This is a genomic window from Campylobacter sp. RM12654 (assembly GCF_020137585.1).
Taxonomy (GTDB): domain Bacteria; phylum Campylobacterota; class Campylobacteria; order Campylobacterales; family Campylobacteraceae; genus Campylobacter_E.
The window spans coordinates 1-57,671 of record NZ_JACGAR010000003.1 but is presented as its reverse complement, the minus strand read 5'-3'; the positions used below and the strand labels follow the sequence as shown (position 1 = coordinate 57,671).

Genomic DNA, 57,671 nt, shown 5'->3' with positions numbered 1-57,671 from the left:
ATTTTCTTTTAAATCTCCGTGAGACCTTGCAATATCAATTTCTTTTACCACATTAGGACGCTCAACTACCTTTAAATGCTCTAATTCTTTAAATAATTTTTCATATCCTTTTTGTGTCATCATTTCCATATTATTACTCCTTGATTAATTTTGCTAAATTATTTGCTATTTCACCTTTAGTTAATTCTCTTAATTTTTTTGATTTTTCTAAAAATTCATCTTTATTCGCATTTTCAAATGCTTTTAATAACTCTGTCTTATCTAAATTTTGAATGAATTCTTTATGAAATTCGCCCAAATTAAGCTTATCAAAAATAATATTACAAAGTCCAATAAATTTGATTTTTACTAAAGTTTTTGCTATGAAATAATCAATCATTTTAGCCTTATAACATAAACAAAAAGCATTTCCGATTAGCCCTGCTTCAAGACTTGCAGTCCCGCTGCAAATATAAGCAAACTCGCATTCTTTTAAAGTAGCCTTAGTATCATATGAGATAGTAAAGCCGCTTAAATCTTCATATAAATCTAATCTATCTTTTAAAAAATTTGGCACACAAACTACGCATTCATAGTCTTTAAAATCTTGTTTTAAATTCCTAAAAATCGGCATTAAAGATTTGATTTCGCTTTTTCTTGAACCTGGTAAAAAGGCTATTAATTTTTTAGAATTTGAGTTTTCTTTAAAATAATCTTTCAATGCTTCATTACTTGGATTTCCAAAATAATGAGATTTTTTAAAATACTGATTTTCAAAAGGTAAAATCCCAACTAATTCATCACATAAACTCTCAACTACCTTAATCCTACCTTTTTTCCAAGCCCAAACTTGTGGCAAGATAAAATAAATAATTTTGCCTTTAAAACCTGCTTTTCTTAAGGCTTTTGCAAATGGTATATTAAAAGCAGGAGAATCAATTAATAAAATCTTTTCAATTTTGTCATTAAGTGCTATTTGAACCAAATCTTTTATAGCTTTTTTTGCTTTTAAAATAAGTGGCAAAATCTGCACAAAACCCATAGCATTAAATTCTGTAAAATCACAATAATTATTAGAATTTAAAATAGGAATTTCATTTTTTAAATTAATATCATAAATACCGTATAATTCTATATTATCTAATTTTTTTAATATATGTTTTAGATGAGAATTTGCAGAATTTTCTAAAGCTATGCTTAATAATTTCATATTTTTTCCTTTAATAAAAATTATTCTTTAAAGAGAATTTAAAGTATATTGATATTATTATAAAACATAATTTTAATATAAGGAGCCACTATGAAAATCAAATATAGTGCCATTTTACTTAGTGTTAATTTATTTGCAGGTGTTGTAAATCCTAATTTTGCTTATCAAGATTATTTAGATTTTGGAAATAATAAAGGCAAGTTTAAAGTAGGTAATAATATAGAAGTTACAGATATTTATGGAAAAACTATTGATTTTAAAGTTCCTATGCCAAGTTTTAATGCAGCAAATACTACAGGAGATTTGATGGGTGAGCTTACTAATATAGGTGGCTCTTTTGCAATCACTGCAGCTCATATGATTAGTCCTACATATAGAAATGATTTAATAAAAAAAGATAAAGAATATGAATTTGGCTTAGTAAAATCAAAAGTAGTAGCAAGTGATACAAATTTTAAAGATTATTTTAAATGGAATAACTCTTGTAGTGAATTAGTTCAAGTTGATGATTTAAAAGATTTTGCTGTAATTAAAATGAGTAAATTAAATATCAATGAAAGTGCAAAGCTAATTGATAAAGAATTTTATTTTAAAAACACAAATGTTAGTGAAAAATTAAAAAACGACCAAAATGTAATATATCAAGATAAGTATTTTGTCAAGAATAGCTCTAGTGAGTGGGATATTAAAGCTTATAAAGAATATATTAAAACAAGCGGTGAAAAAGATGATGATAATATAGGAAAAGGTGAAATTTTAAATAATCCAGAAAGATTTAGCGTATATGCAAGAACAGGTAGTGGAATTCAAAAAATTGGTAATATTAATACAAATATTTTTCCTAAAAAAGTAGCTGATCCTTCAGAATTTTTAACCGGTGGAATTTTATATGTAGATGAAGATAAAAGCAAAATAGAAACAGGATATTTACATTTAAGTGCAAAGGATTATTATAAAGATGTAAGGCTTGATTTTTCAAATACTTCAGCTCCAGGAGATAGTGGAAGTGCTATTTATGTATGGGATAATTTGAAAAAAGAATGGCTAGTAATTGGAGTAGTTAGTAGAAGCGATTGTGGTGATGATAATACAACTTGCTCTTATACAAAATATGCCCTTATAAATAGTTTTATAATTAATGATTTTAAGAATGATTTTACTGCTACTTTAAGTGGTAATTCTTATAATTCAAATGATATATATTCAAATATTAAAGATAAATATAATGAAAATAATAAAGATTTAGTATTTAGTAAAGCTGCAAGTATTGCTTTAAACAATAATGAAAATTTTGGCTCAAGTGTGTTTTATTTTAAAGATAATTCTACTTTAAATGGCGAAGAAGTTTTATTGGGCGGAGTTGTGATAGATGATGGTAAGACACTTAATTTTAATGCAAAAACAGCAGCTAATGATAATTTGCATAAAATGGGAAAAGGAACGCTAGAAATTAGCAAAGAAAGTGCAGGTGGATTAAGAAGTGGCGAAGGGCTAACGATTTTAAATACAAGCAATAAAGCGTTTAGTTCAATTTATCTTCTAAACAATGCAGGGCTAAAAATAACTAATGCAAATCAAATTAATAATGCTAATTTAGTTTTTAATGGTGGATATTTGGATTTAAATGGAGTTGATTTAAGTTTTGATAAAATTCAAGCAAATGATTTTAGAACTAAGATTATTAATTCAAATTCTAAAAAATCAACTCTAAGTATAAATAACACTAATGATATAGGTATTTATCACGGACAAATTAGCGATAATATTGATTTAAAACTGAATAATTCTAAGACTTTTGTATTTGATGGAGAAATAAAAGCTGATGAATTAAGTGTAAATGGTGGAACTACGATATTACAAGGTCATCCTTTAGAGCATTCTTATTTTCTAAATCAATCTTTAGCTAATTCTTTAGGTGTAAATACTGCTCCTAATACAAATACTCAAGATGAATACGAAAATAGAACAAGCAAAATAAATAATATAAATCTAAATAATTCAACCTTTAAAATATTAAAACATAGCAATTTAACATCAGGTAATATTACTTTAGATAAATCAAATCTTAGTATAGGAGAGAATTTGATTTATCTTGATAAATACGATGCAAATCATATAAATAGCTCTTTAGTATTTACTTCTTTTGCTAATGAATTTAATTCAATTGCAAAAGATATTGAAGTGACTGCAAATGTGAAATTAAAAAATAATTCAACTCTTAGCATTATGAATAATTCTAATTTTAGTGGTTCTATAATCACAGAAGATAATAATTCTACTTTAAAGCTAAATAATGCAAATATTGATGCAAATATAAATGTAGCTAATTTAAATGCTAGCAAGACTAATTTTATGTTTAGTTTAAACAATACTCTAACATCAAGTATAAGCACACTAGGTGGGCAAAATACTTTTATGATTAAACCTGATTTAGCTAATGCTAATAAGTTTTTATTAGCAAGTCTTGTAAATACTAATAATACTATTAATAATGATTATTTAAAAGCACTTGATTATAAAGAAAATATCAGTATTTATACACCTAATGTTGAGTTTGTTAATGAAAATGGCAAAGCTAATTGGTATTTAGTAAAGGTAAATAAAGAAGATATTGAAAATACAACTCCTATTGTGCCAGAAACAAAGCCAGAAACAAAGCCAGAAACAAAGCCAGAACCTAAACCTAACGATGATTTAAATAAGCCTAGTGTTAAAGATTATTTCTTCGTTCAAGAAAATAAAGAAGTTACACAAATGATTGATAGCTCGTTAAATCAAGTATTTTTTAGCTATGTATTAGAATGGAATAACTTGCAAAAAAGAATGGGAGAATTAAGAAATAACACAGATGCAAATGCTGGAATTTGGTTTAGAGCTTATACAGGTCAAAGCTCTTACGAACACGCAAACAAGACTAAGTTTTATGAAATGCAATTAGGTGCTGATAAATTAAATCAAGGCAATAATTATGTAAATTACACAGGGCTTATTTTTAATGCTAGTAAATATAGTTTAAGTGATAATTTAGATGGCAGTATAAAAGGTTATGGTTTTGGAGCATACTCTAGCACTATATATGATAATGGATTGTATTTTGATGTAATAGCAAAATATATAAATTATAAAAATGATTTTAATTTATATGTTAAAAATCAAAACGAAGTTACAAATTCTTTAAAACCAAATAATTCTTATACTTTTTTAGCTAGTGCTGAGATTGGATATAGAAAAGATTTTAATAATTTTTATTTAGAACCACAAATTGAATTAATAACAGGTTATGTAAGTAAGCAAGAATTAACAAGCAGTGATAAAAAATTATATTTACAATCAGATTCTTTTGTCCCACTTAATTTAAAAACAGCTATTTTTACAGGTTTTAATAAAAATGATTTATCACTTAGAGCAGGCGTTGGACTTGCTAGCGATTTGGTAAATAATTCTAAGAAAACTATAAAAGATTTAGATACTATAAGTATTAATAATGGTAAAAGAGATTCAAGAGTATTTGTTAATTTATCAAGCTCTTATAAGCTAAATAATCGTTCAAATATAGGCTTAGAATTTGAAAAAACATTCGGTGGTAATCTAAACATAGATTATAGCTTTAACCTAGTATATAGATATAACTTCTAATCTTCTTTCATCACAATAAGATAAAAATTATTGTGATGAATTATTTATAAATTTATTATTTTATAAATAAAATTTACTTTTGATTATATTTTTTATTTAATATATTTTTAATTTATAATTAAAGTTAATATCATAAAATCACTGATTAAATCTTAAAAAAGGACTTATTATGCGTATTTTGCTTTTATTGGTGTTTTTTTCAATTTCATTAGTTGCTAATGTTGGAAGTATTGTAAATTATGTAGGAGATGTTGAGGTTTTAAGAAATCAATCAACAATTAATGTAAATCATAAAAATTATGAGCTATTAGAAAACGATATTATTCTTACTAAAAATAATGCAAAAGTTCAAATAAAATTTATAGATAATACTACTCTTACTTTAGGTAAAAACTCAACTTTACAAATCAATAAATATTTAATTAATGGAGCAAATTCTAAAGTGAATTTGAAAGCTAAAAAAGGAAGCTACGATTTAGTAAGTGGAGAGATTTCTAAGCTAGCTAGACAAAACTTTACTTTCCAAGCAAATACAGCGACCATTGGCATTCGTGGAACTAGATTTAGTGGAGATGTTAATAATGGTTTTGTTGATTGTGTTTCAGGAGAAATTGAAGTTGGAGTAGGCGGTAAAAAATATAATTTAAAAAAAGGAGAGAGATTACACTATAAAAATTTAGGAATTATCAAATTAGAAAAATTAAAACCAAGTAGTTTTAATGTAATCAAATTATAAAAATAGGAGAAAATATGAACAAAATATCTTTAATTGTGTTTTTAGCAAGCTCACTTTTCGCAAATATTGGAAAAATAGTTACATTAAGAGGAGATGTTGTAATTTTAAGTGACAACAAAGAAAGAATTGCAAAAACAAATGATATTTTAGAAGAAAATGACAAAATAATCACAAAAAATAATGCAAAATTACAAATTAAATTCATAGATAATACAATAGTTACGCTAGGTAAAAATACAACTTTAAATATTAAAGATTATGTAATTGATGGTAAAAAATCAAAAGTAAGTCTTGAAGTAAATAACGGACATTTTAAAGTAATATCAGGAAATATTTCAAAAATAGCTAGAAAGAATTTTGAATTTCAAGCAAAAACAGCAACGATTGGAATTAGAGGAACCGTGTTTGTTGGAAGTCTTGGAAAGGTTGATAAAGTAGGTTGTTTAGAAGGTGCAATAGATGTTAAAGTAGGTAATAAAACTTCTTTAGTTCAAGCAGGAAATCAATTAAGATTTGATAATGATAAGGTTATTAAGATTGAAAAGATAGTGCCTAAGGAATTTGAAACTATTAATACAGGTAAAGAAAGTCAAGTAAATACTAAACAATCTTATAAAAATAGCGAAAGTTTTAATGAGTTTTTAAATTCTAAAGAAGAAATGATAAAAGCAAAACAAGAATATTATCAAAATAAAAATTATCAAGATTATAAAAATAATTATAAATACAATAATGAAAGAATAAGGGATTTAGATACTAATTCAATATCTAAAGATATTATTAAAATATGTAATGGCAATACTTATTGCATACAAAATAAAATAAATTATGCAAATAAGGGATATTTAAATGGTAAAGACTATCAAAACAATAGGCAAAGAAATTCTACTTACGGAGTTCAAAAATGATAAAAAAGATTATTTTATCATTTTTAATAAGCTCTCTTGCTTTTGCTAATTATATAGATGAGTTTAATAAGAAAAATTATAAAAAAGCTTTAGAATTAGCTAAAGCTCAATGTGAGATTGATTGTAGTGATGAAAAACTTAACCTAATTTTAGCAAAAAGTGCTGAAAAATTAAAAGATACAAAAGAAGCAATTGCAGCTTACGATAGGGTTTTAATTATTAATGAAAACAATATTGAAGCTAGATTTTCAATAGCTAATTTGTATTATGAAAATAATAATCCAGAGCTTATGAGAGATGAATTAAATTATATGCTAAATAATTTGGATTTAAGTTCTACTCAAAAAGTTAGAATTAATAATATGCTAAATAATTTAGATAATTTTACAAAAGAAGTTGCTAAGCCTTATTTTATAGGGCTTAATTTGGGTTTTGCTTATGATACAAACCCGCTTTATGGCAATGATAATTTCACTGATTTTGTTGGTGAGAAGATTAGAAATTTTAAAAATGAAAAAGCAAGTGGTTCTTTAAGTTTTAATTTTAATATAGATGGTGCTTATAATTTAGATTTAGGAAATAATTATTTTGCAGAGCTTTATGCGAGTTTAAATAATAAAAAATATTTAAAAAATAAAAGCGAAAATTACCCTGATTTAAATGTATTAACATTAGCAATTAATCCAAGCTATGTAAGGGATAATCACAAAATTACTCTAAATGCTAGTTATGATTTTGTATTACTTAGAAGAGCTGCGTTTTTGCATAGTTTAAATATTGGTATTAATTATGAAAATAATGTAAATGATAATTATTTATATTTAATTTCTTATGATTTATCTAAAGGAATATTTGCTGATAGTATGGATAAAGATTCTAATTTTATTCATCATTCTTTAGGTCTTAATAATGTTTTTGCATATAATGATAATATTTATTATTTTAATTTAAATTATGATTTAGAAAATGCAAAAGATAGTTTTAGTGCTAATTCTGATTTTAAAAATTATGGTATAAAAATCGGGGCTATTATTCCTATATTAAATAAAGTTAGTTTTAAGCCAAGTTTTGGTTATAATCATACAATTTATAAAAAGGTTGATTCATCTTATTATTCAAAAAGAAAAGATAATGAAATAGTTATTTCTAGTATTTTTGATTATAAATTAGATTATAATCAATCTTTGAGTTTCGCTTTGATTTATGATAAGCAAAATTCAAATCATAATTTTTATGATAGTTTAAATTATACAAGTATGATTAATTATAGATATGAGTTTTAAAAGGAAAATAGTATGAGAAATATTTTATTATTAAGCAGCGATAGATATAAAAACTTAGATTCTTTTGATTGGTGTGCTAGTATATTAAATGATTTTTTTGCTAAAACTAAACAAATAGCTCTAGTTCCTTATGCTCAAGTAATTGATGGATTTGATGAATACGAAAAAACTCTTAAAAATAAAATAAACTCAAAAATAGTTTCTATACACAATGACCCTATTAATATATTAAACGATAGCGATGGGATATTAGTAAGTGGCGGTAATTTATTTGTTCTTTTACATAGATTGCAAAAGCTAAATTTATTAGATATTTTAAAAGATAAAATAGAAAATTCTATAACCTATGCTGGTTGGGGTGCTGGGGCTAGTGTATTATCAGAAGATATTAAAACTTGTAATGATTTACCTATATTGTATCCTAGTAATTTGCAAGCTTTAGGTATTTTAAAATACCAAATAATCACTGAATATATCCCTCAAGATAGGGAATATTCAATGAAGCTTTATGAATATTTTAAGCTAAATCAAAATTCTTCTGTTTTTGCTCTGCCATATGGTTCTGCTCTTAAAATTCATAATGATAGTGCCTTAGTAATGGGTAATGAAGGGGTTTTAAAATTATCTGAATATTATGAGCAATACTTTAAAATTGGTGATTTTATCAAGCTTTAATACATATTTTTAATCAAAAGAATTTAAATTATGGATTAAATTTTTATCTAAAAAGGATTTTTATTATCCGATTTGCTATTTTTAACAACATTTATTAAAAAAAGTTTCGTAATATTTCATAAAGGAAAAAAATGATTAAAATTATGAAAACTAAGGCTATTTTAGACTTTAGCCAAGATGAATTTTTACAAACTAATAAAGCTTTAGTATTTGATGAAGAGATTATTAAAATATGTGATTTTAACAAGGCTTTAAGTGAATACAAAAACGCTCAAATAATTGATAAAAGCGAATATATTTTAAGCCCTGTATTGTGCAATTTGCATTCACATTTAGAGTTTTGTCTATCTAAGCTTTATTATGGAGATTTTGCAAAATGGCTTGAGAGCATTATCAAAAATCGTGAAGCGATAAATAAAGATTTATTAAGTAAAGAGATTAATAGACAAATTGAAATTCTAATGCAAAGCGGGGTAGGGTATCTAGGCGAAATTTCAAGTTTTGGAGCAAACCTAGAAATCTTATCAAATAGCAAGATAAAAAGCATTATTTTTCACGAGATTTTAGGTGCTAATGATGAAACTTTAAAAAACAATATTAAGAGTTTTGAAGAGAGATTTTCAAGATTTTCAAACCTTAATAATCATATATCATTGCATAGTCCTTACTCAATTTGCGATAAGACTTATGAATACGCACTTAATTTTGCTAAGAAAAATGATTTATTAATCAGCACACATTTTTTAGAAAGTGCTTATGAAAAGGAGTATTTGCAAGGCAAAAGTAATGCTTTAAGCAATTATTTAGCTAGATTTAATCCTAGTTTAATTACTAAGGATTTTTTAAGTGGATTTGATGATTTAAGAGCTATTTTTACTCATTGTAATTATGTTGATGATTTTAGTATTTTTAAATCTCATCATATAATCACGACTTGTCCTAAATCAAATAGATTTTTAGGCTCTCGTGCAATTAGGCTTAAAAATCTTTTAGCAAATGATTTAAATCTTAGCATAGGCACAGATGGGCTTAGCTCAAATAATAGTTTAAATATGTTTGATGAGCTAAGAGCTTTTATATTTACTCATAATGAATTTGAATTAAACGAATTAGCTTACATAATTTATAAGGCGGCTTGTTTTGATAATTCTCATTTATTTTTAAATGGCTTAAAGCCTTTAAGTAATGGTGCTAAGGCAGATTTTATCTTACTAGATGATTTTGGCTATGATAAGGATAATGTATTAGCTCAAATAATTTTAAGAACGAATAAAATAAAAAATATGTATTTAGATGGAAAGGAAATTATATGAATGTAGTTTTAGCAATGAGTGGTGGGGTTGATAGCTCTTATACAGCTCTTATGCTTAAAGAAAAAGGTTTTAATGTAAGTGGTGTTTATATGAAATTACACAATCGTTTAAACTATCACGAAAAAAATATAGAAAATGGACAAAGAGTGGCTGATTTTTTAGGAATTTCTTATGATATTATTGATTTTACCGATGAATTTAGCAAAGCAGTTTTTAATCCATTTATTAAGACTTATGAAGATGGATTTACTCCAAATCCTTGTGCTTTATGCAATCAAAAAATAAAACTAGGAGCATTATTAGACTATGCTAAAAGCAAAAATGCAAAGTTAGCTACAGGACATTACGCTCAAATAGAAAACAATATGCTTAAAAAAGCCGTAGATTTAAGCAAAGACCAAACATATTTTCTAGCAAATGTAAATAAAGAAAGCTTAAATGATGTGCTTTTTCCACTAGGGGATAAATTTAAAAAAGACATAAAAGAACAAGCACTAAAAATCCCTATGTTAAAATCAATCAGCGAACAAAAAGAAAGCTCTGAAATATGTTTTGTAACCACAAATTACACCGATATTCTAAAAGATTATGTAAAAGTTAATCAAAAAGGCTTAGTAAAAAATACTAAGGGCGAAGTTGTAGGAGAGCACGAAGGCTATATGCATTATACTATCGGTAAAAGGCGTGGTTTTAGTGTAAAAGGTGCATTAACTCCACATTATGTATTAGAAATTGATGCGAAAGAAAATGTAATAATAGTAGGTTCAAAAGAAGAATTATTTGTAAAAGAATTTCAATTAAAAAATGTAAATGCTTTTTGTGATTTTGATGAGATTGATTGCAAGGTAAAAATCAGATATAACACTAAAGAAGTGCCTTGTAAATTGCTAAAAAATGAAAAAAAGGTATTATTAGAAGAAAGCGTATATGCTTTAGCAAAAGGACAATTAGCAGTATTTTATCAAGGTGATTTAGTAGTAGCAAGTGGTTTTATAAATTAAGGATAATTAATGAAGAAGGAATTGGTTTTTAATAGAGAATTATCGTGGCTTAAGTTTAATTCAAGGGTGCTTGATCAGTGCAATAAAAAAATACCCTTATTAGAAAAATTAAGATTTATTAGTATATATTGCACGAATTTAGATGAGTTTTATATGATTAGAGTTGCTGGACTTAAGCAACTTTTTGCAGCAGGAGTAGTGCCACAAAATGAACTACCACCATTAGAGCAATTAAACGCTATTCGTGAATATTTACACGCAGAAAAAGACACTTTAGAACAAAATTATTTTTCTATAATGAGCGAATTAGCAAAAGTGGGTGTGGAGCTTAAAACTTATAATGATTTAACAAGAAATCAAAAAGGCAAAGCTAAAGAATATTTCTTTAGCACCATAATGCCAGTAATTGTTCCTATTGCAGTAGATTCAACGCACCCATTTCCACCACTTAATAACCTATCTTTCTCACTAGCTGTTAAGTTAAAAAGCGAAGATGAAAAGCACGATAAATTCGCTATGGTTAGAATTCCTAGAGTATTGCCTAGATTTTTTGAAGCTGATAGGGGGCTTTTCGTTCCTATTGAAAGCGTGGTAAAAGAGCATTTAGAAGATATTTTCCCAGGTTTTACTATGGTAGAAAGTGCAGCTTTTAGAGTAACTAGGAATGCTGATATTATAATTGAGGAAGAAGAAGCAGATGATTTTATGATGCTACTTGAGCAAGGCTTAAAACTTAGAAGAAAAGGTGCTTATGTTAGAATTCAAATTGAAAGCGGTGCTAGTGAAGAGATTAAAAACTTTTTAAGCATACATTTAAAAGTATTTAATAAAGATATTTACGAATACAAAACCCCATTAGCCCTATCATCAATGCTACAAATCGTAAATAATAAGCAATTAAGTCATTTATGCAATGCTTCTTATGTGCCTAAGATTTTGCCACCATTTGATGAGAATGTAAGTGTATTTGAAGTAATTGATAAGCAAGATATTTTATGTTATCAGCCTTATGAGAGTTTTGACCCAGTTGCAAGTTTTATCAAAGAAGCTAGTAAGGATTCAAAAGTAATATCAATTAGAATGACCCTATATCGCTTAGAAAAAAACTCGCAAATTATTAAGGCTTTAATGGACGCCGCTAATGATGGAAAGCAAGTTACGGTTATGGTTGAATTAAAGGCTCGTTTTGATGAAGAAAATAACCTTTATTGGGCAAAAGAATTAGAAAACGCAGGAGCTCATGTAGTATATGGAATAGCAGGGTTTAAAGTGCATGCAAAAATCACTCAAGTAATTCGCCAATTAGACGATGGCACGCTTAAATTCTACGCACATTTAGGCACGGGTAATTATAACGCAGCAACTGCTAAAGTATATACTGATATTAGCTTTTTTACATCTAATTTTGATATAGCAAATACTGATATTACAGCGTTTTTTAACATACTTACAGGCTATTGCAAAAATAAACGCTTAAAAACTCTATCAATGAGCCCGTTTCAGATAAAAGAGCAGATTTTAAAAATGATAAAAACTGAAAGCCTAGCAGGTAAAAAGGGTGAAATTATTATGAAGATGAACTCGCTTGTTGATGAAGACATTATAAAAGCACTTTATGAAGCGTCAAACAAAGGTGTAAGCATTGATTTAATAGTTCGTGGGATTTGTTGTCTTAAGCCAAATCTTAAAGGATTTAGCGAAAATATAAGAGTAAGAAGTATAGTTGGAAAATATCTTGAACACGCTAGGATTTTTTATTTTAAACACGCAACTCCACAATATTATATAAGCAGTGCTGATATGATGCCAAGAAATCTTGAGCGTAGGCTTGAACTAATGACACCTATATTAAATGAGAGTTTGCACGCTAAATTAGCAGAGATTTTAAGACTTCAATTAAGTGATAATCAATTAGCTTACACGCTTGATGAGAATGGAATTTATACCAAGATAGAAAAAGATGAAAAGGCTCTTGATTCTCAAGAAACTTTTGAAAACTATGTAAGTGGAATTTATAAAAGCTTTAAAAAAGGTCGTGATAAAGCAAAAGCCAATCAAATGGCACAAAAATTCTTTAGAGAGAATTAAATATTTTAGGAATTTAAATTCCTAAAATATATTTTTACTAAAATTTATAAAAATTAATTTTATTTTAAGTTTAAAATATTATTATTGACAGATTTTTTTGAACTTCACTTATACAATCCCCTTTATTTAAAATTGTTTTCTAATGGCGGTTAGGCCTTACTCTCGTGGGAGAAGGACAATGCGTGATTATTTAACAACTAAAAATCTTAGCAATGATGATTTTTATACGCTTATAAAAAAAGCTTTGTATTACAAACAACACGATGGCTTTTTTAAAAATTATGAAAATCAAATCATAGCTAATTTATTTTTTGAAGATTCTACAAGAACAAGGACAAGTTTTGAAGTTGCTGAGCTTAAGCTTGGCTTTAGAGTGCTTAATTTTTCTGCTAGTAGTTCAAGTGTAAATAAAGGCGAGAGTTTATATGATACTTGCAAGACTTTTGAAAGTCTTGGAACTAGCGTTTTAGTAATTAGACATAAACAAAATAATTATTTTGATGATTTAGTAGGACTGAATGCTAAAGTGGTTAATGCAGGTGATGGAAGTGGAGCACACCCATCTCAATGTTTGCTTGATTTAGTAACGATTTATGAGCATTTTAATACTTTTAATGGTTTAAAAATAGCAATAGTTGGAGATATAAAAAATTCTCGTGTAGCAAAATCAAATAAAGATGCGCTTGAAAGACTTGGAGCTAAAGTATTTTTAGCTGCACCTCCTATTTATCAAGATAATTCTTATAATGAATACTATAAATTAGATGAAATTATAGATGAGGTTGATGTTTGTATGCTTTTACGCATTCAACACGAAAGACACGATAAAAACGAATTAGATTTAGAAAAATATAGAAAATCTTTTGCACTTACAACTAATAATTATAAAAGATTAAAAAATGATGCAATCATAATGCACCCAGCCCCAATTAATCGTGGAGTAGAGATTGATAGTTGTTTGGTTGAATGTGAAAAATCAAAGATTTTTACCCAAATGAGTAATGGTGTATTTGCTAGAATGGCAATACTTGATTATGTGTATGAAAGGATTTAAAATGCTTCTTAAAAATTGTAATGCATTTATAGATAATAAATTTGTTAAAACTGATATTTTAATTGAAGGTAAAAAAATAGTAAAAATAGCTCCTAATATTGATTATAGTGGAGAAATAATTGATGTTAAAGGTAAGCTTGTTAGTGCGGGTTTTGTTGATATTCATCAGCATTTAAGAGAGCCAGGATATTCACACAAAGAGAGTATAAAAACAGGCTCAATGGCGAATGCAAAAGGTGGAATTACTACAGCTTGTGCTATGCCAAATCTAAAACCTGTGCCTGATACTTTAGAGAATTTAAAACTTGAATTAGATTTAATTCAAAAAGATTCTTGTATGAAAGTTCTTCCTTATGGAGCTATTACTATGGAAGAAAAAGGTCAAAGCTTAGTTAATTTTAGTCAATTAGCTCCTTTTGTTTTTGCGTTTAGCGATGATGGAAGAGGTGTTGCAAATGCAAAAATTATGAAAGATGCAATGAAAGAATGTGCGAAATTAAATAAATATGTAATTGCACATTGCGAAGATTTAGACCTAGTTGAAGGCGGTCATATGCACGATGGAGTTCAGTCTAAAAAATTAGGAATTAAAGGAATTTCAAGTTCAAGCGAGAGCGTGCAAGTTGCAAGAGATATGCTGCTTTGTAAAGAATGCAATTCAAATTATCATGTATGCCATATAAGTGCTAAAGAAAGTGTTGCGATGGTTGAGTTTGGCAAAAAACTTGGAGTAAATATAAGTTGTGAAGTAACTCCACATCATTTAATTTCTTGTGATGAAGATATTAAAGAAGATAATGGAATGTGGAAGATGAATCCACCTTTAAGAAGCAAAGCTGATAGAGATTATTTAATAAATGCTTTAAATGAAGGCATAATTGAAGTAATAGCAACAGACCATGCACCACATTCAAAAGACGAAAAGCAAGGTGGATTTAATAAGGCTTATTTTGGAATTATAGGAAGTGAGTTTGCGTTTTCATTGCTTTATACAAAATTAGTAAAAACTAATTTAGTAAAACTTGAGACAATTCTAAACGCTTTTAGCACTAATCCTAAAAAAATATTTAATTTAGAAAATGCAGGGGAGCTTAAAGTTGGTTCGATAGCTGATATTGTAGTAATTGATTTAGATAAAACTTGGGAATTAAAAGAAGATGAAATCGTTAGTTTAGGCAAGAATACGCCTTATTTAGGAAGTGTATTAAGCTCAAAAGTAGAGCTTACAATTTGTGATGGAAAAATTATTTTTAAAGGAGAATAAAATGCAAGATGTAAATAAAATTTTAGTTATAGGAAGTGGTCCTATTATAATTGGTCAAGCAGCAGAATTTGATTATGCAGGAACTCAAGCTTGTTTATCACTTAAAGAAGAAGGTAAATATGTAATATTAATCAATTCAAACCCAGCTACTATTATGACTGATAAAAATATTGCTGATGAGATTTATATAGAGCCAATTACTTTAGAATTTGTAACAAAGGTTATTAAAAAAACTCGCCCTGATGCAATCTTAGCTACCTTAGGCGGACAAGTTGCTTTAAATATGGCAATAGAATTAGATAAAGCAGGGATTTTAAAAGAATATAATATAAAAGTATTAGGTTCTAGCTTAGATACTATTAACAAGGCTGAAGATAGAGAATTATTTAGAGCATTAATGAATGAATTAAATGAACCTGTTCCACCAAGCGTTATTGTAAATAATACAAAGAGTGCAATTTCTTTTGCTAATGAATGTGGTTATCCTGTTGTTGTTCGTCCAGCATTTACTATGGGTGGAACTGGTGGCGGAATTTGTGAAAATGAAGCTGAACTTAAAAAAATAGCTAGCGAAGGCTTAATTTATTCTCCTACTAGACAATGTTTAATTGAAAAATCAATAGCAGGATTTATAGAACTTGAATATGAAGTTATAAGAGATAGAGCTGATAATGCTATATTAATTTGCGATATGGAAAATATTGACCCTGTTGGAATTCATACGGGTGATTCATTGGTTGTTGCACCAACTCAAACACTTGAGCCAAAAATCAAACAACAAATGATAGATGTTGCTATTAAATTAATAAGAGCATTAAAAATTGAAGGTGGTTGTAATGTTCAAATAGCTTTAAACCCAATTACAAAAGAATATTTTATTATTGAAGTAAATCCTAGAGTTTCACGCTCAAGTGCTTTAGCTAGTAAAGCAACTTCATTTCCTATAGCAAAAATCGCAGCAAAAATCGCAATAGGCAAAACTTTAGATGAGATTAAAAACGAAGCAAGTGGCTTAAGCTATCTTGAGTATAAACCAAATCTTGATTATATAGTTACTAAAGCTCCTAGATTTGCATTTGATAAGTTTAAAGATGCTAATCGTTATTTAGGCACTCAAATGAAAGCAACGGGTGAAGTAATGGGCTTAGGAACTAGCCTAGCTGAAAGTATTTTAAAAGCTATTAAATCACTTGAATATGGAATTTGTCATCTAGGTCTTAAAAACGGCGAAACATACACAGATGAAAAAATCAAAAAGCGTTTAATTAAAGCTGGAGATGAAAGAATATTTTTCATAGGAGAAGCTTTAAGGCGTGGAATTAGTGTTGATGAGATTATGAATCTTACTAAAATGCAAAGATTATTTATAGACACATTTAAGCAAATCATTGATACAGAACACGAATTAAAAGAGAAAAAATTTGATATTAAAGCACTTACAAAAGCTAAGCAAATAGGACTAGCTGATAAAATTATCGCACATCGTTGGGAATGCAAGCAAAAAGAAGTGTATGAACTAAGAGCTAAAAATAATATAAGACCTATTTATAAATGCGTTCAGCCGATGGATTATAAAAATCTAATTCCAAGTTTTTATTCAACTTATAATAAAGAATTTAAAGACACAAATGAAATTAGCAATAAGCAAAAAATCATAGTTTTAGGAAGTGGTCCTATTAGAATTGGTCAAGGAATTGAGTTTGATTATTCTAGCGTGCATGCTATTTGGGCTATTAAAGAAATGGGCTATGAAGCAATAATAATTAATAACAATCCTGAAACATTATCAACTGATTATAGCGTGGCTAATAAGCTTTATTTTGAGCCTTTAAGCAATGAAGAAGTTTTAGAAATTATTAATATTGAAAAACCTTTAGGAGTAATTGTTAGTTTTGGTGGTCAAACTGCTATTAATTTAGCTGAGTTTTTAGAAGCAAATGGAGTTAAGATTTTAGGCACAAGTTTAGATAGCATAAATACTGCTGAAGATAGAAAATTATTTGAAAAATTAATGAGTGATTTAGGCTTAAATCAACCTAAAGGAATTACCGCAATTAGTGTTGATGAAGCTATTAAAAATGCTAATTTAATAGGCTATCCTGTATTAGTTCGTCCATCGTTTGTTTTAGGTGGTAGAGCTATGCAAGTTGTATTTAACGATGAAGAACTTAAAAAATATATGCAAGAAGCAACAGAAGTAAGCCTTGATAAACCTATATTAATTGATAAATATTTATGCGGAAAAGAGCTTGAAGTAGATGCTATTTGTGATGGAGAAAATGTTTATATACCAAGTATTTTAGAGCATATTGAAAGAGCAGGTGTGCATAGTGGAGATAGCACAGCAATAACTCCAAGCGTTAGTATAAGTGATGAGGTAAAAGAAGAAATTATTAATTACACTAAAAAACTTGCACTTGCTTTAAAGATTAAAGGGCTTTTAAATATACAATTTGTATATTTTGAAAACAAGCTTTATGTATTAGAAGTAAATCCAAGAGCTTCAAGAACATTGCCGTTTTTAAGTAAAGTAATTAATAAAAACCTAGCAAATATAGCTTTAAAAGCTGCTTTAGGAATAAGCCTAAAAGAGCAAGGAATTACTAAAGAATTTGAAGAAATACAAGGAATGTATTATGTAAAAGTTCCTGTATTTAGCTTCTCAAAATTATCTTTAGTGGATACAGTTTTAGGGCCTGAGATGAAAAGCACTGGAGAAGTTATGGGAACTAGCACAAGTGCAAACAAAGCACTTTATAAAGGTCTTGTTGCAAGTGGCGTTAGAATAGAAGAATTTGGCGGAGTATTATTTAGTATTGATGATAAAAATAAGGCTGATTCACTTGAGCTTGCTCGTGGATTTATGAACTTAGGTTATAAAATCTTAGCTACTAAAAATACAGCAATTTATTTTAATAATCACGGAATTAATGCAATTAGTGTTAATAAATTAGGCGATGAAGATGACATAATTTCAAAAATTGTTAATGGAGAAATTACATTAGTAATTAATACCCCAAGAGATGCAAAAAATAGCCTTAGTGATGGATTTAAAATAAGACGCGCAGCAAGTGAGAGTAAGGTTGCAAGCTTTACAAATCTTGATATTGCAAAAGCTTATTTAAAGGCTTTAGAAGAAATATCATTAAGCGTGTATTCTTTATAATTTTTAAGAATTTAAACTCATTTTTTGAGTTTAAATTCCTTTTTAATTTTAGTATAAAATAAATATTTTTTAAACTCCTAATCAAGAATGATTATTGCTTAGTCTATGTATTAAATAAAAAAAGTTAAGATTTAAATAAAAATATTTTAAGGAAAACAATGTTATTTACAAGAGCTAGTGAATATGCTTTAATTAGTTTAATTTACATTGCAAAACATAAAAGTCCAATAGATGTAGATACTTTAGCAAGTGAATTAAATATACCAAGAAGCTTTTTAGCAAAAATATTACAAAATTTAGCAAGAGCGCATATTTTAAAATCTTATAAAGGTATTAATGGTGGTTTTATTCTGGCAAAAGAACCAAATTTAATAAATATAAAAGATGTCATAATATCTGCTGAAAAAAAAGAGCCTTTAGTTTTTGAATGCACAGGAGATGATAAGTGTCCTAGTAATAGGCACGATACTTGTAAAATATATCCTATAATTACCAACTTACAAGATAAAATAAATTCTTTTTTAACTGATATTACCTTAGAGCAGATTTTAAAATAATGGCAAAACAAAAAAATACTATGCTAAGCCTAGTAGCTCCTTATTTAGAGCCACTTGTAAAATTTAAAAGTCTTTCTATGGTAGGTTTAATAGTTGCTATTTTAGCAATTATTATCGTTCCTTTACCATCTGGAATACTTGATTTTTGCTTAGCACTTAGTATTGCTATATCGGTTTTGATGATTTTAATAGCTATGTATATTCCAAAACCGACTGATTTGACTACTTTTCCAACATTAATTTTAATAATTACTCTTTTTAGACTAAGCCTTAATATCGCAACCACTAGAATGATTTTAAGCAAAGGGCACGAAGGTCCTGCTGCGGTTAGTGATATAATTGCTAGTTTTGGAGAATTTGTTGTAGGCGGAAACTATGTAATAGGGGTTGTTGTATTTTGTATCTTAGTATTAATTAATTTTATGGTTGTTACAAAGGGTTCAACTCGTGTTAGTGAAGTTCAAGCTAGATTTACGCTAGATGCAATGCCAGGAAAACAAATGGCAATTGATGCTGATTTAAATGCAGGGCTTATTACTGAAGAGCAAGCTAGAGAAAGGCGTCAAGAAATAATAGGCGAAGCGAACTTTTATGGAGCTATGGATGGTTCTTCTAAATTTATTAAAGGTGATGCAGTTGCAGGTATAATCATCACTATTATTAATATAGTTGGCGGACTTTTAATAGGTATGTTTCAGCACGATTTAGAATTAAATGCTGCTGCTTCTAGTTATACTATTTTAACTATAGGAGATGGACTTGTATCTCAAATCCCAGGATTAATCACTTCAACAGCAACAGCTATAATTATTACTCGTGCAAGCAAAGAAGAAAAACCATTTGCTGAAAAATCTTTAGAGCAATTATTTGGAGATTATAAAACTTTATTTATAGTTGGGTTTATTTTGTTCGTATTTGCTTTAGTTCCTGGTCTTCCTACTATTTCACTAGGTTTTATGGCTTTTGTGTTTGGTGGGCTTGGCTTTTTACTTATGAAGACTAAAGATGAAGATTTATTAAGTCCTAAACCAAAGCAAAAAGGAGCAGCTCAACAACCAAATACAAGTGGAGCAACACCAGCTCAAAGTACAACACCACCTAGAAAAAGTGAAGCTGAAATTGCAGCAGAGCGTAAAAAGAAAAACGAAGAAAGCCTAAATCTTGAAATGCTTGAATTACAAATCGGATATTCTTTAGTAAAAGTTGCTGAAAGTGATTTAATAGATAGAATTCCAACAATGCGTCAAACAATAGCTAAAAATCTAGGTTTTTTAATGCAAGATATTAGAATAATTGATAATATTCAATTAGACCCTAATGAATATGATTTTAGAATTAAAGGAATTTCAATTGCAAAAAATATTATATATCCTGATAAATTTTTAGCAATTGATAATGGTTTTGATGAAACCGATGAAATAGAAGGAATAGAAGTAATAGAACCTGCTTTTGGTTCAAAAGCTATTTGGATTGACCCAAGTGAAAAAAATAAGGCTACAATGAGTGGTTATGTAGTAGTTCATCCTGGTGCAGTAATTAGCACACATTTAAGTGAGTTGGTTAAAGAACACGCAGCCGAACTTTTAACAAGGCAAGAAGTAAATTCTTTATTAGATAGATTAAAGCTTACTCAAAGTGTATTGGTTGAAGAAGTATTGAAAATCACTTCAATAGGTCTTATACAAAAGGTATTAAAAGAATTATTAAAAGAGCAAATTCCAATAAAAGATATGATAAGTATATTAGAAACAATATCTGATTTAGTGCCTTATACTCAAGATATTGATACAATAACAGATCATGTAAGAGCTAGTCTTAATAGAGTAATTACTAATATGTATTTAGATGATAATAACAAACTACAATTTTATGCACTATCAATGCAAGTAAATAGGCGTTTATTGGAAATGCTAGTAACTAATAAAAACGGCACAACAACCCTAGCAATAAATACAGAGCAAACCCACGCTTTATATACAGCAATTAGCGATAAAGTAAAAGAGCATTATAATATGCATTCAAATACTTTTATATTATTAGTAGAACCTAGTCTTAGAAGAAAGATAAAAGAGATTTGTGAAAGATTTGGATTAAAACAAGTTGTTGTTCTTGCTTATAGCGAGATTGCAAATAACGCTGATTTTGATAATATAGGTAATGTTGATGCAGCAATTTAGAAAGGAAAATAATGAAAATATATCACCTAAGCCACACTGATTTAGATGGATATGGTTGCCAATATGTGGTAGCTAATTATTTTAAGGATTGTGAATTTTATAATTCTAATTATGGCAAAGAAATTGAAGAAAAATTTGAAGAAATTATGATAAAAGTAGAAGCAAATCCTGATGAATTTGCTCTTATTTTAATAACTGATGTAAATCCTATTGAAAGTGTTTGCGAAGAATTTACTTCTAGGGTTGCAAGGCTAAATCACGCAAAATTATTATTGCTTGACCATCATCAAACAGGCAAAGCTTGTATGGAAAAATATCCTTGGTATTTTTTAGATAGTTCAAGGTGTGCTACTAAGATTACTTATGATTTTTTTAGTAAAATTTTTGGAGAAAATAAAGAGCTAAGCCTAATGGTAGATATTATAAATAGCATTGATATTTGGCTAAGTGATAGCAAATATTTTGAATTAGGCAAAATCTTAATGCAAATAATTGCTAGTAGTAAGGAGATAAATAGAACTATGTTTGCTAAGCAAAATCACGCTTATATGTTCTTTTTATTAAACAAAGCTAGAGAATATTTTCATCTTGAAAATCCAAATATTGCTTTAGAAGATGCAACTCATAGTATTAAAAAAGAGTTTTTTAAAAATGACAAAAACGATACTTTGTGTAATTTAATAAGCGATTATTTAGTAAGGATTTTAAGCGAAAATAAGCAAGATTATACGATTTATTATAAAGATAAAAAAGGCTTATTAGTCTATGATATAGGAAATGTTAGCGTTATAGGAAATGATTTTTTAGTCAAAAATCCTGAATATGATTTCTTTTTAGAAATTAATCCTGGCAAGAAAATCTCTCTTAGGGCTAATAATAAAATTGATGTTAGCTTATTTGCAAAAACGGCTTTTAATGGTGGTGGTCACGCAAATGCTAGTGGCGGGATATTTACAAGTTATAAAGATAGTAGTGTATATTCTAAGATTTACGAACAAACTAAAACTTATTTGGAGAAATTTAATGAAAAATGAAGAAATTGAAGATTTAATGTATGAGATTGCTTTAATGCATAAAGCTGCTTTGTATTATGCAGGAGTTAAGAAAAATTGCCTAGAAAAGGCTGCATTTACTTATCTTGAGCTAATTGATGAAGCTAAGAGTGAAGATGATTTTGAGCTTATTTTAGAAACTATGGCTTTATTAAAAGACAAACACCCTGAGTTTTTTAACTAAAATATAAATATAATTAGTCTAATTTAAATTCTTAGAATTTAAATTAGAAAGATATTTTATAAGCGTTCTAATTATTGAAATTAATTAAAACCTTACCGATTTTATTGTTATTTTTTACACTTTTTAAAGCTTGGTTTATATCATTTAGGTTAAAAATCTCACCGACTGATGGGCGGTATTTTATATTATCTAGCATAGAAGATATTTGATTAAGCTCTTCGCCGTTTTTATTAACAAACATAAAATGATACTCACAGCCTACTTTTTTAGCGGCATTGTTTAGCTTAAGTCCTGCAAAATAAAATAAAATCTGCTTTAGTTTTGAAAGCTTCAAGCTTTTAGCAAATTTCATATCAGGCATACCCTTTAAAGATACTAGCTTTCCGCCTTTATTTAGGATTTTAAACTGCTTAAAAGTTTCATTTCCACCAATGCAATCTATTACAAAATCTACTTTAATTTTTGTATAATCATCGCTTTTTGTAAAATACTCGCAAACACCTAATTCTAAGGCTTTTTGCTTAAAATTAGCATTTCCGCTAGCATATATTTTAAACTCTTTTGCAAGTGGCAAAGCAAGATTTTAAAAACTCCCACTAGCTCCAGAAATAAATATTGAGTTTTCATTTTTAGCATTCATTAATTTAATAGCTTGTAAAAATGTTAAAGAGGCTAGTGGCACGCAAGCTGCTTCATCATCTTTTAAATATTCAGGCACTTTTGCTATATACTTATGATTTATCGCTACATATTCAGCAAATGCTTTTTCACACATTGCATAAACTCTATCCCCAACTTTAAATTCTTTTACATTTTTACCTATGCTAGTTATAACTCCTACTAATTCATTGCCTAAAATTAGTGGTAATTTATAAGGAGTTATTATGTTTAGTGCGCCATCTTTTATAAGATTATCTAGTGGATTTACGGCTGCATAAGTTACTTTAATTAAAACTTCATCATCTGTTATTTTTGGAATATCAATTTCTTTTATTTCTAAATCACTTTTAAAATTATTTAAAACTGCTGCTTTCATAATTTTCCTTTAAATTTAATTATTTTTTTCTGCAATTATATATACATAATCATTAAAATCTCGCATTACAAATTCTTGAGTGTCATAGCCTTTAGATTTGCTAGAAACGAAAATTCTTTTTTAATCCTATTTATATCTTGTAGCATTATCTAGGCATTTTCGTTTGAAAAAAGGTTTTTAATCTCTTATTTTTGCTCTATGCAAAACCCAAGCTTTTCATAAAACAAAATTGATTTATTTACGCTCGTTACAAATAAAAATGTTTTTGTGTTTTTAATACACTTTTTATAAAGCTAATTTTATTTTTAACTAAGCTTAACAAACGAAATTCCGATTTCAAATTCTTTTTTAAGTAAATTTGTATATTTAAAAGAATTTATTTTTTGTATTTTTAACTATAAAATTTTAGTTTAAAACAACGCTAGATAATAAAAAATTTTCAAAAAAATAATATTAATTTTAATAATTAAAATTAATATTATAAAATTATATTTTATTTAAAACAAGGAAAAATATATGAAAAGAAGAAAATTTTTAGTTTCTAGTTTAGGTTTAGTTTTAGCTGTTTCATGCTCTGTTTTTGCAAATCAAACAAGCAAAAACATAAGAGCTTTTGCTATTACTAAGATATTTGGAGATGGTATTAAGCTTGTTGCTATTGCACTTGAGTGTGAAAAAATATTAACCTTAAAAGATATTAAAAAAGATGATTTTAGCGTTGAAAATAGAACCATTAGCGATGTTTTTATAAGCGATGAAATAGGATTAAAAAAGCAAGAAAAAGGAAAATTTATCATACTTTTATTATCTTTGGAAGATAAAAATCTATCTTTATCAAAAATGATACTTATGTCAAATTCTACAATAAAAGCAAATAAAACATCTAAAAAGCCTTGGGTTGCAGGAGATAAGCCAGCAAGTAATTTAGTTTTTGAAGAACCAAAAGCAAAAATAACATATCAAGGTATAAGTTATAGCACAGATAGTGTAAAAAACCTTGTTGCTGATGAATTTTTGCAACTTGTTTTTCAAGATAGAATTACAAATAAGACCTTGCGTTATAATTTGTATATTCCTAAAAATACTAAAGACAAAAAACTTCCTTTAGTGCTATTTATGCACGATGCTGGGACAACTAGTGAGTATCATAAAGCTACTTTATATCAAGGTTTAGGTGCTATTGTTTGGGCTAGCCCTAAAGAGCAAGAAAAACGACCTTGCTTTGTGTTGGCACCACAATATGATGAAATAATAGTAGATGATAATTCTAATGCTTCAAGTATGCTAGAAACAACAATTAATTTAATCAATGAACTAGTAAATAAATACAATATTGATACAAAAAGGATTTATGCCACAGGTCAATCTGGTGGTTGCATGATGAGTATTGCTATGAATATCAAATATCCAAATTTATTTGCCGCATCGTTTTTGGTAGCAGGTCAATGGGATTATAAACTAGTAAAACCATTAGCAAATAAAAAGCTTTTTATATTAGTATCAGCAGATGATTTAGGAGCATTTCCTGGGCAAAATTTAATAACAAAACAATTAGAAAAGGAAGGGGCTAAGATTAGCCGTGATATTTGGGACGGAAGATGGGGTGATAGCGAGTATCGTTTTGCATTTGATAAGATAATTTCTAATAATAATCCTATTAATTATGTAGTATTTAAAAAAGATAGCGTATTTTTAGAAGGAGATAGCAAGCAAGGAGCTAGCGGACATAGAAATACTTGGAGAATTGCATACTCAATAGAACCTATAAGAGAATGGATTTTTGAACAAATTAATGATTAATGCTAATTATACAATAAACTAATATTAATCAAGGTGCTTTCAATCAAAATCAATTTATTTAAAGGTTTTTGTAATAATTTTTACTTGAAATTAAAATCGGAATTTCGTATGTTTATAGTCAGGCTAAAACAAACGAAATTCCTATTTTAAATTCTTTGAAAATACACGAAATAAATTCCATAAAATTTCGCTTGTTTGGAGTGTGGAATTTATTTTCGTATTAAGCTTTTTTAGGCTTTTTCTTAGGATTTGGAAGTTCTTTATACATTGCTAAAACTATTGCGTTTAAAAGCTCGCTATCTTCTTTATCAAACAAAACCATTTTAGTTTTTGCCCCATCGTAAGGTAAAACTAGCGTTGGCTCTTTTATGTAGTTTAGCACTGATTTTGTGGGTTTTAAAAGTAATTGATTATCAAAAATCCCACCTATGATTTTATCTTTAAAATATAAAGTATATTCTCCAAACATATACTTATAAGTTATATTCGGCTCATTAAAAAACTCCAAAACATACTCCAAATACTCTTTACTACTAGCCATAAAATCTCCTTTAGAGTTTAATTAAAACCTTACCAGTTTTGTTGCTATTTTTCACGCTTTTTAGGGCTTTATTTATATCATTTAGGCTAAAAATCTCGCCAACTGATGGGTGGTAGTTGATTTCATCTAGCATAGATGATATTTGCCTAAGTTCTTCACCGTTTTTATTAACAAACATAAAATGATATTCGCAACCCACTTTTTTAGCAGCATTGTTTAGCTTAAACCCTGCAAAATAAAACAAAATCTGCTTTAGTTTTGAAAGCTTTAAGTCTTATCTAACTTTAAAAAATACTAGCAAACGCCTAATTCTAAAGCTTTTGTAAAATTGATAAAACTTATTTTGTGTTATTTAACTAGCATTTTATACTTAATAAGGACTTATTAAAAATCTATGTTTTAAATTCTTTTACTTTTATCTAAGTTAGTTATAAAATTAAAAGATTATTTAGTGGATAAAGTCTTATAGTTTATTTTATAAATTCTTTATCCACTAGAATTTAAATATCAATTTTTTAGCTAATTTTTGATAATTCCTTTATTTTCTCTATAGCTTCATTATTTAAACCAAATCTTCTTGAATACTTATTCACGCAAGAATCATCTAAAAATTCTAAAACTATTTCTTTTGCACTTACATTTTGACTTAAATTTTCTTTAATCAATCTTGTGATTTCTTGCAAAATCTCTGCACTGATATTTAATAAATCAATTTGTATGAATTCTCCTTCAAAGGCTTTTGGGTTTTGCGTGAATTCTTCTTTATTTTCTTTAGAATATTGCCTTCTTGGTTTTGCTATTCTTTTTTCAAATACCACATAACCTAATGAGTTTTTATTCTCACTTGGCTCTTTTATAAGCTCGTTAGTAATTAAGAAAAAATCATCAATAAATACCCCAACTCCATTCTCATCAGCTCTTAAACTAACTTCAAATCCATATAAATTCTCTTCTTTTTCTTTACTAAAAAACTCATTTTCTAGCTTTTTATACACTTCATCATTAAAGCATAAAATATCAAATTCTCCACCTTCATCAACCACTTTAAGCTTAGCAAAGGCTTTATTTTTTTTGCTTACTTTAAATTCTGCTTCAGTTACTATTCCTAAGCAAAAAGCATTGTAATCTCCATAATCAGCCTTGTTAAAATCGCTACTTTTTAAGTATTCAATATTTTGAGTTAGATGAGAAAATCTTTTAATATCGCCCTTAATTTTCTTACCACCCTTTTTGCTAAACACTTCATATCCAAGAGCATTTTTATCATCAGTATTTACACCTATTTCACTAGCATTTACTTCTATTAAGTTATTTAAAAATAAAGTATTTTTTGCATTATCTCTTTTAAGATTTAAAATAAATGCGTAAAGAGATTTTTTGGTTTTTACATCTTGAGCTGCTAGGTTCATTGCTTTATATTTTGATGCTAAAACATCTATTAAATCAGGATTAAAACATAAAATATTAAAATTTGAATAATAATCAAGCGCTTTAATATTTGCATAGCTTTTACCGCTTTTGCTTTGTTTAAAATCAACTTCTTCAATAATTCCTAAGCAAAATGCTTGATATTCCCCATCATCTAAATTCTCAAAATCACTACTTTTATAATGCTCAATTGATTTAATTTCTTTTTTAAACTCATCTAGCGGGTGTGAGCCAAGATATATTCCTAAATATTCTTTATCAAACTCGGCTAATTCTGCTACGCTAAATTCTTCTTGGTTTGTAATATCAATACTACTATGATATTCTGTTTCAAATTGAGAGAATAAACTCTCTTGCAATCTTTTATCATGCTCTTTCTTTGCTTTAAACTCATTAATAATATAATCAATTGCATTTAAAGCACTTTTTCTATTAATCCCAATACATTCAAAACAACCCGTCTTAGCTAAAGCTTCTAAGCCTTTTTTATTCATATAAGCAGCATCAGCCCTTGCAATAAAGTCTTTCATATCGCTAAATGGCTTATCTGCTCTAGCTTTTGCAAGTCCTTCAGCACTAGGAATTCCAAAGCTCTTAATTGAGCCAAGCCCATAGACAATAGCAGCTTTTCCATCTTTTATAGTAACGTTAAATTCCCTTGTGCCATCGTTTATATTAGGTGGTAAAAGCTCTATTCCTAATCTATCTAGCTCATCTTTATATTTTTCTATTTTTTCAACTTTTCCTTCTTCGCTAGTTAGTAATGCTGCCATAAATTCTGTTTCATAATATTTTTTAAGATAAGCAGTCTGAAAGGCTACTAGAGCATAGGCTGCTGAGTGAGATTTGTTAAAGCCGTATTCAGCAAATTTTAAGATAAGCTCCCATAAATCATCAGCCTTTTTCTCATCAAAGCCTTGTTTTATAGCACCTTCTAGGTATTCTCCTTTTAATTTCACCATTTCTTCAAGTTTTTTCTTACCCATAGCACGACGAACCAAATCAGCTCCACCTAAGCTAAATCCACCAATGGTTTGAACTACTTGCATAACTTGCTCTTGATATACAATAACTCCATAAGTTGGCTCTAAAATAGGCTTTAATTCAGGGAAAGCATATACAGCTGGTTTTCTTCCGTGCTTAATATCTATAAAATCATCAACCATTCCACTATCAAGTGGCCCTGGACGATAAAGTGCTAAAACAGCGATTAAGTCTTCAAAGCAAGTTGGCTTAAGCCTAGCATTTAAATCCTGCATTCCCGAGCTTTCTATTTGAAAAATCCCAAGAGTATTTCCTGTTTGAATTAAATCATAAACGCCTTTATCATTTACATCAATTTTGTTCCAGTCTATATCTATATTATGGCGTTTTTTAATGAGTTTTATAGCATTATCAATAACGGTTAAAGTTTTAAGTCCTAAGAAGTCAAACTTAATCAAATCAACATCTTCAAGATAATCTTTCATATATTGAGTTACTAATGCGTCTGATTTTGGTTGTTTAAACAATGGGGTTTTTTTCCATAATTCTTCGTTTGAAATTACCACTCCAGCAGCGTGCATTCCTGCGTTTCTATTAAGTCCTTCAAGTGCTAATGAATACTCCCAAACTCTAGTTCCGATTTTGCTTTTGCCCCTTACATCATCAGGGTGGCAAACTATATTTTTATACTCTGCACGATTGTCTAAATCTTCAATGAAAGCCTTAATATCAGGGTTTTTTTCGTAAGCATCTTTTAGAGTGATTTTTAGCTCATCAGGGACTAATTTTGCTAAAGTATCAGCATCTTTTATGCGTAAATCACAAACCCTTGCAACATCACGAATAACACCTTTTGCAAGTAATTTGCCAAAGGTAATTACTTGAGCTACGTTATAGCGACCATATTTTTTTACAACATAATCAATTACTTCTTCACGCCTATTTTGACAAAAATCCACATCAATATCAGGCATAGATACACGATCAGGATTTAAAAAACGCTCAAAAAGTAGATTATAAGGAAGTGGGTCTAAATCAGTTATTTCTAAACAAAACGATACCAATGAACCTGCAGCAGAGCCCCTACCAGGTCCAACAGGAATACCCATATCCTTAGCAGCTTTTATAAAATCATGAACGATTAGCATATAACCACTAAAACGCATATTTTTAATAATATTTATTTCAGTTCTTAAACGCTCTTTATAGGTTTCGTGTTTGCTCTCATCAATATATACTAAACGCTTATTAAGTCCATCCCAGCAAAGCCTTTCAAACAATACATCATCATTGCTAAAGCTAAACATATCTTGACTAGGCAATTCTAAGCCGATTTTTTCAGCGTATTCAAGAGCGAATTTAAAATTTGGTGGAGTTGGCTTCTCTACTGTTAATTTTAATTCTTCACATTTATCAACTATTTCTTGAGTATTTTGCACAACTTCAGGCACGTCAAGAAATAATTCGTGCATTTCTTCAGCGCTTTTTACATAGATTTCACTCATTGTGTGTCTTAAGCCATTATCTTTTTTAGCTTCATCACTTTCAGGATCAACTCCTACAATATCTCCTGTGCTAATTGCCATAAAGATATTTTGAGCTTGAGCTCTATCTTTATAAGTATAATGTGAATCGTTTGTAGCTATTACTTTTATGCCTAATTCTCTTCCTAATTTAAGTATATTTGTATCTATATTTAATTGAGAATTTATACCCATTCTCATAATTTCAAGATAAAAATCATCTCCAAAAACTTCTTTATACCAAAGTGCGGCTGCTTTTGCACCTTCATAGCCTTTAGCACCCATATCAGCATTTGTTTTTCCATTGCGACGAACTTCTTTATCATTTAAATGCCAATTAATCTCACCTGCAAGACAAGCAGAGCTACAAATTATACCTTCGCTATATTCTTTTAATAATTTTTTATTAATTCTAGGGCGATAATAAAAACCATCTATATGAGCTCTTGAAGTAAGATACATAAGGTTTTCATAGCCTTTTTGATTTTTAGCAAATAAACATATATGCCAACGGCGATTGGTTGCAGTGCTGCTTAAATCATCATCATCGTGCAAATAGCCTTCAAATCCAATAATAGGCTTAATTCCGTGCTTTTTCATACTTTTATAAAAATGAATTGCTCCAAACATAACCCCGTGATCAGTTATTGCACAAGATTTAAAATTTAACTCTTTTAATCTTTTTGCTAATTCATCAATTTTATTTGCGCCATCTAAAAGCGAATATTCTGTATGTAAATGTAAATGTGTAAAATCCATAATTTATCCTTTAGGGCTATTTTAGTCGTTTTATCTAAAGACTTTTTAAACACAAAATCTATTTTAAATTCTTAATATTTTTTATGGAATTTAAAATAGAAAATTGATTTTAATTAAATGAGTTTTTTAAAATATCTAGCATTTTTTTATGATAGGCATTAATTTCTTCTAAATCCCAGCTATTTTTAGAATAGACTTCTAATAATTTTAGACTAATTATTATTTTTTCATTTATGAAATTTTGAAAAATATTTTTCTTTTTATTAAAATCTTTATCGCTAAATTGTGAGTTTTCACTATCACTTATTAGGGCTAAATTGCCTAAGTCATCAATTTTGCTTTTGCTTTGTGGGTAAATATGCTCAACTGAATTAATATCTCTAAAGCGATAATTTGTAATGTAATTTTTATAGTTGTTTTTAAAATCAACATCTTGCATTAGATAGTATTCATAGCGTTGTAACCAATAAACAATATTTGGATGATTATAATTTAAATCATTAAGATTGTCGTTTTTTGCTAGATTATCATCTAGGTTTTTTAGCTCTTTAAATAAATCTTTATCACTTTTACAAGTTAGTAAAGTTTCTAAATATTCACTAGGATTTCTAGCTACTCTTAAATAATTTAAAAACAATTCAAGCTTAGCATCCTTTAAATCTCCTAAAAGCTTATAATCTTCGTGAGTTTTTCTAACACTTCTTCTATCAAAAATAATTCTATATTCTTTTAAAGCATTTATTATTTTTATAGCATTTTCTTTAGAATGTTCTAATTTATTCCAAGTATTTTCTAAGAATTTGTTTTTGTTAATTTCTATATTATTTGGAAATAAAATCTTAAAAACATATAAAACAAAAGTAGGGTAATCAATAAGGCTTTCGTATATTTTTATATTATTTTCAGAATTTTTGGTATTTAAAATATCATCTATACTAAGAGCTTTGTATTCTGTATTAAAATCAGCTATTTTATCCATTTGCATACATTCATTTAAAATATTTGAATAATAAAAATATTTATCATCATCTTTTACAAGCTTAAGTAAAAATGATTTTAAAATATCGCTTTCATCAAGGGCTTGAGAGTTGCTATTCATATTTATAAAATAATTGCCACAATTAATACCATCTAAAATCACAAGATTTATTCTGATATTTTTAAAAAGGTTTTCGTTTAATTTTGACTTATCATTGTCTTTAAAATACTCTTCAAAAGTATTAAAAGCATTGTCTATATTCTCTCCTAAATTATGAAAATCATAATCCCAAATAGCATCTGTTATATCTTCTCTTAAAGGCATTTTAAATCTACATTCATTTTCTAAATACGCAAAATTAAAAGCATTTGCAAATTCTCTTTCAGCTTTTTGCATTTTGTTATTTTCATAGCACATATAAGCACATAAGAAAAATATCGTGCTAAGTCTTTGTTGTCCATCAATTATCACTAATTCATTATCTTTAAGGCTTGCTGTAATCGTGCCTATGAAATATTCTTCGTTTGCACTTAAAATATCATCTAAAAGCGTTTTAATTTGCTCTTTATCCCATTCATATAACCTTTGATAAATAGGTATTACAATGCTTTTATCAATTTCATTTAGGCTTATTATCTTACTTTGCATCACTTACTCCTAAAATATTGTATTTTTTAAACTCATCTTCTAAAAATTTAAGCCTTTGAAATGAACTAATTTGATATTCTTCTAAGCTTATTAAATTATCCAATCTTCTTATAAAATCATTTTCACAATTTGAGTTTATGACCATTTTATTAATTCTTCTAAGGTCTGCAACAAGCGAAATATAATCAGTTCTTCCGCCTATAATAACCTTATAATACATTATCCTTACAATCATTCTTACCACCCTATCAAAATCTCCATCAAGAAATTTATCAAGATATACAATAAGTGCAAATTGTGTGTATATATAAGAATAATCATAATATTTGCTTTTTGGATAATTGCTTTTAACAAGTTTATTTAAAAAGCTACTTTTAGCTATCACATCTTTATTTTCATAATGTTTTTTAACCCAAGAAAAAAAGCTAATTCCATTAGCAAAACTTGCATTTATATTGTTTAGATTAGCTCCTGTGCTAAAAGGTGTAATTTTGCAATATTCATCAATAATATCAATAGCCCAAGAATAATAATAAAAATCAAATTTATGCTCATCATCAAATTTTCTAATCATTGCTAAATTTTCTAAGAAAAATTGAAAATAGTTTTTAACCACTTCGTTACTTTCATATATTTTATTACTTTTACCATCTTCAATAAATTCATTATATTTTTTCACATAGTAATTTATCAAATCACTTTGAGAATTTATAACCCAAAAAGCCTTGATTAGGTCGTAATTTTCTAGCTTTTTGCCCTTAGTGTTGATATTATCAAAAAACAAAAACTCATTTTTAGCATCATTCGTGCTAATATAAATAAAATTAATCTTTTCTAACTTTTCGTAAAAATTTGTTTTATTTTTTAGATATTCTTTTAAAAAATCGTAATTTTTCTTTATATTTATATGCGATATTTGATGATAATATTTAGCGTTTTTTAAAAAACTCTCATTATCTTTACCTAAAGCTATCAAAATAAGCTTTATAGTGGTTAGTCTTTGTTGTCCGTCTATTATTTCATAAATTGGTTTATTATCTTCTGTTACTTTGTTAGTTTTGTATAAAACGATAGAGCCTAGCAATGTTATATTTTTGTTACTTTCAATATCTTTTAAAAGCGTTATTATATGATTTTCATTCCATACATAAGGGCGTTGATAGTCTGGTATAATTAAGTTTTTACCTAAAAGTCCTGCAAAATCAATAATTTTTGAATTTATACTCATTTTCTCTCCTTAGCTTAAAAAGTATTTTGTAAATATTTTAAATAAAACTTAGGCAAAGTTTTTAAACTTGGGCAATTATCAAACATATTACTTAATTGAAAAAAATTTTCTATCTTACTAGTATTGAACTCAAGCTTTTGATTAAAACTTTTACAATAATAAAACATATTTTCCATATTTTCTACATTTTTTGTATCAAATTCAAGCTCTTGATTAAAATTAAAACAATATGCAAACATTGCATCCATATCTTTTACATTAGAAGTATCAAATTCAAGCTTTTGATTAAAAATTTCACACGAAGAAAACATAACACTCATGTCTTCTACATTGCTTGTGTTAAGCTTAAGTAATTGATTAAAATTTGAGCAACCTGCAAACATAGCCCTCATATCTTTTACATTAGAAGTATCAAATTCAAGTTTTTGATTAAAACCACATATAAAAAACATACATTTCATATCCTTTACATTACTTGTATTAAATGAAAGTTTATTGTTAAAATTACTATCTGCAAACATAAAACTCATATCAACTACATTAGAAGTATCAAAACTAAGCTCTTCATTAAAATAATAACAATGAGCAAACATCCCACTCATATTAAGCACTTTGCTAGTGTCCCACTCGTTAATCCCACTAAAATCACTTCGCTTACAATTATAAAAAAGCCAACTCATATCGGTAATTAAACTTGTATCAATATCACCTAGATAAATGCTCTCATCATTTACTAGCTCTTTTAATTCTTCTTTTGTAGTTGGTTTTAGATTGTTTTTATTCGAAATTTTGCTTTTAATTAAAGGCTTTGTAGGGCTTAAGACAAATATTTTAAACTCATCTTCTATGTTTTGGTCAAAAAACACTACACCTTCTTCTAGTCTATTGTATATATTATTCATCGTTTCAACATATTCATAAAAGTTGCAGTCTTGCGGTAAATTTGTATATATAATACAACCATTTTCTACATTTATTGAGTCGTAATTATCATATGCTTTCAATATTCCGCATTTAATATTTTCTAACATTTGAGAAAGTTGAAAAAAGGTATATTCGTGAATACCACAGCTTTTGACATCTTTTAATAATATATTGTAAATAATCTTTAAAACAACGCCTTCTTCTATAAATAAACCTTCTTCGCTATATGCTAAAGTTATTTTATCACCATATATCTTTTCTATTAATTTTAACATTTTTACTCCTTTGATTTTAGCGATTGTATCATAATCAAGTGCCTGATTATGTCCATATGTGTTTTTTTAACAAATTTAAGTCAAATTTTTAATTCAAATTCTTTTAACAAATAAAAGAATTTTGTAAAACTTTTAGCATTTGTTTTTGGTGGTCTTCAATTTGGGTTTTTTGCCAAATCTGACTAATCAACTTATTACCCTTCTCATCTTTTTGATATTCTTCATTTTTATATATATCTAAAAGTTTTAAGCTAATTACTAAGCCTTTTTTTAAGTAGCTATCAAATTGTGATTGTTTCTCGTTAAATTGCTTATTGCTAAATCCTGAATTTTCCCCATTGCTTATTAAGGCTAAATTACCAAAACAATCTAAATAATCTGCATTTAACTCCTCACCATCTTTGCTATGTTGTGGATGAACATGCTCAATTGAACTAACATATCTAAAACGATAACTTCCTAAGGTTTGTTTAAAACCTTCCTTAATATCCTCATTATCATTTCTAAAATGCTCGCCAGTTAATAAGTAATACTCTAAACGATAAAACCAATAATGCGGGGTATTTGTGCCGTAGTTTAAAAAATTAAAATTAGGCTTATTTGTATTTTTCAAGTTTAAAATTGTAATATCTGTTTGTTTTTTACTACTAATTTCATCAAAAGAAATATCACTAATAATATCAATTAAATTTTGAGTGTTTTCTTTTGGGTTGTTTTCCTTTTTTAATTGTTTTAATGCCAAAAAGTCATCAATGCTTTTTAGGTAGTTTCTAAGATTATCTGTATTAACACTATCTTTTAACTTATTCAAACATTTTTTTCTAGCTATTCCTTCTTTACTCATAATTTCGTTTTTACAAAATTCTAAATAATGTGTTAAAAAGTGGTGGTAGTTGGTATTATCCCCACGCCTTGCTACTCTTAGATAGTTTTGGATTAGTTTTAATTCAGTAGTATTATCAACTTCATTCCAATCATCGTTTTTGTCATCATACTTTCTAAATCTATTCCATAATTTATATTCATTTTCTTCATCATCAGCTTTTCTTTTTATCACAAAGGTATCAAAGATAATTCTATAATTTTTTAATGCTCTTATTATTTTTATTGCTATTATTGCTCCACAATTATTATTAAATTCTAAACAATCCCAAGTGTTTTCAAGGAATTTATCTTTTTTTATTGATATTTTTATATCTGTTTTAAAAATAGTTGATTCTTGTCTTGATAAAATCTTAAAAACATGTAAAACAAAGGTAGGGAAATCAATAATGCTCTCAAACTCGGCTCTTTTTTGTTTTTTGTCTTTTTCTTTGTTTATTTTATGATTATCAATTATATCTTTAATACTTAGATTTTTATTTTCTATGTTGCTGTTTTGATTTTTATCTTCGTAACAAAATGTAAAATAATTCATCTGCGAACATTCATCAAATATCCTAGCGTATTTTGTAACTTTATTTTCCTTGTTTGTTTTACCCTCCGCTTTGCTTTTTTCACAATCACTTATTTTGTTTGTATTATTTTGTTTTTCTTCATAATCGCTTATTAGTTTTAATAACCTTGCCTTTAAAATATCTGTGCCATCAAGCTGAACGCCTATATTATTCATTCTTACAAAATATTTATTTAGCTCCACTTGATCGCCTAAAATCACTAGATTGAACTTAACTTGTTCTCTTATAAATTTAATAAATTGTTGCTTATCTTCTTCATTATCTTTACCGAAATACACTTCAAAAGTTTTAAAAGCATTCTTAAAACCTGCATTAGTATTGTTTGTATCATTAAAACACTTATCTAAAGATTTACCTTTGCAATATTCATCTATAGCCTTAGTATCTTCTTCTCTAATAGGCATTTCTATATTAAAATATTCTCCTACACTAACATGATTTTTTTCGAAATGTTTGAAAACTAGCCAAATAGTAGTTAGCCTTTGCTGTCCGTCTATAAGGATATATTTGTCATCATTTTCTGATACTACAATATTACCTATAAAATGAGATTTTTGTTCTTCTTGGTTTTTATTATGTTCAATACAATTTTCAAAATCATCTAAAAGAGCTTTTATTTGCTCATCTTTCCAAGCATAAAGCCTTTGATAAGGCGGAATTATGAAAGTTTTGTTTTTAACATCATTGTGAATAAAACTTGCGATTAACGATTTAGTGTTACTTGACATTATTTTTCCCTTTCATCATTATATTTATGTTTATATACGATTTTGTTTTCAAAATTTTTGTAAAAATTATCAAGATAGGCTGTTAGTTCATTGTGAGTTTTTGCTTTTATAATTTTATTTGCTTTTAATTCTTCTTCGTGGCATTTTTGCCCTTTCTCTTCTAGTAGTTTTTCCACTTCACTAGCATAACTTGCAAAATAAATATACTTTACTAAACCCTTAGCATTCTTAGGATAATTTACCCTATCTTCTAGTAATCTATGCGAATATACTATCCTTGATAGTGATGGTAATATCTCTTTAGAATTTTTAAATTTACTTTCATACAAAACTAAACACATCATAAATCCATCAAATGTATTTAAATTACCAACCTTTGAATGTGGTTTCCATAGATACTTAAAAAAATTATTATTTTTTTCTAAAATAGATTTATATATTTTTTCGTATTTTTCAAGATAATTAAAAAATTCATCACCTAATTGAAAATTAGCTAAAATTCCCATATCATAGAAGCTTTTACCGTCTAAGTTTTCATAACAAAGCTCATTAAAGGCAACTTCTCCAAAATTATTATCTCGACTACTTCCTTTTATCCATAGTCTTGCAGGAATTAAAAATTTTAATAAAAGTGTCTTTATATTAGGCTGGGTTTTGCATTTTTGTTCAGATAAACCCTCATAATATTTTGCCCATTTATTTAAAGTTTTTTCATTTTTGATAGATTGAAGATGAAAAGCTTTTATTAAATCATAGCTTTCTAGCTTTTTGCCTTTTGAGTTGGTATTGTCAAAAAAGATAAAAGCATCATCGGCTTTTGTTGTAGCTACTATTATAAATTGAGTTTTTTCTAGCTTTTCTAAAAAATCTTTAGCTTTATCTTCGTTGCTCAAATAGTTTTTAATATACTCATAATTATTCTTGATATTATCTTGAGAAATTTTATGAAAAAAGCTTACATCTTTTAAATAGTTATTATATTTTTCTAAAAGTTCTTTTAAATTATTATGGTTGTTTAAAGAAGCCATTAAAATAAGCTTAATTGTAGTTAGCCTTTGCTGTCCGTCTATCACTTCATAAATTATCTCATCATCTCGTTTAGTTTCATGCAAAATAATAGAGCCTAGCAAGGCTCCATTTTCACTATTTTCAATATCTTTTAAAAGCATTCTTGTTTGCTTTAATTCCCATACATAAGGGCGTTGGTAATCAGGTATGCTAAGGTTTAGTTCGGTTAATTTATTAAAAGTTAATATGCTTGAGCTTACATTATCCATAAAAATCCTTTAGATTATAAAATTACAATTTCATTAACTCGTTTTTAGCTTTTTCTAAATCATCAAGATTTAATAATAAATCAAATTCCTTAGGTTTTTTATAGACCTTATCATAATAATTGACTAAAAGTATTTTTGCTACACTTTTTAAATCCTTATTATTATAAGCAGTGCTTAGCTCATAAACTAAGGCATTTCCTAAATAAGGCTTTAACCTCTCAAGACAAAAATAAAAAAACTCCGAGCTAATGTTTTGATAATCATTCACACAATTTTGCACTCTAATATCCAAACTAGCTTCGCAAAACACCTTAATACCGCTATTCATTTGCTCGTAAAAATTATTAAATAAAGTTATAGTTCCTATGTTTTTGCTCTCTGCTTCTATGAATACTTTTGCATCTTTTAATACTTTTAATTCATTTATTAGATTTATATCAAATTGTTGTTGGCTAGGTTGTAAAAACCCACGAGAGCCAAAAGTTGAGCCGAAATGATGGGCTAATTTTTCTAAATCTATTTTATTATCAAGTAATTTTAAAAGCCTTGTTTTACCACAAGCTGTATTTCCTGCTAGGCTTACAAAATTAGGATTTTGATAGCTATTAAGGTACGAAATCATCTCGTTTCTAAGTTCTTTAAAACCACCTTCGCATTTATAGACTTTAAATCCAATCTCGCTTAAAATATGACCTATCGCACCACTTCGCTGACCGCCCCTAGCACAATAAATATATATTTCATCTTTATGTGGATTTGCTATATTTTGTATTTTTTTAAGATGAATGCTTGTGTTTTTACAAATAAAACTAGCTCCTAATAATTTTGCGTTAAATTTATTAGTAGCATATTTTGTCCCTACTAATTTATGCTCTTCATTATTTAAGGCAAAAAAGTTTAAGGATTTTTTTAAATGTGCTTTTTTGTATTCATTTGGACTTCTTGCGTCTATTAAAATATTTTTATTAGTATTTAAAAATTCTTTAGCACTAATTAGCTGCATTGTAGTTTTTAAAGCTCTCTTTTATCTTTAAATATAATTCATCTAGGCTAGTCCCTATAACTCTAGTATCACAAATAGTGGTTATAAAATTAGTATCCTTATGCCATCTTGGTAAGACATGCAAATGCAAGTGTTTTGCTATACCAGCACCTGCTGCATCGCTTAAATTAAGTCCGATATTTACTCCTTGTGCATGCAAGGTTGTTCTCATAATATTTTCAGCAAATCTAGCTATTTTTGCCATTCTAAGCCAAGTTATCTCATCTAAATCGTTTAAAAACTCAACATGCTTTCTAGGAGTTATTAGAATATGTCCTGGAGAATAAGGGTATTTATTCATTAAAACTCTACATAATTCATCTTCATAAACTAACACTTCACTATCTTCGCAAAAAGGACATAAACTTCTATCTTCTTTAAAATATTTATCACGCCAAGGTGCTTTTAGGTGTTGCATTAAGAATTCCTTTGTATTTAGTATTTGGAACATTTTTTAATAATTTATCGCTAGCAATAAAAATATCAAATTGTTTTATGGTAGCTTTAAATAAATCTATATTATTTTTAGCTAAAAATCCTAAGCTAAAACCACAATTTTTTGCAAGATTTAATAAATCATTATTAGCAATTTTATTCAAAACAATCCCATCAGCTCCGTAAATACTAGCTTTGATTAATTCATCTTCGCTTAAGTTTTTTGAATAATAAAATAAATGTTTTTTAACATAACGCCTAGCATAACCTAACTCATCAAAATTACTGGTAATAAAAGCATCATTTAAATCATTTAAGTCATAGCTAAATTTAATTATTTCATTTTTAAATTCGCTTAAATCTCTTGGATAAAACAGATTAAATCCAAGGCTTTTTATTAGAATTTCTTTGCTTAATTCTTGCATTTATTTATCCTTTGATTATGCAGTTTTATTTCATCTTCATTTAAAACATCTTCGTTTTGTAATACTTTTTGCATAGTTTCTTGTGCGTTTTTGCAATCATTTATTAAATAATATCCCCAAGCTAAAGTATCAAGAAAATAAGCATTATCAGGTTCTTGTTCTAAAGCTTTTTGTATTAGTTTTATACCTTTTGCAATATCAATTTTCTCATCAATTATTGTATAAGCATATATATTTAGCATATTAGGAGCAACGCCACCTTTAGCTACTAATTCATCTAATTTGAAATAATCAAATTCTTTAGGATTATCTAGCATTTCGTATATATATGATTCTATTAAATAACTATTATTATTTTCTTTAATTGCTTTTTGATATAAAAATTCACTAAGTTTTTTATATTCTTTTAAATTAAAATATACTTTATAAGCTAATTCATCATCTAAATTAGCTATTTCATAAAGCTCTTTTTTCTTGTTAAATTCCAATAATTTCTTAGTTATTGTGTATAAAATATCTTTATTATTTGTAAATTCATAAAGCTTCATTCCTAAGCTAAAAATCTCATCAATATCTGAAGAATTATTAAGTTCATAAAGCGCTTCTAATCTATACAACAAAAACAATGAATAATCAGGATTTATAGGCACTAATTTAGTATACTCTTTGATATTTTTATAATCTTTTTCTTTAAATAATTTTAATATTTGTTCTGAATAGCCTTTAGGGTCTAATCTAATCGTTTTCTCCCACATATTAAGAGCTTTTAAAGCATTTAAACGCATTAATAAAAAAGGAGCTAATTCTGTATCTACTTTATTATTTTCTTCTGCGGTTTTATTAAATTCTTCTGTTAGTTTTACTACATCTTTATATTTTTCGTTAGCCATAAGCATTTCAATATATAAATATAATGAGTATAAATTGCTATATTTTTTATAATAATCTTTAGATATTTGTAAGGCTTCTTTTTTTAATCCTTGATTAAACAGCTCCTTACTCATAGCATTAGCTAGTGTAAAATCTTCGTTTTTTGATATGAATTTATAATACTCTTTTTTTGCTTGTTTATAATTTTTTTGTTCTACTAATTTAACAATATCTAGTTTTTTGATTAAATTATTATCTTTATCAATATCTCTTAAAGTATTTACTGCTTTATCCATATTTAAATTAGCAATAAAACCTTGTTTTATTCCATTTTCTAAATAAGCTTTTAATTTTGTTTCATCATATAATTTTAAATATGATTCGCTAGATAATTTAGCATTATTATTTTCGTTTAACATTGCATTTAAACGCAAATCATCAATACTATCAGCAAAAGTAATACTAGCTAATAAGATTAGTATTAATTTACTCCAATACATTCTTTTTTAAGCTCCTTTAGGTTATTTTTAAAATATTCCCAAAACGGAAATGTTCTACATTGCATAGGTCTTGCTTCATATACTCCACAATTTTTATTAATTTCATCAAAAAATATACAAGCAAAGCCATTGTTATATGGCTTTTCAATTAAGCTAAACCTAACGCCTACTTTAATGCAATATTTATTAACAAAATCATTAAAAGTTGTATTTTTTATCTTAGCTAGTTGGATAATTTCATCGCTAGTTAAAAATATATAACCACTCTCACCCGTGCAACACTTACCGCCACACTCACTGCATTTACTCTCATCAAATGAATATGAGTAATCTTTATTGTAAATCATAACTTTGAACCTTGATATTTTGATAAATTGAATTAAATTCTTTTGTTGTGCCATTACTATCGTTACATATTAAAGGTGGCAAAATCAGCACATCGCTTTTGCTTAATTTTCTTGCTTTAATTAATACTAAATTTGATGGTTTTTCAGCTTTTGTGTGAATAAATCTTATTATTTCGCATTTTAAATTCGTATTTTTTAAGGTTTCAAATATTAAATCAATTTTTTTAGCATCATAACAAAAATATAAAAAACCTTTTGGTTTTAATAATTTATCAGCACTTTTTAACAATATTTCAAGTGGCAAAAAATCAATATGTCTTGAAATATTTAAATGCTTATTTTGTGCTTGCATTTTAGAATAAAATGGTGGATTAGAGATTATAAAATCATAATAATTATAAACTTTATAATCTTTAATATCACCTAAAATTACTTTATAATCAAGATTATTTTTTTCATAATTTTTTTTGCATAGTTTTACATTTTCTTCTTGAATATCAATTGCATCTATTTTTATATTTTTATTTTCGCTTAATAATAGGCTTAAAATTCCACTTCCAGCACCAATATCAAGTCCTATTCCTTTAAGCTTATCTTTATTTATAAAATCATATAAAATTATGCTATCACTATTGTAGCGATAGCCGTTTTTATATTGATAAATTATCATTTATAAACTCTTAAAATAAAGCCTTTTTTATTGTCTTTTGAGTATTCAGGCTCTAAACTTGAGCTAATTAGTGCATTAGGAATTTTTGATTTTATATAACTTGCTGCACTTTTTGTTCTATCTTTTGATAATCCAAAATTAGCTAAGCGAGTTAATCTTTGCACTTCTTTGCTAGCCATATGAACTCCATCAATAGCACTTAAACTCTTAAAGCCACTATCATCAATTATAGGAGTTATCTCATATAAATAATTTTGATTATATTTTGCTAAGAATTTATCAAGTTCAAGCGAGCAAGTTTTACTAAGTCCAATTACTCCTGATTTTATATCATCACAAACAAAAGTATCTTGTAGTTTTAAACTATTTGTATTTAACGAACTTCCTTTTTGAGCTAATTCAAGTTTTTTTTCTAATTCTTGAATTTTTTCTTTTTTTGCTATTAGTTCGCTATTTTCTTGATTATAGTTATTTAAAGTTTTGATATTTATTTCATTTAGTTGTTTTAATAGCTTATCTTTTTCTTCTTCTAAGGCTAAAACTCTTTCAGAATTTGTATCCTTACTAATAGTTAATTTTAGTTGTTCAATTTCATCTAAAAGTGTTTTGTTTTCTTGTTTTGCTTTATTATTATCTAGTTCTTTAGCCGCATATTCTTCTTTTAAAGCTATATATTTTACATTTAGCTCATCATAAGCTTTTGAACTTTCGTAAAGTTTATTATTTAAGTCTTTAACATCGTTTTGTTTGTTACTTAAGCTATCGTTTTTATAGTTTAAAAACTCATTATTAATTTTATTTAATTGTGTGGTTAATTCTATTTTTTCTTTTTGTAAATTATCTAATTTTGTTTTTAAATCCATATTATTTGCACTACTTGCTTTTAATTGCTCATCAATTTTTTGAAGTTTTGCTATTGTTTCACTTAAATCTTTTTCTTTTTTCTTTGAGTCTAATTCTAGTTCTTTATTTTTTAGTTGCATATCTTTTAATGCTATTTCATTTTTTGTATTTTTATCTTGTAATTTAGCATTAGATTCATTAACTTTATTTAGCTCTTTTGTAAGATTATCAAGTGAATTTTGGCTTTTATCACTTAAATCCTTAATCACTTTAGTTTGTTCGTTTTTAGATTTTTCAAGTTCTAGTTTTGCTTGAAAAACTTCATTTTTTAATTCATCTCTTTGTTTTTCAATATTTTTCAAATTATCTAATTTTTGTTCCAAATCATTTTTAACTTGATTTAGTTTTAATATTGAAGTTTTAGCATCATCTAATTTTGCTTGGAGATTTTTATTATCCAAATTAAGCTTTACAAAATCAGAATTATTATTGCTTTTTAATTCATCATTTAGCTTGCTTGCTGCTTTTATTTCTTTACTTAATTCAAGATTTTTTAAGTTAAGTTCATTATTTACTTTACTTAATTCAGCATTTACACTTTCTAAATTCCCTAGATTTTTTACTCTTTGTTTTAAAATATCATTTTCTTTAACCACATCTGTGTAATTTTTTTGATTTGCTATGATTTTTGCATTTGCTTTATCTAATTCATCTTGCAATTTTCTTGCTAAATTATCGTGTTCAAATTCGTCCATTTGTTTTTGATTACTAAGAGTTCCTAGTAAAGAATTTAGATTTTTAACAGCGTTTTCTTTATCATTTAAGCTTAATTTTAAACTATCGTTTTCGCTTTTATAATTTGCTAAATCTTCATTTAGCTTATCTATCATTTGCTGATATGAGTTTTTGCTATTTTCATTTACTAATAAACTTTCGTTATTTAAACGATGAACTAATTCATTATTCTTAGTTTCTAATTGTTCGTTTTGTATTTTTAATTTTTCAATTTCTTGATATAGATTTTCTATTTCATTGGCTTTGGTATTGCTATTTTTTAAGCTTTCTATTTGCTTTGTAAGCTTTACAATTCTATCATTTAATATCTTATAGTTTTGTTCTTCAAGTTTTGGCAATTGCACTTGTTTTGTTTGTTGTTTTTGCTCTATTTTTACTTGTGGTCTTATTGGTGTTTGGTTTGTTTTTGTGTCTTTAGATGGAATTACAAAATAAATTCCACCTAAAATAACAGCACAAGCACCTAAGCTATATAGTGTTAAATTCTTCTTAGCCAAGCTTAACCCTTAATAATATAATCAGCAATTTTTTTAGCGTGATTTAAAGCAGTTATTATGCTTTCTCCATTTTTACTAGCAATATCTCCTGCTACGAAAATATTTTTAACATTACTTTGCATATTGGTATCAAAAGTAGGAACGCCCTTATCATCAATTTCTATTCCACTATTTGTTAGAAAATCAACTGGAGTAGAGCCGCCAATTCCATAAATTATCCTATCAAAAATCTCTTTTTCACCATTAGTATAAGTAACTTCAGGTTTGTTATCTACTTCATTTACTTCGCTAATATCAGTTGCTAATTTTAAAGTAAGTTTTGCTTCATATACATTTTTATGATTTATCTCATTAATTCTACTAAATTCAGCTCTTCTATAGCATAATGTAACATTTGCTTTTTTACTTAAATCAACAGCGTATTCAACAGCACTATTACCACCACCAACTACTAAGATTTTTTCATTTTCTTTAGCGTCGTTTGCGTTAAAATTGATAACTTTACTTAATTTTGAAGGTAGTTTATAACTTGGTTTATTTGGTTTTCCCATTCTACCTATTGAAATTACTGCATTTTTTGTTTTAAATTCGCCTTTACTTGAATATACAACTAAATTTCCATCAACTTGCTTGATTTTCTCAACTTCATTTGAAAACATTACTTTAAAAGAACCATCGCAAAGGCTTGTAAATAATTCTAATGAGCTTTCTTTTGTTCCATCTTCAAAAGGTATATTTCCTAAGTTTGGAATATCAATTTTATTATAAACTTTATCAACTCTTTTTCCATCTTTATAATAAGTTCTAAAAGTTTGACAATTCTCTGCTGCTTTTTCTATTAATAAAACATTTTTTAAACCATTTTTATGTGCTTCATAAGCACTTGCAATTCCCGCTGGACCTGCACCTATTACTACTAAATCATATAGCATTTAAGCTCCTTTATTAATTTTTTTGCTCTATATTAAGCATAAATTTTAAATTACAAGTAAAGATATGGAGAACAAATGAGAATTTTTACAGGACTTCAGCCAAGTGGGGATTTGCATATAGGCAATTATTTTGGAGCAATAGCTCCAATGATGAAAAGACAAAATGATAATGAAATGATAATGTTTATTGCAAATTATCACGCTATGACAAGTATTTTAAAGGATAAAAAAACAGCTAGTAATTTTAAAGATAATATTAACAAAGCAGCAGCTGCATTTTTAGCTTTAGGATTAAATCCAAATAAAAGTATATTTTATTTACAAAGTGATGTTAAAGAAGTCTTAGAACTTTATTGGATACTATCGCAATTTACTCCTATGGGATTACTTGAAAGAGCACATTCATATAAGGATAAAATAGCAAAAGGTCTTAGTGCAAATCACGGCTTATTTTCATATCCTGTTTTAATGGCGGCTGATATTTTATTGTTTGATGCACCATTAGTTCCTGTTGGAAAAGACCAAATTCAACACCTAGAAATTACAAGAGATATTGCAATTAAATTTAATAATGAATTTGGAAATGTATTTACTATCCCTGAAGCATTAGTTGATGAAAATACTCAAACAATAGTAGGCACAGATGGTGCTAAAATGAGTAAAAGTTATGGCAATACTATTGATATTTTCACAAGTTATAAACAACTTAAAAAACAAGTAAATAAAATAGTAAGCGATAGCACTCCTATTGAAGAGCCTAAGGATTGGAAAAATTGTAATATATATAAAATTGCTGAATTATTTTTAGATGAAAATGATTTAGCAAGTCTTCGTGCAAGGTATGAAAAAGGTGGAGAAGGATACGGACATTTTAAATTGTATTTATGTGATGTTATTTGGGAGTATTTTGACAAGGCTAGAAGTGAGTATGAAAGATTATTGCAAGGTAAAGAAATTGCTGATATATTAAACGATGGTGCAAAAAAAGCTAGTATATTAGCGCAAAATAAAATGCAACAAGTTTATAAAGCTTTAAGTTTATAAGGAGAAATTATGATAGATTTAAGAAAAATTGAAGAAAATTATGAAGTTTTTAATCAAAAATTAAAAGCAAAAAAAGTAGATGATGGGGTTTTAAAAAGTTTATTAGATAGCTACAATGATACAAAAGCGTTAAAAATAGAATTAGAAAATGCTCAAAGTTTTCAAAACAAATTCTCAAAAGAAATGGGACTTAAAGCAAAATCAGGAGAAGATATAAGTGAGCTTAAAAAGTCTTTAGATGAAAATAAGAAAAAAATAGCTGAATTAAACGAAAAAGTAAGCGTAAGTGAAGCTAAATTAAATGAAATTGCAGCTTGTATTCCAAATTTAATAGCTGATTGTGTGCCTATTGGAAATGATGAAGAAGAAAATGTAGAGATTAAAAAGGTATTAACTCCACCAACATTTAATTTCACTCCAAAAGACCATCATGATTTAGGTGTGGCACTTGGTTGGCTTGATTTTGAGCGTGGTGTAAAAGTTGCTAAAAGTCGTTTTGTAGCTTTACGCGGTGAAGGTGCAAGACTTGAAAGAGCATTATATAATTATATGATAGATTTTAACCGCTCAAGAGGATTTGAGTTTGTAAATACTCCTTATATTGTAAATGCTAATACTATGTTTGGCACAGGACAATTACCTAAATTTAAAGATGATTTATTCAAAATTGATGGCGAAGAATTGTATTTAATCCCTACAAGTGAAGTTAGTGTAACAAATCTATATAATGATGAAATTATACCTTTAAATGAATTGCCTATCAAAATGACTTGCTATTCACCTTGTTTTAGAAAAGAAGCAGGAAGTGCAGGGCGTGATACAAAAGGAATTATCCGCCAGCACCAATTCGGAAAAGTTGAACTTGTAAGCATTAGCACTCAAGAAGATAGCGATAAAGTATTTGAAGATATGCTTAGTTGTGCAAGTGATTTATTAACAAGCTTAGGTTTAGCTCATAGACATTTAATGCTTTGTAGTGGGGATTTGGGCTTTAGTGCAGGAAAAACAGTTGATTTAGAAGTGTGGCTACCAGCACAAAATAAATATCGTGAAATTAGCTCTGTTAGTAATTGCTATGATTTTCAAGCAAGACGCGCAAAAATAAGATATAAAGATGAAAATGGTAAAAACAAATTAGCTCATACACTAAATGGTTCAAGCCTTGCAGTAGGTAGGACTTTAGTAGCTATTATGGAAAATTATCAAAGAGAAGATGGCACAATAGCAATACCTGAAGTATTACAAAAATATATGTAAGATAAAGTATGACAGAAGAACAAGTAATTGTTATTGAAGAAGGAAATACTCTTCCAGTAAAACAAAGTAAGTTCAGCAAAAAAAGTATAATTTTAATCGCTGGACTTTCTTTACTTATTGTTATTTTATTAGTAGTTTTGCTGTTTTTAATTTTTACTCAAGATAAGTCAAAAGAAATTAAAGTTGAGCAAAATGAGCTAATAGAGCCAAAAATAAGCATTCAACAATTTAAAAGCCAAAAATTAGATTTAATGGTGGCAAAAGCCAATGCTTTATACGAGAGTGGAAACAAAAGCGAAGCTTTAAAAATATATGAAAATATAGCTAAATATAATGAGAGTTTTTCGCATTATAATTTAGGAGTTTCAAGAATGAAACAAGCAAACTATAAAGGAGCTTTAGAGAGTTTTCAAAAGGCTTTAGAAAATAATGAAAATAACACGGTGGCTGCTTTAAATGCTGCTGTTTGTGCTTTAAAATTACAAAAAGATAAAGAATTTAAATATTATATAGATTTAGCATATTCTTATTTAAGTAATGAAAAAAACTCAAGCCTTTATTATTATTACTTAGGTTTAGTGAATTTTTATAAAGGATTTTATCCTGAAGCTTTACAAGCATTAAATAAACAAATCCATCCACTTTATCAAAACGACGCAAGATATTTAAGAGCAAAAATATTAAGCTCATTTAATAAAAGTTCTGATTCTATAAGAGAGATTAATTTACAAGATTCTTATGATAAAAATTTATCTTTAGGATTACTTTATGCAAGAAATGCTGAATATAACAAAGCAAGATTTTATTTAAAAAATGCACTTGAAAAAAGAATAAAACCAAAAGAGACAAAATTAGCTTTAGCTTTAGTTGATATAAAATTAGCAGAATATCAAGAAGCTTCAAGGTTTTTAAAAGAATTAGAAAAAAATGATTTAGAGTGGCTTAAGTCAAGTTATAATGTCAAAACAACCATAGATGATAGGATATTTGATATAAATTACGCTCAACATACTTATGAAAAAACCTTTATAGATTCAAAGCAACAAAAATATGATTTGATATTTTATTTTTCGCCTTTTAAAGTATTTGATGCGACAAGTGCGACTAAAATGATAAATAAGGCAAATGTTAATATTTACTTAGATGATTTAGATAAAAGCTCAAATTATCTTAAAAATAGTCAAACTTTATCAAAGATAAATATACAAATTACAAAAGCTTTAAATTATGCTTTTAGTTATGATATAAAGAGTGCTAGTGAGTTATTAGAAGAATTAGTAAAGCTTTATCCACAGCATAGTATTTTGCAATATGATTTAGGTTTAGCATATGCACTCTTAGGCAAATATGATTTAGCAAAAAAACACTTTTTAGCTAGTTATCATTTAGACCCTAAGGATTTAAGAGCAGGAATTTATGCTTTATTTTGTTCGGATTTGTTATATGATGATACTACGAAATTAGAGCAAGATTTACAATATAATTTAAATTATGTTGAAGATGAAAAAGATAGAAATTATTATTTAGCATTGCTTTCAATTAAGAAAAAAGATTATGTAAATATGCAAGGTTTTTTGAACCAAACTAATACAAATAATATTAGCAATATTAGTTTAGAAATTCTTGGATTTTATATGCAAAATGATTATGATAAGATGATAGATAAATCAAAAGTTTTAATAGACTTAAGTGATAATGACATAATCGCAAATATTTTATATTTTTCTTTAAAAAATAATAAAAAAGATGTAAAAGCCTATGCTAAAGATGTTCAAATGTATTTTCTCAACAAAAAATTAGATTATCGCTCATTATTTGGTGGTGCTAAAATAGTAGGGTATAACTATGTAAAATTAATGCAGATTTCAGGTCTTTTACAACAAGAAAGAGAAAAATTAAAGCAATATTTAAAAACTAATGAAGACATAGGAGCTTTAAAAGCACTTGCTTATATAGATATTTATGCTAATGAATTTGAAGAGAGTTTTGCAATTTATAATAGTTTGATTGATGATTATCATATTGAAGATTCTGATATTTTATTTTTAGCTAGTGTTGCAGCTATTGGAGCAGGGCATAATAATTCAGCTATAGCCTTACTTGAGCTATCTCGTGTAAAAAATCCAAGCAATCTTGAATCAAGATTGGCTTTAGCTTTACTTTATCACGAAGCAAAAAATTATGAATCAGCTATATCACAATATGAGAAAATGAATGATGAATACAAATCAGAGTTTTTTACATTTCAGATATTTAGATAAGATTTAGTTTTTAGCTAAATCTTATTATTTTCAATTTCTTTTAAAATGTTTTTGCAAGCATTATTTAAAATCATATAAACTTCATCAAAATTATTTGTATACCAAGGGTCAGGCACATTTTTATATCCTAAATCACAATAAGAACATATTGGTTTTACTTTGTCTTTAAACTCATAAAAATTATTTAAAACATCTTTATAATTACTCTCGTCCATAGTAAGGATTAAATCATATTCTTGGCATAATTTTTTTGTGAGTTTTTTTGATACGAAATTATCGCATTCAATATTTTTATTTTTTAAAAGTTTTTTCGTGCCTATATGCATATCTTCTCCATCGTGATAACCTGCTGTTCCTGAACTTGTTATTTTAAATTCTTTATTTTTGCATAAGTCTTTCATAATAAACTCAGCCATAGGGGAGCGACAAATATTGCCTAAACATACAAACATTATCTTCATTTTATTCCTTTATAAAACTTATTCTATATTTTCTTTAAAGCTAGTTAGCTCACTCATATTGATTTTTGAAAACTCGGTTGGAAGTCTTGGTTCATAAGGTATTCTTTGTAATGCAATATCAGCAACCGATTCTTTTTTAGCAGGTGCATTTACACTATAAAATGCCCTTTCAATTTGTATTAAATAAGATATTATATTTGCAATATGAGTAAATATTTTTGAGTTTTTATGAGTTTGTAGTTTTTCACAAAACTCATCTACAACTTCATTAATAATTCTTGAAAATAGCTCCTGACATAATTCATCATTATTTTTGCATAAAACGCTACCTAGATAAAACAAAAAATTCATACTATCTTCATTATCGCTAAGATTCGTGTTTTTGATTAAATTAGCTCTTTTTAAAATTCCTGTTGCAATTATTCTCATTTTGCCATTATCACGCCCTTCATCATAAAAACTAGCATCAGTAGGCACATTTACATAAGAAAAATCATAAAAAACAGCATTTTGCTCATCTTTATAAGCTGCATAATCAGTATCTAAAATTACTTTAAAATCATCTTTTAAATCATCTAAATTATCATAAAAAAACTTAGCTTGTTCTCTTAAAGTATTAAAATCATCATTATTCATAAAGCTAATTGCTCTAGCACAAAATTCGTAAAAATATGACCTAGTTATATTTAATTCTTCGTTCATTTTAACCTTTCAAAAATTTATTTAATTTTTCTTCAAGTGGTGCAAAAAAACTATTTGTATCATCAAAAACTTGAGCTTGTTTTAGCATCATTATCTTAGCCTTACAATCAGCACAGCAATAAAGCGAGTATTTTTTCGTAACATCAGAGCTAAAAGCAGCCCCTAAAATACCAGCTATTTTATCAATTGATTTTTTAGTAGCAAATTCTTTACCACACTCAATACAAGCAAATAATTCATCTTTAGCTAAAGTTTTATGAGTAAAGCTAATCGGATTTAGTTCTAAAATATCATTTTGTATAAAAATAGTATCTTTTTCAGCACAAGAATTTATACAATATCCACAACTTGTGCATAATGATGCGTTAAATTTAATAGCATTTTCTTTACTATCAGCTAAAATTGCATTCGTATTACAAGCCCCAGCACAAGAAGCACAAAGGGTGCAAGTGCTTTCATTTATGCTAATTTTTGCATAATTTTTAGCAGTGATTACGCCTTTATCTAAATTATTTAACATAGAAGAGATTTTTAAGCCAAAAAGCTCTCTTTTATTTAGTCTAAAATTACTTTCGCTTGATTTAAATTCTTTTATCAATTCATTTGGAATTTCATCTAAATTTGCATTTACATATATAGCTATTTTTCCTGTGATTGCCTTGCAAATATCATTTACTAAGTTGATTTTTTCGGCTAAAAATTCGCTAATATCTCCAACTATAGCAATGCTTTTACCACTTGTGTTTATTAAATGTAAAAGTATTAATTCATCTAATAAATCAAAAGGTATATTAAATGGTAAAAAATGCTTTATATTAAAATCATTATCATAATTTTGAGTTATTATTATTTGCTCGTTTTCATAGATTTTGCTAATTTCTTTTATGCAATCTTTATTAAACTCACAAAACTCAAGTGCATTAGTAGGACATACGCTTACGCATTTTGCGCAATTAATACAATCAATTTCGCTTATTATGATTTTTTTATCATCAGTGCTTAAAGCCACGCTAGGACAGGCTTCAACGCACCAACCACAATGCTCACTCCTACGCCCATCTAATTGGCATAAACTTGAATTAAACTCAATCTTTCTTGTAAAGCTAATTTTACCCGTTAAAGAATTTAAATCTTGCAATATATTTTCATGATTTATTAATACTGCGTGATTGTTTAGTTTTGTTTGTGAAATAGCTAAATCACAATCTAATTCGCCTTCTTTAGTAACTACTACAAGTGAGCCAATCCCACCATAAACAAACTCAAATTCACTAACGCAAACAGCCTTATAACCATTATCTATTAATTTATTTTTTAAATCTTTATCATCAAATAATATGCAAATTCTTTTATCAATATTCGCATATAAATTAATCTCACTTGAATAATCATAATTAATAGCTCTTGCTTCATATAATTTTTCTAATTTTTCATTATTAAAAGCACTTGAGTTTTTTATATAAAAATCAATTTCAGGAGCATAGATTAAAGCATTTAAAGCCTTATCATTTGCTATTAGAAATTTCTCACTAGTAGGGCTATTTATAACGGCTATATTTTTGCCTAAATCATCTATAAAATCAGCCTTTTTTAAATATGCAAATTCTTTCATTTTTACCTTTCCTTGCTAGTATTTTAAAAAATATTTAAGGATTTTAAAATGCTACCACAAATATCAAAATTAATTAATGCCTTTAATGATAAACCTAGTTTTTTAGTTAGCTTTTTGGCTAAAGAATTAATAAATGAACTAAGAGCTACTAATAAAGAGCAAAGTTACGAGATGATACTCAAAGAGCTTAATGAAAGAATTAATAAAAGGCTATTAAAAGAGCCAAGAGCATTGATAAATGCTACTGGTGTGGTGCTTCATACAAATCTTGGTCGTGCTTTAATGAGCGAGAGTGATTATGATGAATTAAAGGCTTTTCATACTAATAATATTAATTTAGAATTTGATTTAGAAAGCAATGCAAGGGGTAAAAGAGATGAAAATCTCATATTTTATTTAAAAATGCTTTTTGGTTGCGAAGATGCACTTGTGGTAAATAATAACGCTGCTGCTGTGTTTTTAGTATTAAATACTTTAGGTAAAAACGAAGGTGTAATTACAAGTAGAGCCGAGCTAGTAGAAATTGGTGGGGGATTTAGAGTAAGCGATGTGATGCGTGAAAGTGGAACAAAGCTTATTGAAGTAGGGACTACTAATAAGACTAAGATGAGCGATTATGAAGCTGAATTAAACAATGCAAAAATGATTTTAAAAACTCATAAATCAAACTTTTATATCGGTGGATTTAGTCAAGAAGTAGATGCGATTAGCCTAAATGATTTAGCTTGTAAAAATGAAAAAATATTTTATTATGATTTAGGTAGTGGCTATGTGGATTTAATAAATGATAGTTTAAGGGATGAACCTAGTGTAAAAAGCCTAATATCTAAAGGTATTAGCTTGGTTTCATTTAGTGGGGATAAATTATTTTCTAGCACTCAAGCAGGAATTATTTTAGGTAAAAAAGAACTAATTGAAAAATTACGCAAAAATCAGCTTTTAAGAATGTTTAGGCTAAATAAAACTAGCTTATTAATACTTACAAAAGCTGTTAAAAATTATTTAAATAAAGACTATGCAAATCTACCAAGCCTAGCTTTATTAAATGATACAAAATCTCAAGTCTTAAACAAAGCAAAAACCTTGCAAGAGCTAATCAATTTTGGCGAAATTATAGAGAGCAAAAGCCTAGTAGGGGGTGGCTCAATGCCTGAAAAATTACTAAGCGGCTATGCTTTAAAAATTAAGGCTAATAAAAGCAAGATAAACGAACTTTTAAATAAAGGCGTAGTGGCTAATTATGATAAAGATAGCATAATAATTGATTTAAGGAGCGTTTTACCTAATCAATTAGAATGCTTAGCAAATATCATAAAAGAAGTTTTAAAGGATTAAATATGGAATTTACTTTATTAAATCAAGATGAAGTAGCGATTAATCTAAGTGATTTTCGCGGTAAAAAGGTGATAGTGTTTTTTTATCCAAAAGCTTACACTCCAGGTTGTACCAAGCAAAATTGTGAATTAAGTGAGAGTTTTGATAAATTGCTTAATGCAGGATATGTGCTGATTGGAATTAGCCCTGATAAGTGTGAAAAACTAGCGAAATTTAAAGCTGAATACGGCTTAAATCAGATTTTATTAAGCGATGAATTTAAAGAAGTGGCTAAGCTATTTGGTGCTTGGGGGATTAAGAAAAATTATGGTAAAGAATACGAAGGGCTTATTCGCTCGTGCTTTATCCTAGATGAAAACGGCGAAATCATTAAAGAATACAAAAACCACAAAGCAACAGGCTTTGCCGCAAGACTTAATAAGGATTTATTAGGAGAATAAAATGAATGCAATCATAGAAAAAGATGAGAATGGTTATTATGCTTATGTTCCTGCTCTAAAAGGCTGCGTTTCGCAAGGCGATACTTACGAAGAAGCGTTAGAAAACATAAAAGAAGCAAGCGAATTATATTTAGAGAGCTTAAGTGATGATGAGAGATTAAAGCTTTTAAATGCTTTTGTTTCTATAGTTCCTTTGCAAGTTGGCAAATATGCCTGAATTACCAGTGCTTACTGCTAAAGAATGTGAAAAATTGCTTTTAGAAAACGGCTTTATTTTTGATAGACAAAAAGGTAGCCATAAGATATATTATAAAGATAATTTAAGAATGGTTTTACCTTTTCACAGCGGCAAAACCTTACACCCAAAAATAATAAAGCAAGTTTTAGAGCTTATAAAATGATTTTTAATACTTTAGATGAAATTATTAAATTAGATTTTGTTTAATTAGTGGGATTTTAAAATAACAATGCTTAGCAAATATTTTAAAAGAAGTTTTAAAGAATAGAGTATAAAAATCACAAAGCAACAGGTTTTGCCGCAAGACTTAATAAGGATTTATTAGGAATTTAATTCCTAATAATGTAATCATCAAGGTTGCTATGATCAAACATATATTTGGTATTAACATCGCTAAAGATAGCAAAATTAATCTTATAAGTGCCTTTACATTTATAAAACATATAGCTCATATCCTTTACATTAGTAATATTCCAAGTGTTTATTCCTTGAAAGTTTTTTCTTTTTGATTTATAAAATAATCTACTCATATCGGTTATTAAACTCGTATCAATTTCGCCTAAATTTATACTCTCATTATCTACTAAGGCTTTTAATTCTTCTTTTGTTTTAGGTTTATAAACGCTTTTTATTAGTGTATCGTTAGCAAAATTAATTTCTTGTTTATATGCATAACATCTAAATATAAGCCCATAAATATTAGCTTTTGAAATGTTAAAATTGATTGCTTGATTAAAACTTTCGCACCCACAAAACATCGCACTCATATCAGTTACATTACTAGTATCAAAGTTTAAAGCTTGATTAAAATTTATACAATTAAAAAACATTCGGTGCATATTATTTACATTACTAGTATCAAAATCTAAAGTCTGATTGAAATTCTTACATTCGCTAAACATCCCACTCATATCAGTTACATTTCTAGTATCAAAATCTAAAGGCTGATTAAAATTCTCGCAAAAAGAAAACATCCAACTCATATTAGTTACATTTCTAGTATCAAAATTTAAAGGTTTATTAAATTTCTCACACCATTTAAACATCCAACCCATATCAGTTACATTACTAGTATCAAAATCTAAAGGCTGATTAAAATTATCACAACCATAAAACATCCAACTCATATCAGTTACATTACTAGTATCAAAATCTAAAGCTTGGTTAAAATTCTTACATTTATAAAACATTTCACTCATATTAGTTACATTACTAGTATCAAAATTTAAAGGTTTATTAAATTTCTCACACCATTTAAACATCCAACTCATATCAGTTACATTACTAGTATCAAAATCTAAAGGTTGATTAAAATTATCACATCCAGTAAACATTCTACTCATATCAGTTACATTTCTAGTATCAAAATCTAAAGGCTGATTAAAATTCTCGCAAAAAGAAAACATCTCTCTTATACTAGTTACATTTCTAGTATCAAAGTTTAAAGCTTGGTTAAAATTCTTACATTCATAAAACATCCAACTCATATTAGTTACATTACTAGTATCAAAATTTAAAGGTTGATTAAAATTATCACATCCAGTAAACATCCCACTCATATTAGTTACATTATTAGTATCAAAATCTAAAGTTTGATTAAAATTATCACATCTAGAAAACATCCCACTCATATCAGTTACATTTCTAGTATCAAAGTTTAAAGCTTGATTAAAATTCTTACATCCAGAAAACATCCCACTCATATCAGTTACATTTCTAGTATCAAAATCTAAAGGCTGATTAAAATTCTTACAACTAAAAAACATCCCACTCATATTAGTTACATTATTAGTATCAAAATCTAAAGTTTGATTAAAATTTATACAATCAAAAAACATCCAACTCATATCAGTTACATTGCTAGTATCAAAATCTAAAGGCTGATTAAAATTCTTACATCTATCAAACATCCCACTCATATCAGTTACATTCCTAGTATCAAAATCTAAAGGCTGATTAAAATTCTCACAATCATAACACATCTTACTCATATTAGTTACATTTCTAGTATCAAAATCTAAAGCTTGATTGAAGTTTTTACAATTTTCAAACATACTGCACATATTTTTTACCCTAGAAGTGTCCCAAGTATTTATGCCACTAAAGTCTTTTCGCTCACTATCTTTAAAAAGCTCACTCATATTAGTTATCAAACTCGTATCAATATCAGCTAGATTTATACTCTCATTACTTACTAAAGCCTTTAATTCTTTTTTATTTTTAGGCTTGTATTTTAATTCATTTGTTTTTGACATTTATTCTCCTTTTATTTGTGATTTGATTGATTTAAATTCGTGTAATTTGAATTAGGAATTTCAATAATTGCAGGGCAATTTTTTAAAATCATATTTTTTATATAGGTTTTTAAATTAATTTTCATAGTATTTTTATCGTTGAATTTTTCTATTTTATTTAAATTAAAATGAAAAGTTTTATTAAGACTAACGCAGTCTTTAAACATATAAAACATATCCTTTACTAGCTTTGTATCAAATGTGAGTTCTTGATTAAAATTAGAGCAATTACAAAACATTCTATTCATATTGATAACATTTGAAGTTTTAAGATTAATTGGCTTATTTAGATTAATACAATTATAAAACATTGAGCTCATATTGTGCGTTTTTTTGCTATTGAGATTGATTTCTTGATTAAAATTAATGCAGTTATAAAGCATTTCACTCATATCAAAAACATTCTCGGTATTAAAGTCAAGGCTTTGATTAAAATTTACACAATTATAAAACATAGCATTCATTTTAAAAACATTCTCGGTATTAAAGTTAAGGCTTTGATTAAAATTAATGCAGTTATAAAACATATAACTCATATTATTAACATTAGCAGTATTTAAATCTAATGAACTATTGAAATTTTTACATTCTGCAAACATTTCGCTCATATTAAGAGTGTTTTTGGTATCAAAATTAAGGCTTTGATTGAAATTAATGCAGTTATAAAACATAGCATTCATATTTTTAACATTAATAGTATTAAAGTTAAGAACTTTATTAAAATTAGTGCAATTATCAAACATCATTGACATATCAACAACACAATGCGTATTAAAATTAATATCGCTATTAAAGGCATTG

At 27.3% G+C, this 57,671-nt stretch carries 47 protein-coding genes and 1 pseudogene (1 of these 48 running past the window's edge); 23 read left to right on the top strand and 25 right to left on the bottom strand.

Features of this window, described 5'->3' with window-relative positions; translation table 11 throughout:
- Together greA and lpxB are read right to left on the bottom strand one after the other, a co-directional pair.
- Window positions 1-129 carry the 5' end (the start) of a transcription elongation factor GreA gene (gene greA / locus AVBRAN12654_RS01635; RefSeq protein WP_239802743.1) on the bottom strand. 351 nt of this gene lie to the left of the window's left edge, so 129 of the gene's 480 nt are visible here — the first part of the coding sequence; it begins with the start codon at window positions 127-129; its stop codon lies beyond the left edge, outside the window.
- Between the two features lie 4 nt (window positions 130-133).
- Window positions 134-1,189 carry a lipid-A-disaccharide synthase gene (gene lpxB / locus AVBRAN12654_RS01630; protein WP_214120310.1) on the bottom strand — a complete coding sequence of 352 codons (1,056 nt, stop codon included), beginning with the start codon at window positions 1,187-1,189 and terminating at the stop codon, window positions 134-136.
- 90 nt (window positions 1,190-1,279) lie between these two features.
- Between lpxB and AVBRAN12654_RS01625 the strand changes: the two genes are divergently transcribed.
- The 15 genes from AVBRAN12654_RS01625 to AVBRAN12654_RS01555 all read left to right on the top strand — a co-directional run bounded on the left by AVBRAN12654_RS01625 (window position 1,280) and on the right by AVBRAN12654_RS01555 (window position 22,283).
- Window positions 1,280-4,825, top strand: coding sequence for an autotransporter outer membrane beta-barrel domain-containing protein (locus AVBRAN12654_RS01625; protein WP_336613813.1), 3,546 nt, complete (start codon window positions 1,280-1,282; stop codon window positions 4,823-4,825).
- 169 nt (window positions 4,826-4,994) lie between these two features.
- Window positions 4,995-5,561, top strand: coding sequence for a FecR family protein (locus tag AVBRAN12654_RS01620; RefSeq protein WP_336613812.1), 567 nt, complete (start codon window positions 4,995-4,997; stop codon window positions 5,559-5,561).
- A 14-nt stretch (window positions 5,562-5,575) separates the two neighbouring features.
- Window positions 5,576-6,469, top strand: a complete 894-nt coding sequence (locus AVBRAN12654_RS01615; RefSeq protein ID WP_336613811.1) for a FecR family protein — start codon at window positions 5,576-5,578, stop codon at window positions 6,467-6,469.
- Complete coding sequence (locus AVBRAN12654_RS01610; protein WP_336613810.1) at window positions 6,466-7,752, top strand: porin family protein; 1,287 nt, start codon at window positions 6,466-6,468, stop codon at window positions 7,750-7,752. The genes AVBRAN12654_RS01615 and AVBRAN12654_RS01610 overlap by 4 nt, the downstream gene beginning before the upstream one ends.
- Window positions 7,753-7,764: 12 nt before the next feature.
- Window positions 7,765-8,427, top strand: coding sequence for a Type 1 glutamine amidotransferase-like domain-containing protein (locus tag AVBRAN12654_RS01605; RefSeq protein WP_214116644.1), 663 nt, complete (start codon window positions 7,765-7,767; stop codon window positions 8,425-8,427).
- Between the two features lie 131 nt (window positions 8,428-8,558).
- Window positions 8,559-9,740, top strand: coding sequence for an aminofutalosine deaminase family hydrolase (gene mqnF, locus AVBRAN12654_RS01600; protein ID WP_336613809.1), 1,182 nt, complete (start codon window positions 8,559-8,561; stop codon window positions 9,738-9,740).
- Window positions 9,737-10,741 (top strand): tRNA 2-thiouridine(34) synthase MnmA, encoded by a 1,005-nt coding sequence (mnmA, locus tag AVBRAN12654_RS01595; protein WP_336613808.1) that lies wholly within the window; start codon window positions 9,737-9,739, stop codon window positions 10,739-10,741. The genes mqnF and mnmA overlap by 4 nt, the downstream gene beginning before the upstream one ends.
- Before the next feature lie 9 nt (window positions 10,742-10,750).
- The gene (locus AVBRAN12654_RS01590; RefSeq protein WP_214149729.1) at window positions 10,751-12,829 is read left to right on the top strand and encodes an RNA degradosome polyphosphate kinase; all 2,079 of its coding nucleotides are present in this window, start codon (window positions 10,751-10,753) and stop codon (window positions 12,827-12,829) included.
- A gap of 178 nt (window positions 12,830-13,007) precedes the next feature.
- Complete coding sequence (locus tag AVBRAN12654_RS01585) at window positions 13,008-13,883, top strand: aspartate carbamoyltransferase catalytic subunit (RefSeq protein ID WP_214120028.1); 876 nt, start codon at window positions 13,008-13,010, stop codon at window positions 13,881-13,883.
- A 1-nt stretch (window position 13,884) separates the two neighbouring features.
- Window positions 13,885-15,147 carry a dihydroorotase gene (locus AVBRAN12654_RS01580; RefSeq protein ID WP_214149730.1) on the top strand — a complete coding sequence of 421 codons (1,263 nt, stop codon included), beginning with the start codon at window positions 13,885-13,887 and terminating at the stop codon, window positions 15,145-15,147.
- Between the two features lies 1 nt (window position 15,148).
- Window positions 15,149-18,313: a carbamoyl-phosphate synthase large subunit gene (gene carB, locus AVBRAN12654_RS01575; RefSeq protein ID WP_336613807.1), complete on the top strand. Its 3,165-nt coding sequence runs from the start codon at window positions 15,149-15,151 to the stop codon at window positions 18,311-18,313.
- A gap of 158 nt (window positions 18,314-18,471) precedes the next feature.
- A complete protein-coding gene (locus AVBRAN12654_RS01570; RefSeq protein ID WP_214116657.1) occupies window positions 18,472-18,870 on the top strand; it encodes an Rrf2 family transcriptional regulator in 399 nt (132 codons plus the stop codon).
- Entirely contained in the window at window positions 18,870-21,047 is a 2,178-nt protein-coding gene (flhA, locus tag AVBRAN12654_RS01565; RefSeq protein ID WP_336613806.1) for a flagellar biosynthesis protein FlhA, read from the top strand. The genes AVBRAN12654_RS01570 and flhA overlap by 1 nt, the downstream gene beginning before the upstream one ends.
- Before the next feature lie 11 nt (window positions 21,048-21,058).
- Window positions 21,059-22,081, top strand: coding sequence for a DHH family phosphoesterase (locus AVBRAN12654_RS01560; protein ID WP_214116662.1), 1,023 nt, complete (start codon window positions 21,059-21,061; stop codon window positions 22,079-22,081).
- On the top strand, window positions 22,071-22,283 hold the full coding sequence (locus AVBRAN12654_RS01555; RefSeq protein WP_214116664.1) for a hypothetical protein: 213 nt from the start codon (window positions 22,071-22,073) through the stop codon (window positions 22,281-22,283). Before AVBRAN12654_RS01560 ends, AVBRAN12654_RS01555 begins: the two co-directional genes overlap by 11 nt.
- 67 nt (window positions 22,284-22,350) lie before the next feature.
- Here the strand turns inward: AVBRAN12654_RS01555 and AVBRAN12654_RS01550 are convergent, their stop codons facing one another.
- Together AVBRAN12654_RS01550 and AVBRAN12654_RS01545 are read right to left on the bottom strand one after the other, a co-directional pair.
- Window positions 22,351-22,857 carry a zinc-binding dehydrogenase gene (locus tag AVBRAN12654_RS01550; protein WP_336613805.1) on the bottom strand — a complete coding sequence of 169 codons (507 nt, stop codon included), beginning with the start codon at window positions 22,855-22,857 and terminating at the stop codon, window positions 22,351-22,353.
- A 9-nt stretch (window positions 22,858-22,866) separates the two neighbouring features.
- The gene (locus tag AVBRAN12654_RS01545) at window positions 22,867-23,319 is read right to left on the bottom strand and encodes an alcohol dehydrogenase catalytic domain-containing protein (protein ID WP_336613804.1); all 453 of its coding nucleotides are present in this window, start codon (window positions 23,317-23,319) and stop codon (window positions 22,867-22,869) included.
- A gap of 516 nt (window positions 23,320-23,835) precedes the next feature.
- On the opposite strand from AVBRAN12654_RS01545, the gene AVBRAN12654_RS01540 reads away from it, so the two are divergent.
- The gene (locus AVBRAN12654_RS01540; protein WP_336613803.1) at window positions 23,836-25,119 is read left to right on the top strand and encodes a PHB depolymerase family esterase; all 1,284 of its coding nucleotides are present in this window, start codon (window positions 23,836-23,838) and stop codon (window positions 25,117-25,119) included.
- 220 nt (window positions 25,120-25,339) lie between these two features.
- Here AVBRAN12654_RS01540 and AVBRAN12654_RS01535 read toward each other — a convergent pair whose 3' ends face one another.
- From AVBRAN12654_RS01535 to AVBRAN12654_RS01460, 16 genes and pseudogenes are all read right to left on the bottom strand, one after another.
- On the bottom strand, window positions 25,340-25,660 hold the full coding sequence (locus tag AVBRAN12654_RS01535; RefSeq protein ID WP_336613802.1) for a TfoX/Sxy family protein: 321 nt from the start codon (window positions 25,658-25,660) through the stop codon (window positions 25,340-25,342).
- Window positions 25,661-25,670: 10 nt separating this feature from the next.
- Window positions 25,671-25,904: a zinc-binding dehydrogenase gene (locus tag AVBRAN12654_RS01530; RefSeq protein ID WP_336613801.1), complete on the bottom strand. Its 234-nt coding sequence runs from the start codon at window positions 25,902-25,904 to the stop codon at window positions 25,671-25,673.
- A 1,084-nt stretch (window positions 25,905-26,988) separates the two neighbouring features.
- A pseudogene (gene dnaE, locus AVBRAN12654_RS01525) lies at window positions 26,989-30,357 on the bottom strand (DNA polymerase III subunit alpha); the annotation flags it as partial.
- A 106-nt stretch (window positions 30,358-30,463) separates the two neighbouring features.
- Window positions 30,464-31,981, bottom strand: a complete 1,518-nt coding sequence (locus AVBRAN12654_RS01520; protein WP_336613800.1) for a DUF262 domain-containing protein — start codon at window positions 31,979-31,981, stop codon at window positions 30,464-30,466.
- Window positions 31,971-33,209, bottom strand: coding sequence for a DUF262 domain-containing protein (locus AVBRAN12654_RS01515; protein WP_336613799.1), 1,239 nt, complete (start codon window positions 33,207-33,209; stop codon window positions 31,971-31,973). Before AVBRAN12654_RS01515 ends, AVBRAN12654_RS01520 begins: the two co-directional genes overlap by 11 nt.
- Before the next feature lie 14 nt (window positions 33,210-33,223).
- The gene (locus AVBRAN12654_RS01510) at window positions 33,224-34,408 is read right to left on the bottom strand and encodes a BspA family leucine-rich repeat surface protein (protein WP_214120035.1); all 1,185 of its coding nucleotides are present in this window, start codon (window positions 34,406-34,408) and stop codon (window positions 33,224-33,226) included.
- 103 nt (window positions 34,409-34,511) lie between these two features.
- Window positions 34,512-36,593: a DUF262 domain-containing protein gene (locus AVBRAN12654_RS01505; RefSeq protein ID WP_336613798.1), complete on the bottom strand. Its 2,082-nt coding sequence runs from the start codon at window positions 36,591-36,593 to the stop codon at window positions 34,512-34,514.
- On the bottom strand, window positions 36,593-37,870 hold the full coding sequence (locus AVBRAN12654_RS01500; protein WP_336613797.1) for a DUF262 domain-containing protein: 1,278 nt from the start codon (window positions 37,868-37,870) through the stop codon (window positions 36,593-36,595). Before AVBRAN12654_RS01500 ends, AVBRAN12654_RS01505 begins: the two co-directional genes overlap by 1 nt.
- 22 nt (window positions 37,871-37,892) lie before the next feature.
- A complete protein-coding gene (gene mnmH, locus AVBRAN12654_RS01495) occupies window positions 37,893-38,873 on the bottom strand; it encodes a tRNA 2-selenouridine(34) synthase MnmH (protein ID WP_336613796.1) in 981 nt (326 codons plus the stop codon).
- Window positions 38,860-39,330, bottom strand: coding sequence for an HIT family protein (locus tag AVBRAN12654_RS01490; RefSeq protein WP_336613795.1), 471 nt, complete (start codon window positions 39,328-39,330; stop codon window positions 38,860-38,862). Before AVBRAN12654_RS01490 ends, mnmH begins: the two co-directional genes overlap by 14 nt.
- A complete protein-coding gene (locus AVBRAN12654_RS01485; RefSeq protein ID WP_336613794.1) occupies window positions 39,302-39,772 on the bottom strand; it encodes a hypothetical protein in 471 nt (156 codons plus the stop codon). Before AVBRAN12654_RS01485 ends, AVBRAN12654_RS01490 begins: the two co-directional genes overlap by 29 nt.
- Entirely contained in the window at window positions 39,760-41,142 is a 1,383-nt protein-coding gene (locus tag AVBRAN12654_RS01480; RefSeq protein WP_336606914.1) for a tetratricopeptide repeat protein, read from the bottom strand. The genes AVBRAN12654_RS01485 and AVBRAN12654_RS01480 overlap by 13 nt, the downstream gene beginning before the upstream one ends.
- Entirely contained in the window at window positions 41,124-41,489 is a 366-nt protein-coding gene (locus AVBRAN12654_RS01475; RefSeq protein WP_214116687.1) for a YkgJ family cysteine cluster protein, read from the bottom strand. The genes AVBRAN12654_RS01480 and AVBRAN12654_RS01475 overlap by 19 nt, the downstream gene beginning before the upstream one ends.
- A complete protein-coding gene (locus AVBRAN12654_RS01470) occupies window positions 41,476-42,159 on the bottom strand; it encodes a tRNA1(Val) (adenine(37)-N6)-methyltransferase (protein WP_214120057.1) in 684 nt (227 codons plus the stop codon). Before AVBRAN12654_RS01470 ends, AVBRAN12654_RS01475 begins: the two co-directional genes overlap by 14 nt.
- Complete coding sequence (locus AVBRAN12654_RS01465) at window positions 42,156-44,294, bottom strand: hypothetical protein (protein ID WP_336613793.1); 2,139 nt, start codon at window positions 44,292-44,294, stop codon at window positions 42,156-42,158. Before AVBRAN12654_RS01465 ends, AVBRAN12654_RS01470 begins: the two co-directional genes overlap by 4 nt.
- Before the next feature lie 2 nt (window positions 44,295-44,296).
- A complete protein-coding gene (locus AVBRAN12654_RS01460; RefSeq protein ID WP_336613792.1) occupies window positions 44,297-45,226 on the bottom strand; it encodes an NAD(P)-binding domain-containing protein in 930 nt (309 codons plus the stop codon).
- Between the two features lie 75 nt (window positions 45,227-45,301).
- On the opposite strand from AVBRAN12654_RS01460, the gene trpS reads away from it, so the two are divergent.
- The 3 genes from trpS to AVBRAN12654_RS01445 are packed head-to-tail and all read left to right on the top strand — an operon-like array spanning window position 45,302 to window position 49,788.
- A complete protein-coding gene (gene trpS, locus AVBRAN12654_RS01455; protein WP_214116695.1) occupies window positions 45,302-46,270 on the top strand; it encodes a tryptophan--tRNA ligase in 969 nt (322 codons plus the stop codon).
- A 9-nt stretch (window positions 46,271-46,279) separates the two neighbouring features.
- Window positions 46,280-47,527 (top strand): serine--tRNA ligase, encoded by a 1,248-nt coding sequence (serS, locus tag AVBRAN12654_RS01450; RefSeq protein WP_336613791.1) that lies wholly within the window; start codon window positions 46,280-46,282, stop codon window positions 47,525-47,527.
- An 8-nt stretch (window positions 47,528-47,535) separates the two neighbouring features.
- Window positions 47,536-49,788, top strand: coding sequence for a tetratricopeptide repeat protein (locus AVBRAN12654_RS01445; protein ID WP_336613790.1), 2,253 nt, complete (start codon window positions 47,536-47,538; stop codon window positions 49,786-49,788).
- Window positions 49,789-49,802: 14 nt separating this feature from the next.
- Here the strand turns inward: AVBRAN12654_RS01445 and AVBRAN12654_RS01440 are convergent, their stop codons facing one another.
- From AVBRAN12654_RS01440 to AVBRAN12654_RS01430, 3 genes are read right to left on the bottom strand one after another with little or no spacing between them, the layout of a single operon-like run.
- The gene (locus AVBRAN12654_RS01440; protein ID WP_214120053.1) at window positions 49,803-50,249 is read right to left on the bottom strand and encodes a low molecular weight protein-tyrosine-phosphatase; all 447 of its coding nucleotides are present in this window, start codon (window positions 50,247-50,249) and stop codon (window positions 49,803-49,805) included.
- Window positions 50,250-50,267: 18 nt separating this feature from the next.
- The gene (locus tag AVBRAN12654_RS01435) at window positions 50,268-50,951 is read right to left on the bottom strand and encodes a hypothetical protein (RefSeq protein ID WP_336606918.1); all 684 of its coding nucleotides are present in this window, start codon (window positions 50,949-50,951) and stop codon (window positions 50,268-50,270) included.
- A 1-nt stretch (window position 50,952) separates the two neighbouring features.
- Window positions 50,953-52,563 carry a 4Fe-4S binding protein gene (locus tag AVBRAN12654_RS01430; RefSeq protein ID WP_267525513.1) on the bottom strand — a complete coding sequence of 537 codons (1,611 nt, stop codon included), beginning with the start codon at window positions 52,561-52,563 and terminating at the stop codon, window positions 50,953-50,955.
- A gap of 48 nt (window positions 52,564-52,611) precedes the next feature.
- Between AVBRAN12654_RS01430 and selA the strand changes: the two genes are divergently transcribed.
- The 4 genes from selA to AVBRAN12654_RS01410 are packed head-to-tail and all read left to right on the top strand — an operon-like array spanning window position 52,612 to window position 54,739.
- Window positions 52,612-53,898: an L-seryl-tRNA(Sec) selenium transferase gene (gene selA, locus AVBRAN12654_RS01425; RefSeq protein WP_336613789.1), complete on the top strand. Its 1,287-nt coding sequence runs from the start codon at window positions 52,612-52,614 to the stop codon at window positions 53,896-53,898.
- A 2-nt stretch (window positions 53,899-53,900) separates the two neighbouring features.
- Window positions 53,901-54,338, top strand: coding sequence for a thioredoxin-dependent thiol peroxidase (bcp, locus tag AVBRAN12654_RS01420; RefSeq protein WP_214120049.1), 438 nt, complete (start codon window positions 53,901-53,903; stop codon window positions 54,336-54,338).
- A gap of 1 nt (window position 54,339) precedes the next feature.
- On the top strand, window positions 54,340-54,555 hold the full coding sequence (locus AVBRAN12654_RS01415) for a type II toxin-antitoxin system HicB family antitoxin (protein ID WP_214149745.1): 216 nt from the start codon (window positions 54,340-54,342) through the stop codon (window positions 54,553-54,555).
- On the top strand, window positions 54,548-54,739 hold the full coding sequence (locus tag AVBRAN12654_RS01410; RefSeq protein ID WP_214149746.1) for a type II toxin-antitoxin system HicA family toxin: 192 nt from the start codon (window positions 54,548-54,550) through the stop codon (window positions 54,737-54,739). The genes AVBRAN12654_RS01415 and AVBRAN12654_RS01410 overlap by 8 nt, the downstream gene beginning before the upstream one ends.
- Window positions 54,740-54,905: 166 nt before the next feature.
- Here the strand turns inward: AVBRAN12654_RS01410 and AVBRAN12654_RS01405 are convergent, their stop codons facing one another.
- Both AVBRAN12654_RS01405 and AVBRAN12654_RS01400 read right to left on the bottom strand, forming a co-directional pair.
- Window positions 54,906-56,831: a BspA family leucine-rich repeat surface protein gene (locus AVBRAN12654_RS01405; protein ID WP_336613788.1), complete on the bottom strand. Its 1,926-nt coding sequence runs from the start codon at window positions 56,829-56,831 to the stop codon at window positions 54,906-54,908.
- A gap of 11 nt (window positions 56,832-56,842) precedes the next feature.
- A partial coding sequence (locus AVBRAN12654_RS01400; RefSeq protein WP_336613787.1) for a BspA family leucine-rich repeat surface protein occupies window positions 56,843-57,671 on the bottom strand: 829 nt, incomplete at its 5' end.

Bases quoted from the DNA above. Each gene is read 5' to 3' on its own strand.
- AVBRAN12654_RS01540 (WP_336613803.1), top strand. From the start codon at position 23,836: ATGAAAAGAAGAAAATTTTTAGTTTCTAGTTTAGGTTTAGTTTTAGCT.
- AVBRAN12654_RS01470 (WP_214120057.1), bottom strand. From the start codon at position 42,159: ATGATAATTTATCAATATAAAAACGGCTATCGCTACAATAGTGATAGC.
- AVBRAN12654_RS01405 (WP_336613788.1), bottom strand. From the start codon at position 56,831: ATGTCAAAAACAAATGAATTAAAATACAAGCCTAAAAATAAAAAAGAA.
- AVBRAN12654_RS01480 (WP_336606914.1), bottom strand. From the start codon at position 41,142: ATGTATTGGAGTAAATTAATACTAATCTTATTAGCTAGTATTACTTTT.
- mnmA (WP_336613808.1), top strand. From the start codon at position 9,737: ATGAATGTAGTTTTAGCAATGAGTGGTGGGGTTGATAGCTCTTATACA.
- AVBRAN12654_RS01580 (WP_214149730.1), top strand. From the start codon at position 13,885: ATGCTTCTTAAAAATTGTAATGCATTTATAGATAATAAATTTGTTAAA.
- AVBRAN12654_RS01510 (WP_214120035.1), bottom strand. From the start codon at position 34,408: ATGTTAAAATTAATAGAAAAGATATATGGTGATAAAATAACTTTAGCA.
- selA (WP_336613789.1), top strand. From the start codon at position 52,612: ATGCTACCACAAATATCAAAATTAATTAATGCCTTTAATGATAAACCT.
- AVBRAN12654_RS01515 (WP_336613799.1), bottom strand. From the start codon at position 33,209: ATGAGTATAAATTCAAAAATTATTGATTTTGCAGGACTTTTAGGTAAA.
- AVBRAN12654_RS01415 (WP_214149745.1), top strand. From the start codon at position 54,340: ATGAATGCAATCATAGAAAAAGATGAGAATGGTTATTATGCTTATGTT.
- AVBRAN12654_RS01520 (WP_336613800.1), bottom strand. From the start codon at position 31,981: ATGCAAAGTAAGATAATAAGCCTAAATGAAATTGATAAAAGCATTGTA.
- AVBRAN12654_RS01460 (WP_336613792.1), bottom strand. From the start codon at position 45,226: ATGCTATATGATTTAGTAGTAATAGGTGCAGGTCCAGCGGGAATTGCA.
- trpS (WP_214116695.1), top strand. From the start codon at position 45,302: ATGAGAATTTTTACAGGACTTCAGCCAAGTGGGGATTTGCATATAGGC.
- AVBRAN12654_RS01605 (WP_214116644.1), top strand. From the start codon at position 7,765: ATGAGAAATATTTTATTATTAAGCAGCGATAGATATAAAAACTTAGAT.
- AVBRAN12654_RS01545 (WP_336613804.1), bottom strand. From the start codon at position 23,319: ATGAAAGCAGCAGTTTTAAATAATTTTAAAAGTGATTTAGAAATAAAA.
- AVBRAN12654_RS01620 (WP_336613812.1), top strand. From the start codon at position 4,995: ATGCGTATTTTGCTTTTATTGGTGTTTTTTTCAATTTCATTAGTTGCT.
- lpxB (WP_214120310.1), bottom strand. From the start codon at position 1,189: ATGAAATTATTAAGCATAGCTTTAGAAAATTCTGCAAATTCTCATCTA.
- bcp (WP_214120049.1), top strand. From the start codon at position 53,901: ATGGAATTTACTTTATTAAATCAAGATGAAGTAGCGATTAATCTAAGT.
- AVBRAN12654_RS01615 (WP_336613811.1), top strand. From the start codon at position 5,576: ATGAACAAAATATCTTTAATTGTGTTTTTAGCAAGCTCACTTTTCGCA.
- AVBRAN12654_RS01625 (WP_336613813.1), top strand. From the start codon at position 1,280: ATGAAAATCAAATATAGTGCCATTTTACTTAGTGTTAATTTATTTGCA.
- AVBRAN12654_RS01500 (WP_336613797.1), bottom strand. From the start codon at position 37,870: ATGGATAATGTAAGCTCAAGCATATTAACTTTTAATAAATTAACCGAA.
- serS (WP_336613791.1), top strand. From the start codon at position 46,280: ATGATAGATTTAAGAAAAATTGAAGAAAATTATGAAGTTTTTAATCAA.
- AVBRAN12654_RS01585 (WP_214120028.1), top strand. From the start codon at position 13,008: ATGCGTGATTATTTAACAACTAAAAATCTTAGCAATGATGATTTTTAT.
- AVBRAN12654_RS01610 (WP_336613810.1), top strand. From the start codon at position 6,466: ATGATAAAAAAGATTATTTTATCATTTTTAATAAGCTCTCTTGCTTTT.
- AVBRAN12654_RS01535 (WP_336613802.1), bottom strand. From the start codon at position 25,660: ATGGCTAGTAGTAAAGAGTATTTGGAGTATGTTTTGGAGTTTTTTAAT.
- AVBRAN12654_RS01475 (WP_214116687.1), bottom strand. From the start codon at position 41,489: ATGATTTACAATAAAGATTACTCATATTCATTTGATGAGAGTAAATGC.
- carB (WP_336613807.1), top strand. From the start codon at position 15,149: ATGCAAGATGTAAATAAAATTTTAGTTATAGGAAGTGGTCCTATTATA.
- AVBRAN12654_RS01570 (WP_214116657.1), top strand. From the start codon at position 18,472: ATGTTATTTACAAGAGCTAGTGAATATGCTTTAATTAGTTTAATTTAC.
- AVBRAN12654_RS01440 (WP_214120053.1), bottom strand. From the start codon at position 50,249: ATGAAGATAATGTTTGTATGTTTAGGCAATATTTGTCGCTCCCCTATG.
- flhA (WP_336613806.1), top strand. From the start codon at position 18,870: ATGGCAAAACAAAAAAATACTATGCTAAGCCTAGTAGCTCCTTATTTA.
- AVBRAN12654_RS01490 (WP_336613795.1), bottom strand. From the start codon at position 39,330: ATGCAACACCTAAAAGCACCTTGGCGTGATAAATATTTTAAAGAAGAT.
- mqnF (WP_336613809.1), top strand. From the start codon at position 8,559: ATGATTAAAATTATGAAAACTAAGGCTATTTTAGACTTTAGCCAAGAT.
- AVBRAN12654_RS01485 (WP_336613794.1), bottom strand. From the start codon at position 39,772: ATGCAAGAATTAAGCAAAGAAATTCTAATAAAAAGCCTTGGATTTAAT.
- AVBRAN12654_RS01430 (WP_267525513.1), bottom strand. From the start codon at position 52,563: ATGAAAGAATTTGCATATTTAAAAAAGGCTGATTTTATAGATGATTTA.
- AVBRAN12654_RS01555 (WP_214116664.1), top strand. From the start codon at position 22,071: ATGAAAAATGAAGAAATTGAAGATTTAATGTATGAGATTGCTTTAATG.
- AVBRAN12654_RS01435 (WP_336606918.1), bottom strand. From the start codon at position 50,951: ATGAACGAAGAATTAAATATAACTAGGTCATATTTTTACGAATTTTGT.
- AVBRAN12654_RS01445 (WP_336613790.1), top strand. From the start codon at position 47,536: ATGACAGAAGAACAAGTAATTGTTATTGAAGAAGGAAATACTCTTCCA.
- AVBRAN12654_RS01590 (WP_214149729.1), top strand. From the start codon at position 10,751: ATGAAGAAGGAATTGGTTTTTAATAGAGAATTATCGTGGCTTAAGTTT.
- AVBRAN12654_RS01410 (WP_214149746.1), top strand. From the start codon at position 54,548: ATGCCTGAATTACCAGTGCTTACTGCTAAAGAATGTGAAAAATTGCTT.
- AVBRAN12654_RS01505 (WP_336613798.1), bottom strand. From the start codon at position 36,593: ATGTCAAGTAACACTAAATCGTTAATCGCAAGTTTTATTCACAATGAT.
- mnmH (WP_336613796.1), bottom strand. From the start codon at position 38,873: ATGCAGCTAATTAGTGCTAAAGAATTTTTAAATACTAATAAAAATATT.
- AVBRAN12654_RS01560 (WP_214116662.1), top strand. From the start codon at position 21,059: ATGAAAATATATCACCTAAGCCACACTGATTTAGATGGATATGGTTGC.